This is a genomic window from Solihabitans fulvus (assembly GCF_008386585.1).
Classification (GTDB): Bacteria; Actinomycetota; Actinomycetes; order Mycobacteriales; family Pseudonocardiaceae; genus Solihabitans; species Solihabitans fulvus.
On the sequence record NZ_VUOB01000006.1, the window covers coordinates 1 to 56889 of the forward strand.

General features: G+C 68.8%; 51 protein-coding genes and 3 pseudogenes. 27 read left to right on the top strand and 27 right to left on the bottom strand.

All coding sequences use genetic code 11. The features are described 5' to 3' along the window. On the bottom strand, positions 1–1253 hold a 1253-nt coding region (locus F0L68_RS04525), incomplete at its 3' end, for a heavy metal translocating P-type ATPase (RefSeq protein WP_223198499.1). A gap of 201 nt (positions 1254–1454) precedes the next feature. On the opposite strand from F0L68_RS04525, the gene F0L68_RS04530 reads away from it, so the two are divergent. The 8 genes and pseudogenes from F0L68_RS04530 to F0L68_RS04565 all read left to right on the top strand — a co-directional run bounded on the left by F0L68_RS04530 (position 1455) and on the right by F0L68_RS04565 (position 8873). After that, positions 1455–1817, top strand: coding sequence for an ArsR/SmtB family transcription factor (locus F0L68_RS04530; protein WP_149848146.1), 363 nt, complete (start codon positions 1455–1457; stop codon positions 1815–1817). Between the two features lie 118 nt (positions 1818–1935). After that, positions 1936–2499: a manganese efflux pump MntP gene (locus F0L68_RS04535; protein WP_149848147.1), complete on the top strand. Its 564-nt coding sequence runs from the start codon at positions 1936–1938 to the stop codon at positions 2497–2499. 960 nt (positions 2500–3459) lie between these two features. Continuing rightward, positions 3460–3612, top strand: a pseudogene (locus tag F0L68_RS43305) (IS256 family transposase); the annotation flags it as partial. 254 nt (positions 3613–3866) lie between these two features. Then, positions 3867–4805: an AraC family transcriptional regulator ligand-binding domain-containing protein gene (locus F0L68_RS04545; protein ID WP_149848211.1), complete on the top strand. Its 939-nt coding sequence runs from the start codon at positions 3867–3869 to the stop codon at positions 4803–4805. A 149-nt stretch (positions 4806–4954) separates the two neighbouring features. Beyond that, the gene (locus tag F0L68_RS04550) at positions 4955–5830 is read left to right on the top strand and encodes an NAD-dependent epimerase/dehydratase family protein (RefSeq protein WP_149848148.1); all 876 of its coding nucleotides are present in this window, start codon (positions 4955–4957) and stop codon (positions 5828–5830) included. A 148-nt stretch (positions 5831–5978) separates the two neighbouring features. Continuing rightward, positions 5979–6413: a VOC family protein gene (locus tag F0L68_RS04555; RefSeq protein WP_149848149.1), complete on the top strand. Its 435-nt coding sequence runs from the start codon at positions 5979–5981 to the stop codon at positions 6411–6413. A 24-nt stretch (positions 6414–6437) separates the two neighbouring features. Next, entirely contained in the window at positions 6438–7478 is a 1041-nt protein-coding gene (locus tag F0L68_RS04560) for an alpha/beta hydrolase (RefSeq protein WP_149848150.1), read from the top strand. A gap of 204 nt (positions 7479–7682) precedes the next feature. Next, positions 7683–8873: an MFS transporter gene (locus tag F0L68_RS04565; protein WP_149848151.1), complete on the top strand. Its 1191-nt coding sequence runs from the start codon at positions 7683–7685 to the stop codon at positions 8871–8873. A gap of 342 nt (positions 8874–9215) precedes the next feature. On the opposite strand, the pseudogene F0L68_RS04575 reads toward F0L68_RS04565, so the two are convergent. The 6 genes and pseudogenes from F0L68_RS04575 to F0L68_RS43310 form a co-directional block, all read right to left on the bottom strand. Continuing rightward, positions 9216–10662, bottom strand: a pseudogene (locus F0L68_RS04575) (ISNCY family transposase). A gap of 131 nt (positions 10663–10793) precedes the next feature. Further along, a complete protein-coding gene (locus F0L68_RS04580; RefSeq protein WP_149848152.1) occupies positions 10794–11876 on the bottom strand; it encodes an epoxide hydrolase family protein in 1083 nt (360 codons plus the stop codon). Between the two features lie 61 nt (positions 11877–11937). Beyond that, the gene (locus tag F0L68_RS04585) at positions 11938–12369 is read right to left on the bottom strand and encodes a MarR family winged helix-turn-helix transcriptional regulator (RefSeq protein ID WP_149848153.1); all 432 of its coding nucleotides are present in this window, start codon (positions 12367–12369) and stop codon (positions 11938–11940) included. Between the two features lie 447 nt (positions 12370–12816). Further along, positions 12817–14376 (bottom strand): FAD-dependent monooxygenase, encoded by a 1560-nt coding sequence (locus F0L68_RS04595; RefSeq protein ID WP_149848154.1) that lies wholly within the window; start codon positions 14374–14376, stop codon positions 12817–12819. Between the two features lie 472 nt (positions 14377–14848). Beyond that, complete coding sequence (locus F0L68_RS04600; RefSeq protein WP_149848155.1) at positions 14849–15490, bottom strand: hemerythrin domain-containing protein; 642 nt, start codon at positions 15488–15490, stop codon at positions 14849–14851. A 12-nt stretch (positions 15491–15502) separates the two neighbouring features. Continuing rightward, a complete protein-coding gene (locus F0L68_RS43310; protein WP_223198491.1) occupies positions 15503–15697 on the bottom strand; it encodes a carboxymuconolactone decarboxylase family protein in 195 nt (64 codons plus the stop codon). 310 nt (positions 15698–16007) lie between these two features. On the opposite strand from F0L68_RS43310, the gene F0L68_RS04610 reads away from it, so the two are divergent. Continuing rightward, the gene (locus F0L68_RS04610) at positions 16008–16895 is read left to right on the top strand and encodes a LysR family transcriptional regulator (RefSeq protein ID WP_149848156.1); all 888 of its coding nucleotides are present in this window, start codon (positions 16008–16010) and stop codon (positions 16893–16895) included. Between the two features lie 563 nt (positions 16896–17458). Here the strand turns inward: F0L68_RS04610 and F0L68_RS44845 are convergent. Beyond that, positions 17459–18079 (bottom strand): S8 family serine peptidase, encoded by a 621-nt coding sequence (locus F0L68_RS44845; protein ID WP_223198500.1) that lies wholly within the window; start codon positions 18077–18079, stop codon positions 17459–17461. A 70-nt stretch (positions 18080–18149) separates the two neighbouring features. Then, positions 18150–19328: pseudogene (locus F0L68_RS04625) on the bottom strand (recombinase family protein); the annotation flags it as partial. A gap of 22 nt (positions 19329–19350) precedes the next feature. On the opposite strand from F0L68_RS04625, the gene F0L68_RS44505 reads away from it, so the two are divergent. Together F0L68_RS44505 and F0L68_RS04635 are read left to right on the top strand one after the other, a co-directional pair. Then, on the top strand, positions 19351–19770 hold the full coding sequence (locus F0L68_RS44505; protein ID WP_223198492.1) for a site-specific integrase: 420 nt from the start codon (positions 19351–19353) through the stop codon (positions 19768–19770). Next, a complete protein-coding gene (locus F0L68_RS04635) occupies positions 19767–19991 on the top strand; it encodes a hypothetical protein (protein ID WP_223198493.1) in 225 nt (74 codons plus the stop codon). The genes F0L68_RS44505 and F0L68_RS04635 overlap by 4 nt, the downstream gene beginning before the upstream one ends. A 236-nt stretch (positions 19992–20227) precedes the next feature. Here F0L68_RS04635 and F0L68_RS04640 read toward each other — a convergent pair whose 3' ends face one another. Then, positions 20228–20929 carry a TetR/AcrR family transcriptional regulator gene (locus F0L68_RS04640; protein WP_149848158.1) on the bottom strand — a complete coding sequence of 234 codons (702 nt, stop codon included), beginning with the start codon at positions 20927–20929 and terminating at the stop codon, positions 20228–20230. A 128-nt stretch (positions 20930–21057) separates the two neighbouring features. Between F0L68_RS04640 and F0L68_RS04645 the strand changes: the two genes are divergently transcribed. Both F0L68_RS04645 and F0L68_RS04650 read left to right on the top strand, forming a co-directional pair. Next, complete coding sequence (locus F0L68_RS04645) at positions 21058–21552, top strand: SRPBCC family protein (RefSeq protein ID WP_149848159.1); 495 nt, start codon at positions 21058–21060, stop codon at positions 21550–21552. Positions 21553–21839: 287 nt separating this feature from the next. After that, positions 21840–22652 (top strand): SDR family NAD(P)-dependent oxidoreductase, encoded by an 813-nt coding sequence (locus F0L68_RS04650; RefSeq protein WP_149848160.1) that lies wholly within the window; start codon positions 21840–21842, stop codon positions 22650–22652. Positions 22653–22667: 15 nt separating this feature from the next. On the opposite strand, the gene F0L68_RS04655 is transcribed toward F0L68_RS04650, so the two are convergent. The 3 genes from F0L68_RS04655 to F0L68_RS04665 all read right to left on the bottom strand — a co-directional run bounded on the left by F0L68_RS04655 (position 22668) and on the right by F0L68_RS04665 (position 23732). Beyond that, on the bottom strand, positions 22668–22922 hold the full coding sequence (locus F0L68_RS04655) for a hypothetical protein (RefSeq protein ID WP_149848161.1): 255 nt from the start codon (positions 22920–22922) through the stop codon (positions 22668–22670). 92 nt (positions 22923–23014) lie between these two features. Further along, a complete protein-coding gene (locus F0L68_RS04660; RefSeq protein WP_223198494.1) occupies positions 23015–23533 on the bottom strand; it encodes an ISAzo13-like element transposase-related protein in 519 nt (172 codons plus the stop codon). Between the two features lie 55 nt (positions 23534–23588). Beyond that, a complete protein-coding gene (locus tag F0L68_RS04665; RefSeq protein WP_223198495.1) occupies positions 23589–23732 on the bottom strand; it encodes a hypothetical protein in 144 nt (47 codons plus the stop codon). Positions 23733–23918: 186 nt separating this feature from the next. Between F0L68_RS04665 and F0L68_RS04675 the strand changes: the two genes are divergently transcribed. The 6 genes from F0L68_RS04675 to F0L68_RS04705 all read left to right on the top strand — a co-directional run bounded on the left by F0L68_RS04675 (position 23919) and on the right by F0L68_RS04705 (position 32237). Next, positions 23919–24920, top strand: a complete 1002-nt coding sequence (locus F0L68_RS04675) for an SGNH/GDSL hydrolase family protein (RefSeq protein ID WP_149848162.1) — start codon at positions 23919–23921, stop codon at positions 24918–24920. 23 nt (positions 24921–24943) lie between these two features. Further along, a complete protein-coding gene (locus F0L68_RS04680; RefSeq protein ID WP_188316390.1) occupies positions 24944–26566 on the top strand; it encodes a rhamnogalacturonan lyase B N-terminal domain-containing protein in 1623 nt (540 codons plus the stop codon). Between the two features lie 16 nt (positions 26567–26582). Beyond that, positions 26583–28400, top strand: a complete 1818-nt coding sequence (locus F0L68_RS04690) for a plasmid pRiA4b ORF-3 family protein (RefSeq protein WP_223198496.1) — start codon at positions 26583–26585, stop codon at positions 28398–28400. A 61-nt stretch (positions 28401–28461) separates the two neighbouring features. Beyond that, the gene (locus tag F0L68_RS04695) at positions 28462–30165 is read left to right on the top strand and encodes an SWIM zinc finger family protein (protein WP_188316391.1); all 1704 of its coding nucleotides are present in this window, start codon (positions 28462–28464) and stop codon (positions 30163–30165) included. Between the two features lie 158 nt (positions 30166–30323). Beyond that, a complete protein-coding gene (locus F0L68_RS04700) occupies positions 30324–30956 on the top strand; it encodes a DUF7711 family protein (protein ID WP_149848167.1) in 633 nt (210 codons plus the stop codon). A 741-nt stretch (positions 30957–31697) separates the two neighbouring features. Next, the gene (locus tag F0L68_RS04705) at positions 31698–32237 is read left to right on the top strand and encodes a trypsin-like serine protease (RefSeq protein WP_188316392.1); all 540 of its coding nucleotides are present in this window, start codon (positions 31698–31700) and stop codon (positions 32235–32237) included. Positions 32238–32391: 154 nt separating this feature from the next. Here the strand turns inward: F0L68_RS04705 and F0L68_RS04710 are convergent, their stop codons facing one another. Both F0L68_RS04710 and F0L68_RS42145 read right to left on the bottom strand, forming a co-directional pair. Further along, on the bottom strand, positions 32392–32955 hold the full coding sequence (locus tag F0L68_RS04710) for an EF-hand domain-containing protein (protein ID WP_149848169.1): 564 nt from the start codon (positions 32953–32955) through the stop codon (positions 32392–32394). A gap of 217 nt (positions 32956–33172) precedes the next feature. Beyond that, positions 33173–36010 (bottom strand): hypothetical protein, encoded by a 2838-nt coding sequence (locus F0L68_RS42145; RefSeq protein WP_188316393.1) that lies wholly within the window; start codon positions 36008–36010, stop codon positions 33173–33175. A gap of 729 nt (positions 36011–36739) precedes the next feature. On the opposite strand from F0L68_RS42145, the gene F0L68_RS44760 reads away from it, so the two are divergent. Continuing rightward, the gene (locus F0L68_RS44760) at positions 36740–38971 is read left to right on the top strand and encodes an exo-alpha-sialidase (protein ID WP_149848170.1); all 2232 of its coding nucleotides are present in this window, start codon (positions 36740–36742) and stop codon (positions 38969–38971) included. A gap of 369 nt (positions 38972–39340) precedes the next feature. Continuing rightward, a complete protein-coding gene (locus tag F0L68_RS04725; protein ID WP_149848171.1) occupies positions 39341–39604 on the top strand; it encodes a hypothetical protein in 264 nt (87 codons plus the stop codon). 12 nt (positions 39605–39616) lie between these two features. Here F0L68_RS04725 and F0L68_RS04730 read toward each other — a convergent pair whose 3' ends face one another. Continuing rightward, the gene (locus F0L68_RS04730) at positions 39617–40528 is read right to left on the bottom strand and encodes a LysR family transcriptional regulator (protein ID WP_149848173.1); all 912 of its coding nucleotides are present in this window, start codon (positions 40526–40528) and stop codon (positions 39617–39619) included. 151 nt (positions 40529–40679) lie between these two features. On the opposite strand from F0L68_RS04730, the gene F0L68_RS04735 reads away from it, so the two are divergent. Both F0L68_RS04735 and F0L68_RS04740 read left to right on the top strand, forming a co-directional pair. After that, complete coding sequence (locus F0L68_RS04735) at positions 40680–41615, top strand: SDR family oxidoreductase (protein ID WP_149848174.1); 936 nt, start codon at positions 40680–40682, stop codon at positions 41613–41615. A gap of 76 nt (positions 41616–41691) precedes the next feature. Beyond that, entirely contained in the window at positions 41692–42315 is a 624-nt protein-coding gene (locus tag F0L68_RS04740; RefSeq protein ID WP_149848175.1) for an NADPH-dependent F420 reductase, read from the top strand. A 32-nt stretch (positions 42316–42347) separates the two neighbouring features. On the opposite strand, the gene F0L68_RS04745 is transcribed toward F0L68_RS04740, so the two are convergent. Beyond that, complete coding sequence (locus F0L68_RS04745; RefSeq protein WP_149848176.1) at positions 42348–43004, bottom strand: NAD(P)-dependent oxidoreductase; 657 nt, start codon at positions 43002–43004, stop codon at positions 42348–42350. 86 nt (positions 43005–43090) lie between these two features. Between F0L68_RS04745 and F0L68_RS04750 the strand changes: the two genes are divergently transcribed. Further along, positions 43091–43474: a winged helix-turn-helix transcriptional regulator gene (locus F0L68_RS04750; protein ID WP_149848177.1), complete on the top strand. Its 384-nt coding sequence runs from the start codon at positions 43091–43093 to the stop codon at positions 43472–43474. Positions 43475–43620: 146 nt separating this feature from the next. Then, positions 43621–44166 carry a hypothetical protein gene (locus F0L68_RS04755; RefSeq protein WP_149848179.1) on the top strand — a complete coding sequence of 182 codons (546 nt, stop codon included), beginning with the start codon at positions 43621–43623 and terminating at the stop codon, positions 44164–44166. A gap of 18 nt (positions 44167–44184) precedes the next feature. On the opposite strand, the gene F0L68_RS04760 is transcribed toward F0L68_RS04755, so the two are convergent. Next, positions 44185–45018: an SDR family oxidoreductase gene (locus F0L68_RS04760; RefSeq protein WP_149848180.1), complete on the bottom strand. Its 834-nt coding sequence runs from the start codon at positions 45016–45018 to the stop codon at positions 44185–44187. Positions 45019–45156: 138 nt separating this feature from the next. Between F0L68_RS04760 and F0L68_RS04765 the strand changes: the two genes are divergently transcribed. Beyond that, positions 45157–46089, top strand: a complete 933-nt coding sequence (locus tag F0L68_RS04765) for a LysR family transcriptional regulator (protein WP_149848181.1) — start codon at positions 45157–45159, stop codon at positions 46087–46089. Between the two features lie 42 nt (positions 46090–46131). On the opposite strand, the gene F0L68_RS04770 is transcribed toward F0L68_RS04765, so the two are convergent. Further along, positions 46132–46872 carry a TetR/AcrR family transcriptional regulator gene (locus tag F0L68_RS04770; RefSeq protein WP_149848182.1) on the bottom strand — a complete coding sequence of 247 codons (741 nt, stop codon included), beginning with the start codon at positions 46870–46872 and terminating at the stop codon, positions 46132–46134. Between the two features lie 88 nt (positions 46873–46960). On the opposite strand from F0L68_RS04770, the gene F0L68_RS04775 reads away from it, so the two are divergent. Further along, entirely contained in the window at positions 46961–48010 is a 1050-nt protein-coding gene (locus F0L68_RS04775) for an amidohydrolase family protein (protein WP_149848184.1), read from the top strand. Positions 48011–48027: 17 nt separating this feature from the next. On the opposite strand, the gene F0L68_RS04780 is transcribed toward F0L68_RS04775, so the two are convergent. The 8 genes from F0L68_RS04780 to F0L68_RS04815 are packed head-to-tail and all read right to left on the bottom strand — an operon-like array spanning position 48028 to position 56820. Beyond that, the gene (locus F0L68_RS04780) at positions 48028–48810 is read right to left on the bottom strand and encodes a COG4705 family protein (RefSeq protein WP_149848186.1); all 783 of its coding nucleotides are present in this window, start codon (positions 48808–48810) and stop codon (positions 48028–48030) included. 55 nt (positions 48811–48865) lie between these two features. Beyond that, positions 48866–50269 (bottom strand): sensor histidine kinase, encoded by a 1404-nt coding sequence (locus F0L68_RS04785; RefSeq protein ID WP_149848187.1) that lies wholly within the window; start codon positions 50267–50269, stop codon positions 48866–48868. After that, entirely contained in the window at positions 50266–50943 is a 678-nt protein-coding gene (locus F0L68_RS04790; RefSeq protein ID WP_149848189.1) for a response regulator transcription factor, read from the bottom strand. The genes F0L68_RS04785 and F0L68_RS04790 overlap by 4 nt, the downstream gene beginning before the upstream one ends. Before the next feature lie 14 nt (positions 50944–50957). After that, positions 50958–52280, bottom strand: a complete 1323-nt coding sequence (locus F0L68_RS04795; RefSeq protein ID WP_149848190.1) for an MFS transporter — start codon at positions 52278–52280, stop codon at positions 50958–50960. Between the two features lie 15 nt (positions 52281–52295). Next, positions 52296–52964: an RraA family protein gene (locus F0L68_RS04800; RefSeq protein ID WP_149848192.1), complete on the bottom strand. Its 669-nt coding sequence runs from the start codon at positions 52962–52964 to the stop codon at positions 52296–52298. Beyond that, complete coding sequence (locus tag F0L68_RS04805) at positions 52961–53290, bottom strand: DUF4387 domain-containing protein (protein ID WP_149848193.1); 330 nt, start codon at positions 53288–53290, stop codon at positions 52961–52963. The genes F0L68_RS04800 and F0L68_RS04805 overlap by 4 nt, the downstream gene beginning before the upstream one ends. Beyond that, complete coding sequence (locus F0L68_RS04810) at positions 53287–54660, bottom strand: acyclic terpene utilization AtuA family protein (RefSeq protein WP_149848195.1); 1374 nt, start codon at positions 54658–54660, stop codon at positions 53287–53289. The genes F0L68_RS04805 and F0L68_RS04810 overlap by 4 nt, the downstream gene beginning before the upstream one ends. Positions 54661–54681: 21 nt before the next feature. Beyond that, complete coding sequence (locus F0L68_RS04815; protein ID WP_149848196.1) at positions 54682–56820, bottom strand: MMPL family transporter; 2139 nt, start codon at positions 56818–56820, stop codon at positions 54682–54684. Positions 56821–56889: the final 69 nt, after the last annotated feature.

A 56889-nucleotide genomic window follows, 5' to 3' on the forward strand; every position in this document is an offset into this window, starting at 1 on the left:
GCGTGGACTGCCGCGGAGGCCGTCGAGGTGTCGGCCGTGCCGTCCTCGGCAGGCAACAACGCGGACGGGGAACCCACCTGCACGAAGTGGTCGTCGACCAAGGCGGCGACACCCCGACCGGGCTGCGCGGAGAACTCCGTGACGTCAGGCAGGGTGATGCCACGGCCACGTGCGGCACGCACGATCGCGGCGGCCAGTGGGTGTTCGCTGGGATGCTCAGCGGCGGCGGCCAGCCGCAGCAGTTCGTGCTCGGTGAACCGTGCACCGGGCAGGACCCGAATGTCGGCGAGTTCGGGGGTGCCACGGGTCAGGGTGCCGGTCTTGTCGAACGCGACTCGTGTCGTGGCGCCGAGTTGTTCCATCACCACGGCGGATTTGACCAGCACGCCGTGGCGTCCGGCGTTGGCGATCGCGGCCAGCAGCGGCGGCATCGTGGCGAGCACCACCGCACACGGGGACGCGACGATCATGAACGTCATCGCCCGCAGCAACGCGTCCTGAAGCGAATCGCCCCACAGCAGCGGGATCGCGAACAGAGCGAGGGTGGCGGCGACCATGCCGATCGAGTAGCGCTGCTCGACCTTCTCGATGAACAACTGGGTCTTGGCTTTGGTCTGGCTAGCCTGTTCCACCAGGGTCGCGATCCGGGCGACGACGGAGTCCTCGGCGCGGCGGTCCACCCGCACCCGCAGCGACCCGGTGCCGTTCAGTGTGCCGGCGAACACCTCGTCGCCGACGGTCTTGTCCGCCGGCAACGGCTCGCCGGTGATGGTGGCCTGGTCGACCTCGCTGGCCCCGGCCAGCACCGTGCCGTCGGCGGCGATCCGCTCGCCGGGCCGGACCAGGATCATGTCCCCGATCTGCAGGTCGGCGGCCCGCACAAGGTGCTCGCCGCCCTGGGGCGTGAGCATGGTCGCGGTCTGCGGGGCCAAGTCCAGCAACCCGCGCACCGAGTCCTCGGTCCGTGCGGTGGCCAGCGCTTCCAGCGCGCCGGAGGTGGCGAAGATGACGATCAGCAGCGCCCCGTCGGTGACTTGCCCGATCGCCGCCGCCCCGATCGCGGCGACGACCATCAGCAGATCGACATCCAGGGTCCGCTCTCGCAGTGCCTTCAGCCCGGCCAGGCCCGGCTCCCAGCCCCCGGCCGCGTAGCAGACCAGGTACAGCGCCCGCCACAGCCAGCCCGGTCCGTCCAGCAGTTGGGCAGCCAACCCGAGCAGAAACAACGCCAGCGCCGCAGCCGCCCACCGCATCTCCGGCAGCGCGAACAACCGTGTCCGACGCGCCGGCACGGCGGGTGGCCGGCTGGCGGTGGGGTGTGTGGGCGCGGCTGTAGTCGGGCTCGTGGACGGGGCCACGGGGGTACCTCCAGGGACGAGGAGCGGACCGACCGACCGTAACAGAACGTATGAAGATGTCTTCATGAATACCGGTGTGAGCTAGACTCCATGGTCATGGGACACGGGGTGGGAGGCCGGGACCGGCCGGGCGGGCGGCTGGACGCCGAGGCCGCCGCGCACGTCGCGACCACCTTGCAGGCCCTGGCCACCCCCAGCCGGCTGCTGATCCTCACCGAGCTGCGCCAAGGTCCCCGACCGGTCACCGAACTGGCCGAGGCGGTGGGCATGGAACAGTCGGCGGTGTCCCACCAACTACGGCTGCTGCGCAACCTCGGTCTGGTCACCGGCACCCGCGCCGGCCGCAGCATCGTCTACAGCCTCTACGACAACCACGTCGCCCAGTTGCTGGACGAGGCCATCTATCACAGCGAGCACCTGCGCTTGGGCCTGGCGGACCGCCCGGACGCGGTGGGCTGATCCGGGTGAGCTCATTCCCGTCGGCCTGTGACGTTGGCGTCGAGACAGCCACTCCGGTGCGTCGCGGCGTTCGCCTGGAGTATGCCGCCCTCGCCGACCTGCACACCGACCATCGCTGATGCTGATCCTGAAGGTCCTGGCGTTCGTGCTGCCGCTCGGACTGGACTCCTTCGCCGTCGCCGCCGCGATCGGCGCCACCGGCCGGCTCCCCGCACGGATGCGGTGGCGGATCTCCTTGCTGTTCCTGGTGTTCGAGGCCGGGATGCCATTGATAGGTGTTGCCGTGGGCGCACCCTTGGCCCACGCGATCGGCGACACCGCCGACTATGTGGCCGCCGCCGCGGTCGTCGCCATCGGCGCCTGGATGCTGCTGCACGGCGACGGCGATGACGAGGAGGAGAAAGCCAACAAGCTCATCAGCGCCCACGGCGTTGCCTTGCTCGGACTGGGAATCAGTATCAGCCTGGACGAGCTGGCCATCGGCTTCAGCCTCGGTCTCACCCACCTGCCGTTGATTCCGGTCATCATCGGCATCGGCGCCCAAGCTTTCGCTGCCGCTCAACTCGGCATGCTCCTGGGCGCTCGGATCGCGGAACGCTATCGCGAAGGCGTTGAACGACTCGCCGGCATCGTCCTGATTGTCCTGGGCCTGTTTCTGGCTGGGCAACGGCTGCTCGCCTGATCTGATCCACTGCCAAAGGACGCACTGCGCCCCGGACCGGAATGCGCACGCTGGGCCACCCCGGCGGCCGGCATCCTCGGGGCGGGCGCGAATGAGGATCTCACCGTTGATCAGCTTGCCGATGAGCTACGGGAGGACTTTCTGCCGGCCCTGGTCTGGCTCACCGCCGGTGTGATCGCGGAGTACGGCGGCGGTGACGTGGCCAGGCTGCGTCGTCATGAGGGAGGGGATGACGACCTCTTCGAGGGCTGACCCGCTACGAGTCGCTTCGATGCCATGGCCGGAATGTGCTGTGACACAAGGCATGTCCGGTCGGATGTCGGGCGTTCACACTGAACGTGCTGGAGCAAAACTGGAGCAGGGATGTGTATTGAACCTGCATCGGACCGCGCTGTATGGCACACAAGTGCAGCGACCGCAACGGGTTTGACGTGGCGATCCGCTGTTCCCGCTGGTCAGAGGTACTGTCCAGGGCCGCTGTGCGCCACACTGGCAGTGTGAGGGTCAGGGGTTCGAGTCCCCTCAGCTCCACTCGTGCTAGGCACGCGAACGAACCCCGCTGACCTGCACCAACCCTCAGGTCGGCGGGGTTTTTGCTGTCCGTTGGCGATCATCGTGTGACGCCGAACTGGAGCAAAACTGGAGCACGGCCCTGAACCCCGCGAAACAGGGTCAAGGTTTTGCTCCAGAACCACTCACCGCTGTTCGTGGTTCCGGCGGACGTGTTCTCGCCGATGGCCGCTGATGGTGCCGGTACGGCCGCTGCGGGAGATTGCCAGACTAACCGATCTGCTCGCCGCACAGGCGACCTGAGACCGTCGTCTGTTGCCCCGATCCCGGGCGACGGCGACACCGTGGTCGCGCCACCAGTATCCCCGTCACCAACTCGTCGATGAGTCTCTTCCCCGCTGTGAAGCAGCCAGATACGTAGTCGCACACAGGCTGTCCGGAAAACGCGAGGCCCCTCAGTTCAAGCTCATCGAGGCCGACCAAGACCGCTGGCGTTTGGTCAGCTCACCCCATCTCGTCGCCCTCGTCCGCGCCGGAGCCCGCTTCGTCAACGGCGAACTGGCCGACGGGCCCGACGGACAACCCCAACCATCAGCAGCCTAAAAAGATCCCTATCCACAGGGTCTTGACTATTGCTCCTCAGTAGACCGACCCCCGCTCTGCAACGGTCCACAGAAGACTCATCTGCCCGGGGGTGTCTCAGGTAGTTTGACGGAGGAGGTCGCCTCGGCGAGTCAGTGCTGGTGATCGGGTGTTGGACGAAGGGCGGGTTGGTGGTACCGGGGTTGGGAGGCGGAGCGGGTGACGTCCGGGGGGTGGTGGAGACAACCGACAGTGTGTTGCTGCCACAGTCCGTAATGCGCCGTGCCGTCGAAGCGGGGCTGGAGTCACATCGGCTCGCCCACGAATGCGGTTTTCCTAGCTGGGCGATGACCAACGACGATGTACGAGTCCCCAGCAGGCTCTACCTTCGCACCTGGGAGGTGGTGGAGCACGGTCTTGGCGATGCTGATGCCGCCGTCCGCATCGCCGAACGTTATGTGGTCGGCGAAGTTGGCTTGTACGACTATCTTTTCACCACCGCGCCGACATTGGGTGCCGGGCTCGCGTTGTGCGGTCCGTATGTCGGTGCGATCAGCACGAACTTCCGTTTCGAACCAGGGCCTGAGACAGAGCAGGAGATCAGTTTCGAGGTCGCGATGATCAACGGCGATGGCCGTGGCAGAGACCTTGCCATGCAGTGGGCGCTTGCGGCGATTTTCACCCGAAGCCGGTTGGTCACCGGAGCCCCGGTGAGCCCAACGCATGTCGCTTTCCGCCAGTCCGCCCCGCGAACTCATGCCGGCCTGGTCGAGGTATTCGGCACAAGCGCCATCGATTTCGACGCACCCGTCGACTCCGTCAGTTTCCGCACTGCCGACCTGGAGTTGCCGTTGCATACCGCAGACCCGCGGCTTGCCGCGATTCTGCAACGCTACGCCGCCACGCTGCCTGCGCCGCCACCGCGCGCCACCACGTGGTCCGACCATCTCGCTGTGGCCCTGGCGACCGCCCTCGACGAGAATTCGGCCACCCTAGATCGCGTGGCCCGCCGCCTGCTCATGAGCCGACGCTCGCTGCAACGACGACTTGCTGAGGACGGCACGACCTGGCGCGCCGAACTCGACCGCGCTCGGCGGAGGCGCTACGAACAGGCCGCGGACGGCGAACCACTAACTCGCCCGGAGCAGGCTGCGCTGCTTGGCTACGAGGATCGGCGATCCGCCCTACGTGCCGTGAAGCGCTGGGGCGGCTGACGGCTTCGGCGCGCACGGTGGCGTGTTCTGCCCCGCGGTTGGCACGTCGTGTCCTCCTGGCGACGCCCGATATCAGGTGAGACTCTCCGAGTGGAGAGCGAATCGAATCGATTCCCACGATATCGAAGTCTTTGTGGAGGTCTTGGGTAATGCGTGTTCTGCTCATTGGGGCCGGTGGTTACCTGGGCTCGACCGTCGCCGAACGGCTGTCGGGTATGGGGAACCAGATCGTGGCGCTCACTCGTCCACGCCGCGACGGCTCAGCGGGCCGATATGAGCAGCGAGTCGGCGACCTGACCGACCCTGGTTCGCTCGCCGCCGCAGTGACACCCGACATCGATGCCGTGATCAACCTGGCAACGCCCAGTGGTGACGCGGCCGTCGACGAGGCGGCGGTCGAGGCGTTGACCAGCCCGCTGCGCGGCACCGACCGCGCCTTCGTCTACACCAGCGGTGTCTGGGTGCTGGGCGCCACCGGGACGGCGACGGCGGACGAGAGCGCGCCGACCAATCCGATCCCGATCGTGGGGTACCGGCCCGACATCGAGCAGCGGGTGCTGGCTACCTCCGAGCCGGGTGTCCGCGCCGCCGTGATCCGTCCCGGCATCGTGTTCGGTCGCGGCGGCGGCATCCCCGCGCTGCTGGTCGACCTGGCCCGCAAGCACGGCGCGCCGGTGGTCGTCGCGGACGAGACGGTGCGTTGGCCGATGGTGCACGTCGACGATCTGGCCGATCTGTTCGCCGGGGTCGCTGAGCGGGCGTCTGCCGGGACGCTGTGGCACGGCGTGAGCCAGCCAGCGGTCCCGGTCCGGGACCTGGCCGCCGCCGCGGGGCAGGCTGCGGGGGTCTCCGGCGAGCCACAGGTCTGGCCCCTGGACGAGGCGCGGGCCGAGTTGGGGGCGTTGTTCGCCGATGCTCTCGCGCTCGACCAGTCCGTCAGCGGTCAGGCCGCCCGCGACCGGCTGGGCTGGCAGCCCCGGCACCTCGATGCCGTCGCCGACCTGCGAGACGGCTCCTACCGCTGAGCCGCCAGCCGGCCGACCACGACCCGCGTCACGGTTGCCCCGGCGTGCGCGACCGCCCCCGGGCTCCCGGCACGACTTGCAACCAAACGCGCCCGTCATCGGTCGGGCGAAGAAGCATGACCCGGACAGCGTTCATTTGGAGGAACCCATGGCCACCCTCACCCCTCACCTTGTGGTCCGCGATGTCGTGGCTGCCGCGCAGTGGTACGCCCGAGCGTTGGGCGCCGAGGAACGCAGTCGCATTCCGCTGCCCGGCAGCAAGGTGCTGACGATCGAGCTGGCGTTCGGGGACTCGACGGTAATGATCGCGGACGAGTTCCCCGACCAGGGAATCGTGTCGCCGCTGACCCTGGGCGGTACCTACGGGGCGTTGCAGATCGCCACCGAGGACGCCGACGCCCTGTGGCAGCGGGCACTGGACGCCGGAGCAACGGTGTTCCACCCGCTCGCCGAGACGTTCTGGGGCGAGCGACACGGGCAGATCATCGACCCCTTCGGGCACCGCTGGGGCATCTCGCAACACCTGCGCGACGTGTCCGCGGACGAGATCGCCCGCGAGGCCGCCAAGGCATTCGGCGCCTGACCGTTGACAATCAAGGAGCTTCGCATGTCGGACACGAAGTCGATCAGGATCCGGCCGACCACCACTGCCCTCGGTGAGGTGGCCGACCCCGGCAGGTATTACCTTCCCGAGAACCCGGCCAACCTCTTGCGGGCCGATCCGTCGCGCCGGGAATCGGTCGAATTTCTCAGCGGCCCGGCCACTCTCGCCGGGCACCTGTATCGGCCACCAGGTGCGGCGGCCGGCGAGCGCACACCCGGTGTGGTGATGTGCGGACCGATCAGCAGCGTCAAGGAACAGACCCTGCCGCACTATGGAGAAAGACTGGCGGACGTCGGATACACGGTGCTCACCTTTGATCCGCGCAATTTCGGTGAGAGCGAGGGCGAACCGCGCTTCCGCTACGACCCTGGTGCCGTGATCGAGGACTACGCGAATGCGGTGAGCTACCTGCTCACCCGCGCCGATGTTGACTCGAATCGGGTGAGTGCGGTGGGCGTGTGCATGGGCGGCGGGTACGCGGTGTCGGTAGGTGCTCGGGACAAACGGTTGCGGGCAGTGGTCAGCATCGCGGGCGGCTACAACATCGGCGGGACCTTCCAGCAGTTCCTCGGCGTCGAGAATTTCGCCGCCTACTACCGCGCCATCAACGACCTTGTCCAAAAGCAGTACGAATCCGGCGAAATCGCCTACATCCCGACGACTGCCAAGACGTTGTCGGCGGAGGCGCCGCTGGTTGCGATGCTGAGCCCGGAGGCACACAGCTACTACGACCGCACCAGCAAGGCCGATGCGCCGAACTGGTCCCGCACGCTGACCGCGGATTCGCTGCAGTCGTACTTCCTGTACAACTCGATCGCGCACGCACCGCTGGTCGCGCCGACCCCACTGCTTGTCGTGCACGGCACCACTGACACGGCGCTGTTGCCCGAATACGCCCAGCAGGCATACGACTCTGCGCTCGGCGAGAAGGAGTTGGTGTGGATCGAGACCCATAACCACGTCGAACTCTACGACCAGGACCCGTACGTCAGCGAAGCTGCCGCCCATGTCATTCGGTGGCTGGACCGTCACCTCGGCGTGTGACCCATCCCGAACACAGGTGAGACCGATCACGCGTTACCGGCTGCTGGCCCAGACCTGCCCTGCGCCGATTGCGCCAATCAGCGGCTGTCACCGGGGAGTCGTCAACCGCTTGGCCGTCACCGTCACCAGGGCTGCCCGTGCTCCCGTCGTCGTGATGGCCGTCCTCGACTGCCTGTAGCGGGCACAGCTCATCGGAGCACACACATGACCAACGTTGATTCCGTCCTCACCTCGAGCACAGCGCCCGAACGGGTGCCTCTCCGGAGCTGGCTCGCGGTGCTGGCCGTCGCGATCGGTACGTTCTCCGTGGTCACCGTCGAGAACCTGCCCATGGGCCTGCTCACCGCCATCGGCGGCGGGCTGCGCGTCTCGGACGGGGACGTCGGCCTGATGGTGACCGTGTCCGGCCTGGTCGCCGCCGCCACCGCACCAGTGCTACCGGTCCTGATCAGGCGGCTGGACCGACGGATCGTCCTGCTTGGGCTGATCCTGCTGATGGTGCTCGCCAACGTGGTCTCCGCGCTGGCGCCAAACTACGGCGTGCTGCTCGTCGCGCGGTTCTTCGTCGGCATCAGCATCGGCGGGTTCTGGTCGCTCGCGGCTGGGCTCGCGGTGCGCTTGGTGCCAGGCACGCACGTGCCGAGGGCGACGTCGCTGATCTTCTTGGGGGCGATGGCGGCAAACGTGCTCGGCGTCCCCGCCGGGGCCTTGATCGGTAGCCTCAGCAACTGGCGAATCGCGTTCGTGGCCGTGGCCGGCGTGGGTGTGCTGTTGGCGATCGCGTTGCTCGCACTGCTACCGCGGATGCCCTCCGGCGAGCTGGTCCGGTTGCGGACACTCGCGCGGCAACTGCGCACCCCCGCAGTCCGGGTCGGCGCGATCGCGACCTTCCTGCTGGTCAGCGGTCACTACGCCGCGTTCACATTCGTCAGTCCGATTCTTCAGGACATCTCGGGGATCGGTGTGAAGGCGATCGGGCCGCTGCTGGTCGCCTACGGCGTCGCGGGCATCGTGGGCAACACGATCGCGGGGTCCATTGCGGGACGTGATGTCCGCGCGACGATCATCGTCGTCAGCATCGTGCTGGCTGCCTGCCTCGCGGTGTTCCCGGTCCTGGGCCACAGCCCGGTCAGCGGCACGGCGCTGCTGATCCTGTGGGGCCTGGCTTTCGGCGGCCTGCCAGTGAGTGTGCAGACGTGGATCATCAAGGCGGCGCCGAACGCGACCGAGGCCGCGACTGGCCTGAACACCTGCATGTTCAACCTGGCCATCGCACTGGGCGCGTTGTTCGGCAGCTTGGCCGTGAGGTCGGTCGCCGTCACCGGTGTGCTGTGGATCGCGGCGGGGCTGGTGATTCTCACGTCCATCGCGGTATGGAGCACGCGCCGCGTCTGACGGCCAGCTTCGGACGGGGAACGGGCCGCGGGCGATGGCCACTTGGCGCAACCTCGCCATCGGTGCCCTGCGCATCACCGGTGTCACCAACATCGCGGCCGTGCTTCGTCGCAACACCCGCGACCCGCACCTACCCCTTACTCTCTTCGGCCTCACATGATCACAAAGAGGACGTCCCGAGACTTCGCCGACGCCCTGGGGCCGCGCCGTACGGGACCGCGTCAGGAGCCCCGGCGGCGCGACCACGCGAACCTAGCTACTTCGACCTGAAAAAGCCCGGCGGCTGAGGGGCAGCCGGGGCGGTGTCGCCGAGGGTTGTGTTGATCTTCGGCGGTGCCGTGGTCAGGCGGCCAGGGCGCTGATCTTGACGAGGTTGTGGGCCAGGACGCCAAGTCCGGTCCAGATTCGGGCTCCTTCGATGCCGCCCATCCGAGCTACGGTCCCAGCCGTGTCCGCGTTTGATAGCGCTGATCCGGCCTTCGCTCCCGGTACGCCATTTCACGGTGCGCCTGAACGCCCGGCGGTGCTCCTCGGCTCGCCGGGCCTTGCCAGGCCGACCTTTGCGTGGGATCACGACCGTGCGCACACCCAGGTCGTGCAGCCTGTCCTCAACGCTCTTCTCGCCGTAACCGCGATCGGCGGTGACCGTACGCGGTGGGCGGCCAGTGCGGTTGATGACCCGCTGGACGGCGGGAGCGAGCCGGGGCGCGTCCGTGGGGTTGCCCGGCTCGACCGTGTGGTCCACCACGATGCCCTCGTCGTTGTCCACGATCTGTGCCTTGTAGCCGAACTCGACCGGTTTGCCGAGGCGGCCCTTGGCGATCGGCCAGGCATCCGCATCGTGCAGACTGACTCGCCGCGTGGCCCCGTCCGGAGTGATGCCGGCGAGCCGTTGCCGGGTCTGGGCGGCGATCCGGCGGGTGGCGTCGAGCAGTTCGGTGAGGTCGTTCACCGCTTGGATCAGGCGGCCACGCCGCCGGCCCGCCGCCGGGTCGTGCCCGCCGTCGGCGCGAAGCCGGGCGGCCCTCGCCCGTGCCCGGCGCACCGCCCGTGCGGCGTTGACCAGCAGCCGCCGCGCCTGCGTGGCCGCGACCTCGGCCAGGTCCGCCAGCTCGCCGGTCACCCGCCCGACTACCGCCCGCGCCTCATCCCGGCCCGCCGCGGCCCGCAACCTCAGCGTCGAGGCGATCGCGTGCGCCCGCCGGCCGGCCGCACGGGACCGGTCCCGGACGCGGGTGCGGGTGCGGGTCGCGCCACCGGCGGCCTGGATCCGCCGGCCGGTCGTCGCGAGCCGCCGCACCGCCTTGGCCAGCAGACCCGTGTCGGTCGGGTACGACACGTTCGCCGGGACCACCGTCGTGTCCGCCCGCAGCCGCGTCGTGCGTAGCAGCTTCGCCTCCACGGCCTTGGCCAGCAGCGCCTCGTTCAACCCCGCCACCGCCGTCGCGCCGCAGCGGGTGGTCAGCTTCATCAGCGTGGTCGGATGCGGCGCCGATCCGTCCAGCCCGATCCGGCAGAACCGCCGCCACGAGATCGAGTCCGCCACCTCCCGGCATAGCGACTCGTATCCCAGCCGGTACCGGACCTTGAGGAACATCATCCGTAGGTAGGTCTCGATCGGCGTCGACGGCCGACCGATCCGCGGATCGAACAACGGCACGAACGGCACGAAGAACGCCGGATCGTCCAGCAGCGCGTCCACACGGCCCAGCTCGGCTGGCAACACGAGTAACTCCGCAGGACGCACCGCATCCCACAACGACGTCTGAACAGCTACAGTGCGGAACACGGTGGCCTCGATCCCTTCTAGCCCAAGGGGTCGAGGCCACCGTCCCGCTCACCAACCGCCACCACACGGAACGCCACGCGGCGACTTTTTCAGGTCGAAGTAGCTAGACAGACTGGACGAACGGCGGAAAGTCAGTACAGGTCTCGGAAGAAAGTCCGGACGTCGGCGGCGAAGAGTTCGGGTACCTCCATCGCCGCGAAGTGGCCGCCGCGATCGAACTCGGACCAGTGGGTAACCGTGTACGCCCGTTCGGCGAACGGGCGCACGGACAGTGTGATGTCGTGCGCGAACACGGCCACACCAACCGGCGGCGGGCAGGGCAGCGGCCCGCCGAAGCCGCTCTCGCGGGTGAGACGCGCCGAGGAGCCCGCAGTGCCAGTCAGCCAGTAGAGCATGACGTTGGTGAGTATGCGGTCGATCACGACCTCGGACTGCGGGTCGGTCCATTCGGTGAACTTCTCGGCGATCCAGGCCAACTGCCCGACCGGCGAGTCGGTCAGCGCGTAGGCCAGAGTCTGCGGCCGGGTGCCCTGCAACACCATGTATCCCGGGCGCTGGGCCGCGAACTGCTTGATCCGCGCGACCCTGGCCAGGTCGTGTTCGGACAGTCCTTCCTCGCCGCCAGGAGGCGGGGGAGTGGGCAGGTAGTTGAGGTGCACGCCGACGACGCGGTCGGGGGCGGCGGCGCCCAGCGCGCGTGCGATCGCCGACCCCCAGTCGCCGCCCTGGGCGCCGTAACGGTCGTAGCCGAGCCGGTCCATCAGCTCGGCCCAGGCACGGGCGACGCGGCGCAGGTCCCAGCCGCGATCGCTGGTGGGGCCCGAGAAGCCGAATCCGGGAATGGACGGGATCACGAGGTGGAAGTCCTCGGACAGCGGGCCGATCACGTCGAGGAACTCCACGATAGAGCCTGGCCAGCCGTGGGTGAGGACGAGCGGCAGCGCGTCCGGCTTTCTGGACCGAACGTGCAGGAAGTGGATGTTCTGGCCGTCGATCTCGGTGGTGAACTGGGGAAGCTCGTTGAGGGCCGCTTCGTGCTTGCGCCAGTCGTACGCCGTGCGCCAGTACTCGGCTAACTCCTTCACCCGGTCCAGCGGGATGCCGTAGTCCCAGCCGGCTTCGGACAGCTCATCGGGCCAGCGGGTACGGGCCAGCCGGTCGGCGAGGTCGTCCAGGTCGAGCTGGGGGATGTCGATGCGGAAGGGCTTGATCACGATCGTCTCCTGGTGTTCCTGGGTGGAAAGTGCCTGCGGCACAGGGAATCCGGGACACCCGTCACGCGGCGGCCTCGGCGTTGAGGCGTGCGGTGATGAGGGTCAGGACGCGGCCTGCGGCGGCGAGGTCCTCGGCCGGGATGTCGCGGTAGACCCGGGCCATGACCTCGTCGATGGAGGCGCGGATCTCCCGGTACCGAGCCTGGCCAGCGTCGGTGAGCTCGACGGTGGCGGGCTGAGCTTCCAGCAGCGCCGAGTCGATCAGGCCTGTGATCGCCTGCAGTGCCGCCGAGTCGTCGATCTTCAGCGCGCCGGTCAGCCGGCCGACGAGCAGTTCACGCTCGACAGTCCCGCCGTTGGCCGCGGTGAGGTTGAGCGTCACCCACTGGTGGAACGTGAGGCCGGTGGGAGCCAGGACGCGGGCCATGAGCGGCTTGTGGGCGTTCTCGGCCTGGCCGATGATCTGGGGGTTGACGGTCGGCGTGGTTGTCATGACTGCTCCTTGTTCCGGGATTCGAGTGGTGCGTCGAGCAGGGCCGTCAGATCGCGGACGAGCGCCCGGGCGCGCCGGCCGTCCAGGCCGCCCAAGAGCTCCAGGAGCCGATCGGCGAGTTGTTGGACGACCGGGATCGCGCGGCTGGTGACCTCGTGGCCCTGTTCGGTGAGCGACGGTTGGCCGCGCGGGTGTCGGTGGGATCCCGCAGGCGCCCGAAGAGGCTGGCGTCCTCCAGGGCGCGGGCGAGCTTCGAGACCTAGCGCGGTTCGAGGCCGGTGTGGTCGGCGAGTTGGCGTTGGCTGGGCCACTGACAGGACCGCGGCATGCCCAGCAGCGACGACAGCAGCGAGCACTGCGCGTGGGTCAGGCAACATGGAGGATCTTGCGGGTCGGAGTGATTGCAGCCAACGGGCTGAGCGCTCCTGGCGGTGTCCGGTCAGCCGATCAGGAGGGCCGACCGACGATCTGCACTGTCGTTTGCAGGGGTGCGCCGAACCAGCCAGAGAGCGCTTCTCGCAGCGCGGGGGCGGTGGTGTCGGCGGGTTCGTTGATGGTCGCGGCCCAGGCGATGTGGGCGTCCGGGCGGATCAGGAGGGCGTCGGCTGGTCGATGATCGGTTTTGGCGGTGTGGATGTCGACGCGATGCTGCCAGTCTCGGGCGATCTCGCGAAGTTCCGTGCGGTCGGCGAGGTCGAGGAGGACGGGCCGTGCGGTGTGCATGAGTTCCGCGACAGTGGTGGTGCCCTGGTCGGTGTGCAGGGTGAGGTCGGGTGCGAAGGTACCGGTCATGGCGTGCTGGTCGGCGCCGGGTGTCGGGTAGCGGATGTCGGTGCCGGCGACAAGGGCTCCTATGCGGCGCAATGGCTGCTCGTCGGCGAGCAGTTCCCGGAAGACTTCCCGAAGCGCTTCGGCGGCTGGGTCGTGTCCGCGCCTCAGCGCCACCTGGGCCCGGGTCTGTAGCAGCACACGTGCGCCGGCGAAATGGCGTTCGTCGTGATAGGTGTCCAGCAGGCCGTCCGGCGCCCAGCCGCGGATGTCGGCGGCCAGCTTCCAGGCAAGGTTGACTGTGTCGAGCATGCCGGCGTTGAGTGCCACACCCGTGGCGGGGAACAGATGGGCCGCATCGCCGGCCAGCAGGACCCGCCCGTCGCGGTACCGTTCGGCCTGCCGGGCCTGAAAGGTGAAGCGCGACAGCCGATTCGGCTCTCCCAGAGGGAGGTCCGCGCCGAGCACCCGACGGATGCTGTCCTGGAGTTCGGTGAGGGTCATCGGCGCGTCATCGTCGTATTCGGCGGACTCGTCTTCGGTGGTGGAGACAAACAGATCGTCGCGGGTGAGCGACCCGACCCCGAGCACACCGCGGTCCGTTCGCGTGAAACCCGCACGGAGCCGACCCAGGCCGGGAACCTCGTAGTCACCGTTGTCGAGCAGCGTCACCGAATCGGGCATGGCGACCTGACCGAGCCGGTTAACCTCTGGATATCTGATGCCGGGAAACGGGATGCCGACCATGTCGCGGATCCGGCTGCGCGCGCCGTCGCAGCCCACCAGGTATCGGGCGGTCACCCGGTACGGCCCGTCCGGGCCGCGCACCTCCACGGTCACCGCGACGTCGTCCCGGCTCAGCCCGACCACCTCATGTCCTCGGCGGATGTCGACGCCGAGTTCGCCGGCGCGTTCGTCGAGCAGGCGCTCAAGTCGCGGTTGTGGGACCTGTAGCGCATGCAGCGGAGGATCTACCAGGTGCGAGAAGTCCAGATGCACACCGCCGAACGGGAATCGGGGAGCCGGGCTGGGGTCGGTGCTGGCCGCGGTGAATCGTTCCAGCAGCCCTCGGTAGCGCAGCAGTTGCAGGATCTGCCCGCCGAGACCGTTGGCCTTCGGGGTGTCTCGGGGCCGCGGCTGCCGCTCCAGCACCAGCGGTCGCACTCCGGCCAGGCGCAGCTCACCGGCCAACATCAGGCCGGTCGGGCCTGCGCCCACGATGATCACGTCGGCGTCCATCACTGGCCACTCCCCGCGCAGTCCTTCGTCGCGTCTCCGCGCGACCAGGTCGTCGACAACAACACACGCACTTCGCTACTCCTATTTCCGCAGGTTCTGGCCTCGGCGGGCGATTCTGCGGCACGACCCTGGTCTTGCCACAAGCCCCCCGGTGCGCTATAAGTTGAGAAGGGAAGAGGAGTGGGTACGCACCTTCCCTTCACCGTCCACTGTGGACTGGCAATCTCCTCGAGAAGCGGCGGTGGGCCGCGTACGCCGACACAGTCGGCTCGGGAGGATCTCCCACGGGCCTTGCGGACGCAGCCGCGTGGAACGAGAAGTTCCTTACCCTCATCAGCAAGGCCGGCTCGAACGTCGTCGACGGCGCGGCCACCTCTCAGAGCGTTCGTCGCCGCGCCGCACCGAGAGAGGGCGACGTCGGCGCGGCAGGCCTCGATGATGTCCGCGGGTTACGTGCCGGCGTCCGGACCGGTCAGGCGGCGGTGCCGGGGCTCCAGCGGTTCAGGGCGGTGTACGCCGGGAGCCAGGCTGCGGCGTAGGCGCCGCGTGCGGGTTCGGGCAGCGGGGCAAGCATCACCTGCGTGGTCTGCTCGTCGGCGCCGTCAAGCAGCCACGGCAGCAGTCGCGGCGCGTCCAGACCGATGCGCTGGGCGTGGACCTGGCCGAAATGCCCCCACTGCTCAGCGGTGACCGCCTGCGCGATGAGCGGCAGCACGGCGTCCTCCTCATGCTTGAGGTGCCCGGCAAGGCCCGTGGCCAGCGAGTCGGTCAGGTCACCGAGGCGCGCCGGGTCGGGGTCGGGGTCGGTCAGCGCAGCGTCGATGGCCTCGATGACCGGGTCCAGGGCGGCGTGCTCGGCTTCCACGGCCTCCAGCAGCGCCAGCTCGGCGGGTTGACCCGCGAGGTTTTCGCGCAACACCGGCCACAGGGCGTCGTCTTCGGCGCTGTGGTGGATGTGCAGGGCGGTCTTGAAAAGCTGCCAGCCGGCGGCGGTGGCCAGTACCTGCCGGGCGTCGACGTCGGCGGCGGCGGTGATCCGGTTCAGGTGGGCCAGTTCGCGGCGCAGGGCGTCGTGCATCGCGTACATGGCGGTCAGGTCGATGGTGTCGGTCATGGATGACTTTCCTCAGCTCCAGGTGGTGCCGACCGGCTCGTGCACGACGACGTTGAGGCGGTTGAACATGTTGGTGACGCCGATCAGCAGGATCAGCGCGGACAGTTGCTGCTCGTCGTTATGCGCGCGCAGCCGGTCCCACAGCTCGTCCCCCACGGCGTCGGCGGAGCGGTCGGCCAGCCGCGTGGACTTCTCGGCCAGCTCCAAGGCGGCGCGTTCGGCGTCGGCGTAGAACGCGGCTTCGCGCCAGGCGACGACCGCGGCGATCAGCTCGGTGCTCTCGCCGGCCTTGACCTGCGCAGCGCGACGATCGCCTGCAACTCATGGGAGACGCCGCCGGCGTTGACGGCCTGAAGATGGCGCCGATGCCCTTCATGGCGTCGGGGAGGGACGAACGCGGGATTCTTCATGCGTGGTTCCATGCCACAAGCATTTGCGCCCCGAACTTCCTGATCAACGTAGACTTCGGACGCGATCGATAACTCGGTGGTTATCGTCCCAGCGCGGAGGGGTGCCGGTGGAGCTGCGGGACATCGAGATCTTCTTGGTGCTGGCCGAGGAGCTGCACTTCGGCCGCGCCGCCGAGCGGCTGCACGTCTCCCAGGCCAGGGTCAGCCAGGCCATCAAGGCCCAGGAACGGCGGATCGGCGCGCCTCTGTTCGACCGCACCAGCCGCAGCGTGCGCCTGACCGAGGTGGGGCGGCAGTTGCGCGATGACCTGCGACCGGTCTACACGGGCCTGCACGAGTCGATGGAGCGCGCCCGGATGGCCGCCCGCGGCGTCACCGCCCGACTGCGCGTGGGGATGATGCCGTTCAACATCAGCCACCTGCACCACTACTGGAAGGCGTTCCGCGCCCGGCACCCGCAGTGGGAGCTCCAGATCCGTCTCGCGCATTTCACCGAGCCGTTCGGCCAGCTCCGCAACGGGGAGTTCGATGCCTTCGTCGCCTGGCTGCCCGTGGAGGAGCCAGACCTGACCGTCGGCCCGATCCTGTTCACCGATCCCCGGATCCTGGCCGTCGCCGAGGACCATGCCCTGGCTTCCAGCACCAGTGCTTCGCTGGAGATGCTCGCGGACTTCTCCACCGGCTCGGCGGAGCTCAAGCTGGACTACTGGGAGGACAGCTATCTGCCGTTCCACACGCGCCGGGGGCGGACGATCGAGCGGGTCCACCACGCTGTGTACGCCGACGACCTGATCACGGTCGTCGGCATGGGTGAGATCGTCATGCCCTTCCCCAGCCACGTCACCGAGTACTGGGGCACGCCCGGCATCCGCTGGCTGCCGCTCCCCGATATGCCGGCTCTGAGCTACGTCCTGATCTGGCGCACCGAGGCCGAGAATGACCTCATCCGCGCGCTCGCGGCCACCATCCGAGACGTCGGCCCGATCACCTTCTAACGGTCCGGCACGGGCGTCGCGTTCACGTCCCGGATCGCCGCAGCGGTCAACCGAGCGGACGTCGCCGCGATGTCGCGCGGCGGGTCCGACCGGCTGTTCTCCAGCCACCATGTGAGGGGCTGCGGATGCCGGCCTGGTGGATCAAGGAGCTGGTTGCGGCTGTGACTGATCACCCCGGCAAGCAACTCAACCTGGTTTGACGGTGGCGGCAACTCGAACCTAGCCGCTGAACGACATGGGCTCGCGCTCGTCAGTGACGAGTCACGACCCGCAGGTCAACGAGGCGCGATTGTGCTCGCTACGGGCAGGGTCGACTTCGAACAACGACAGGCGGCTGGCGCTCACACCGTGTAGGTGTCTTCGAGCACCAGCCGCCCGGCTGTTGGTGTTGCCCATGTTTTGGGTGCGCCCACACGACGGCGGCGGCGGAGAGGACGGTGAGGCCGACGCAGGCGGCGATCCACTTGCGTTTCCTCGGCACAGCACGGAGCTTCGTCAGGATCGGCATGCTGTCCCCTTGTGCTTCAAGCTGTTGGTCGCCGGGTGCGGTGTTGGTCGGGCGTTCATCGCCGTCGGGCTGTGGGTCGTGTGCCGGTGGTGCGGTGGGCGGTGTGCTGCTTGGCGGGCACTGCCGCGGCGGTGGCCGCGCGGTGTCGCCGACGCCAGTAGAGGACGGCGGCGACACCGATCACCACCACTGCGCCCACCCCAGCACCGACGATGGCCAGGAGCGGCGAACTGTCTGGTGGGGGAGTGGAGGTGTGGCTGTCCTCGGCGAGTGGACTCGTGGTGTCGTGGTTGGGAGCCGTGGTCAGTGCTCGCAGGGGGTTGAGAATGCCGTATCCGTACTGGTCATCGCGTGGCGTGGTGCCTTTGTGGTCGGCTGTGGTGGTGAGTTGCCGGGTGACTTGGTTGGCGGTGAGGTCGGGGTGCTGGGACCACACCAGGGCGGCGGCCGCGGCGACGTAGGGGGCGGCGTAGCTGGTGCCGTCGCCGCGGAGGTAGCGGCCCTGGTCGTTGGCCGAGAAGATCCGGCCGGCCGGGGCGGCCAGGGTGGTTTGTGGTCCGGATTCGCTTTGTGGCCAGAACTGGTTGCTCTCGTCGATCCCGGTGACGCTGACGACGCCGGGGAACGAGGCGGGGTAGGTGGCGGGGTTGCCCTGCTCGCTCTGGTTTCCTGCCAGCGACGGTCAGGGCGGTTTCCAGGGCCAGCGGGGTAAGCGTGTCCAGCAGGATCCTGCCCACGGCCGCGTCGATGCCCGCTCCGGGGATGCGCTGGCAGATGGCCTTGCCGCGCTGGATGCCCTCGGACTGGCAGACGTACTCGGGGACCTCGATTCCCTTGCGGGTGTGGTAGCGAACCGTCATCTGGCCGCCGCACTTGCCGCAGACCACCATGCCCTGCAGCAGGGCGGGGCCCTCGCGGGGCGGGCTGGCGCGGCGGTCCTTGCCGTGGGCGGTGGCGTTGGCGGCCAGCCGGGTCTGGTTGGCCTCGAACTGGTCCCATCTGATGTAGCCGACGTGCGCGTCGGTGATCAGGACGGTCCATTCCTCGCGCGGCAGCACGCGAGTGGTGGCCTTGCCGCCGGGGCCACGGCCGTGGGCGTGGCGACCGTAGAAGAACGCGCCGGCGTAGCGGGGGTTGTGCAGCACCTGCAGGACCCGGGAGTGCTCCAGCTGCCCCCAGGACAGCTCGCCCTCGCGGGGGCCAGTGGCCAGGCGACGGGGAAACAGCAGCCCGTCGGCGGCGAACGCCTTGACCACCGCCAGCGCTGAACCGGTCGCGGTGAACGTGTCGAACACGCGCGCCACCGCGCCCGCGACGCTGGCGTCGGGGTCGCGCACGACCGTGTCCGTGCCGTCGCGGACCAGGCCGAGCACGATCCCGGCGTGGCCCATGCCGACCTCGGCGACCAGCCGCTGGAAGCTCTCCCGGTCCGCCGCCGACGCGCCGGACTGGCCCTGGTCGGTGTCGATGACGATGACTTGGGACTGGTCCCAGCCCAGCGCGACGGCCCGGCCGCGTAGCGCGTACTGGCGGGTGGCGGACTCGGTGTTGGACAGGACCTGTTTGAGGGTGGACTGGCGGACATAGAGGTAGGCGTCACGCCGCAGGTGCTCGTGGGTGACCTTGCCCGCCGCGCTGGCGGCGCTGGTGTTCACGCTCGTCTCCTCGCTCGTTTCCTGGTTGGTCGCGGCCCGGTCGCAGATGGGCCAGGGCCATGCTGGCCAGCACCCGCACCAGCTCGGTGGCTTGCGCTGGCGGCGTGACCGTGTTCTGGCTGGTGTGGCCGCGTGGATTCCGTTGCGGGACAACGAGAACCTGTTGTCGTGCGACGGTCCAGGCGGCCATGCCGCGGCTGGCCAGGACGCCCCAGCCCAGCCGCCATCCCTGCCCCCGACCGGACAGCACGGCCGTGCGTAGCTCCTCATAGCCGCCGGCCGCGGCCGCGCCGTGGCCGGCGGTGTCAGGGGCTGCTTTTGGGACGCTCCTTGGGTTCCTCACGGCGGCGGGCCAGCGCCCGTTCGATCGAGCGCGGGTGCACGCGGGTGCCGAACCGCTGCTCGACGAGGTCGGCCAGCGCGGCCGGACGCAGGGCGGGATCGGCGTCGAGCAGGGCTTGGACGTGGTCTACGGCTGGGCTCGGTGCGCAGCTACGCCTACGACCTGCTGCGCTGGTGGCGATGGTTGCAGGTGGTCGGCGTCGAGTGGGACAAGGCGACGCCCGCCGAGGTGCGGGATCTGGTGCTGTGGCTCAAGCAGGCCACGAAGCTCCGCGCGACGGCGCGGACTACGTTGGCGGCGACGGCGGGCCGGGTCAACCCGGTGGCGCGTAAGCGTCATCTCGGTGATCAGTACGAACCGACCGGTTGAACAACCTCGGGATCCGGCCCGGCCAGGCTCGCAGCACCGCGCTCCTCCAGCTCGCCACTGAGATCCCCGCCGCGATCCTTGCCCGAACACTCGGCATCCACACCGACGTCGCCCTCGCCCGGCAACGCCTCTCTGCCGGCGACTGGACCACCTACGCCGCCGACGTCAGCCGTCGGAACCACACGACGACCTCGCATTCGTGGAAGGACGCCCGCCCCTGATGACCGTCCAACACGATCCACCCTGCTGCAGCACACCAGCCCCGAAGGAATCACCTCCGGCGTCGCCATTCCTCGAGGAGGAGTCGGCTGACACCAGCACCATAGAACCCAATCCACCCAGTGCATTTGAAAGGAATACAAACCACCCGAAAGATCACTTATTTCGAACTACACCCGAACGCGTTGACTGAGATCGGGCTTGCCGCTGTACCGGGCCGGGCCGCAGTCGGTCGGGGTCAGGTCGCTCCGGCGGGCAGGCCGAGGAGCGTGGCCTGGCAGTGCAGGTGGTGGTCGAAGGCTGCCCGCCGTTCCAGCAGGGTGCCCTCGAACTGGCCGGACAGCTCGAATCCGATCCACCCGAACAGCGCCGTCCACACGCCGACCGCGCGGAGCACCAGGCCGTCGGGGGTTCCGGGCATGACCTGCCGTACCCGTTCCGCATCCGCCGCCAGCAGCCCGAGCGGGTCGGGGAAGCCGACCGGTGTGCCGGCCGCGCCGGCCCGATGGGCCTCGGAGACCAGGCGGCCGTACACCTGGATGGCCCGCATCGCCGGTACGACGGTGTCCTGCGGGGCACGGTAGCCGGGCACGGGGGAGCCGTGCAGCAGGGCGTACTCCTGGGGGTGGGCGACGGCCCAGTCCCGGACCGCATGCCCGAGCGCGAGCCAGCGGCCGGCGTAGTCGGTTTCGTCGCTCTCGCTCGTTTCGGCCGCCGTGCCGAGCGCGTTGTAGCCGTCCACGATCAGTACGGTGAGCAGCTCGTCGCGTGAGGGGAAGTAGCGATAGATCGCGGACGAGACCATGCCGAGGTCCCGGGCGACGGCACGCAGTGAGAGACCGGCGGCTCCCTCGGTGGCCAGTCGGCGGCGAGCGGCCTCGACGATTTCCCTGGTCAGCTCGGTTCGGGCGCGCTCGCGCGCGGTTCGTGAAGCGGTCATGGCACGACCTTAGCCGAGCACCTGTCGCAAATCGAGAGCACTGCTCTTGACTTGAGGTTCCGACCTGAGGGAGCATTGCTCTCGGATCGGAGCACCGATCCGAAACCAGTTCGCCCAGGGGGTTCACCATGAAGCTGCTCTACCGCGGTCCGGCCCGGCAGGAACTGCACGAGGGGTACGCCAAGCGCCGCCGGATCGACCAGGATGCGCCGGTGGTCAGCGCATCAGAACTGCGGATCGAGGCACCGGTCGAGCGGGTCTGGCAGCTCATCGCCGACCCGACCGGCTGGCCGCAGGTTCTGCCGGGGCGCCGAGTGCTCGAACTCGACGCCGGCGTGGCCGAAGATGCCGACTTCGTCTGGGCGATGGGCCGGACGGTCATGCGGGCCCGGTTCGCGGTGGTCGACGTCAACCGTGAACTCACCTGGAGCGCTGTCGCCATGGGCGTCCGGGCGATCGACCGGCAGGTGCTGACGCCAACCCCGGACGGGGCGACCGTGCTGCGCATCGAGGAGTCGATGGCGGCACCGCTGATCGGCCTCCTCTTCTCCGCCGACCGGCTGCGCGGGCAGCACGAGGACTGGCTCCGGGCAGTGAAGGCGGCCGCCGAGCAACAGGATTGAACGCGAACGGCCGTTCCTGGCGCAGCTTCCTCAGCCTCGCAGCCTGATCTGACGCTCACTCAGGAAGAGCTACACCCATGTCGGTTTCGTCTGGGCTGGGTTCCTCGAACGCTGGCTCTGGTGACCGCCAGCGTTTGGCGGCGGGGCCGCTGACGCGCGCGGCGTGCTCACCTCAGCCTGGCACTGCCGCTACCACCATGGACACAACCTGGATAACGGCGGGGGCGGGGCCGAGGCTGGTGTCCTGACCGCGCCAACCGGAGCGCAGGAGCACAGGAGCACACACGATGCACCCGATCGACCACCAGACCGTCCTCGTCACCGGCGGCACCGACGGCCTCGGCCGAGCGCTGGCCGCCGACCTCGCGGCCAGGGGCGCGACCGTCCTGGTGCACGGCCGCGACGATGAGCGCGGCGCCGCCACCCTCGCGGAGATCCGGGCCGCCACGCCGGCGGCGCGGCTGCACTGGTACCGGGCCGATCTCGGCTCGCTCGACCAGGTGCGCGGCCTCGCCGACACGGTGCTGCGCGACCACCCGAGGCTGCACGCCCTGGTCAACAACGCCGGTATCGGCGCGACCGTGCCTGGCGGCGGAGCGCGGCAGACCAGCGCCGACGGCCACGAACTTCGCTTCGCCGTCAACTACCTGGCCGGCTACCTGCTCGCCGAGCTGCTGCTGCCCGCGCTGCGGGCCGCGGCGCCGGCGCGGATCGTCAACGTCAGCAGCCTCGGCCAGGAGGCCATCGACTTCGACGACGTCATGCTGACCAGGAACTACGGCGGCGTGCGGGCGTACTGCCAGAGCAAGCTCGCGCAGATCCTGCACACGGTCGACCTCGCCGAACGACTGGCGGACAGCGGGGTGACCGCCAATGCCCTGCACCCGGCGACCTACATGCCGACGAAGATCGTGCCGACGCCGATGAGCAGCCTCGACGAGGGCGTCCGCGCCACCGCGCGACTGGTGGTGGACGCGGGCCTGGACGACGTGTCCGGCCGGTTCTTCGACGGTGTCAGGCCGGGTCGCCCGCACGACCAGGCGGCCGACCCCGACGCCCGGGCTCGGCTCCGCGCGCTCTCCGCAGCCCTGACGGAGTAGCCCCTGACGGGTGACTCACGCCAGCGGCCAGCGCACCGCCGTCAGGTCGGCGACCACCCGGTCCGCAGTGGTCAGCGTCGCGTAGACCATCGCCTCGGCGAACAGCTCGTCGACGGTGTGCCCGCCGGCGACCGGTGATGGTGTGCGGCAGTGACCTGCTTGAGTGTCGAGTCTGGACACTTGGTCGGGACCGCCGACCTCGACCAGGGAGCCCAGCCAGCGGGCGTCCGGTCCGGTGCCCAGATAGAAGTCGGCGTGATCGCGAGTCATGGTTGGAATCCTCCAACGGGATGCGAAGTGCTCAGCGAGGGCGAAGGGCGCCGGGCGGCTCATCGACAGGCGCTGGGTGCGGGCAAGGCGAGTCAGATTGGGGCGATGGTGTAGTTCCATTCGCCGTGGAAGGCGTGCCGCTCGACCCGCTGCATGACGGTCGCGCGCTCGGTCTTGATGAGTATGCGGCCGGTGGGGCAGTGTTCTCGTCCAGCGTGGCGCTGACGGTCAGTCCGGTGCTGGTGCGGGTCGCCGAGATGGTCTGCAGCAGCACCTCGTAGCTGGTCAGCGGCTGTCCGCCCGCCGGAGTCCGCAGTGACCAGGAGCCGGTCGACGCCGGGGTAATCGAGACTCCCCTGGGCATTCCAGCAGCGGCGCAGGGACTCCACCGCGAAGGCGGCGGTGTTGCGGTCGGTGCCCACGTTCACCCAGCCATAGTCACGGCCAAGATCGTAGGTGCCATACGGGATGGCGACGGGGGCACCGGGATCGAGGAAGTCGTGGTCCGGTGCGGTGATCGGCTCGCCCTTGGGGCGCCAGGTGCGGCCGGGGCGGGCGAAGTCGCCGATCGGCTCCTTCTTTTGTGCCTGGTGTCCAACATCCGGTGGCAAGGCCCCAACGCCGGGATGCCGACATGCGCGACCCAATAGCCGTGCCAGGCGCCGATCACCGTTCCCGCGACCAGCGTGATGAACAGGGCGGGCAACCAAGGGACGTGCAGTCGACCATCGACACGGCGGCGATCGCGCCGGACAGCGCGACCACCGATCCGATCGACAGGTCGATATGTCCCGCGATGATGATCAGCATCATCTCGTGGCGTAACGACAATCCGCTGCTGTTCGACTGCGGTGGCAACAAGAAACCGGCCTACGGCGCCGTCCTGGCGGTACGAACGCCGTCGGCTGACTCCGGGCCTGGTTGCCAACGCCGCAGGTGGAGTAATAGCCTGGTGCGCCAACTGTATGTTAGCGCTAACAGTCTGGGGTGGTCTTCATGCTGCGGAAGGTATCCCTACTCATCGCGGCCGTTACCGCCATGGCCATGGGGGTCGCCCCTACCGGGTCGGCATGTTCCGATGTGGGCGTCGGTTCGCCGACCGACCCCAACATCAGGTACTTCGGCCGCTGGGACACCGGCTCGCCGACCGCCTACGTGTCCGAATGGGCCGGCGGGTATGTGGTGGTCGGGTTCACCGGCACCACCGTAAAACTGCGCCAGCGGGGCGGTATCGACCTGTTCGCCAGCATCGACGGCGAACCTTTCACGCCGTACCAGCGAGTCAGCGGCACCGTTGACCTGACGCCTACCCCGCTGGACCCGGGAATCCACACGTTGCGCGTCTCCTACCGGCCGGTGGCCGGTTCCTACCATGGTGACGCCGTGTTCCAGGGCGTGATCCTCGATCCCGGTGCCCAGACGGCAGAACCGGACGTTCCGTCCCGGATCATCGAGTTCATCGGTGACTCCATCACCGTCGGCCAGCGCTCCAGCCAGCAGGCCCTGACCGCCTACCCCTGGCTGGTCGGGGAGGAGCTCGGGGCCGGGCATACCCAGATCGCCGTCGGCGGCTCCTGCTTGACTCCGTCCGCCGACGGCTGTCTCGGCATGCGGGACCGGTTCCTCAAGACCGGGCTGGACGCCGGCACGCCCGACTGGGACTTCTCGCGCTATCAGGCGAACACCGTCGTCATCAACCTCGGCACCAATGACGTGGGGCACCACGTCAGCAGCGCCCAGTTCCAGGCCTCGTACATCACCCTGCTCCACCGCGTCCGGGACCGGTATCCGGATGCGACGATCCTGGCCCTGGAGACCTTCCGCAAGCGATACGTCACGGAGACACAGAACGCGGTCAACGCGCTTGCCGACCCGGACATCCACTTTGTCCCGACCGAGGGATGGATCGACGAAGCCACCGACACCGTGGACCACGTGCACCCCAACGATCAAGGACATCGAAAGATCGCCGACCGCCTCGCCCCGCTCATCGGCTGAAGTACGACAGGAGATCTGGCCTCATGGCGCATAACCGCAGGAGTTTCCTGGCGGCGGGCGCGGCCGGGGTGGCCGGCCTCACCTTCGGCACGCTACCCGCGGCGGCGGCCCGCCCGTCGGACGCCGGCTTCGGCCTCACCGACAATGGCGCTTCCTACACCGCGTCGACCGGTGCGGGCCTGACGTTCACCATCAAGAAGGGCAACGGCGACCTGATCTCGCTGAACTACCAAGGGGTCGAGCTACAGCCGCGCGGGACCAACGGATCCCATGTGGAGTCCGGCCTCGGCAATACCGCACGGGTGACCGCGACGCAGGACGGAACCTACATCGTCATCACCGAGTCGGTGACCAACTGGCGGGGCAGCGGGACCCTGATCCACTACTTCGTCGCGGTCAATGGCCTCAACAACATCTACATGGCGACCTACGTGGATAGCAAGGGAGCCGGGGAGCTGCGCTGGATCCAGTACCTCAACCGCGAGGTGCTCGCCAATATCCATACCCCGTCGGATGTCCGGGGCGGCACGCCCATCGAATCGAAAGACATCGACCTGGTGGGCGGGCAGACCCGGTCCAAGTACTACTCCAACCGCCCGGCCGTCGAATTGGTGCCGCGTGGGGTAACCGGCAACGGCATCGGCGTCTACATGGCCTATGGAAACCGCGAGAGCAGCTCGGGCGGGCCGTTCTTCCGGGATATCGAACAACAAGGTACCGGCGCGTCCGTCGAGCTGTACAACTACCTGTGGTCCGGCCACAACGACACCGAGGCCCAGCGGCTCGACGTACTGTACGGCCCGTACGCGCTCATGGTGGCCGACGAGACAACACCGGACTCGCCGGATATGACCTTCATGGGTGGCCTCGGACTGCGTGGGTACGTCCCGGAATCCGGGCGGGGATACGTTTCCGGCACCGCATCGGGTATCTCATGCTGCCTGGTCGGGTTCGCCAACAGTCAGGCACAGTACTGGGCGGTGCCGAACCCGGACGGCACATTCACCAGTCCGCCGATGAAACCCGGCGCCTACGCGCAAACCCTGTTCCAGGGAGAACTGGAAGTGGCCCGCACCCGGGTCACCGTAGCCGCCGGTGCGACAAGCGCGCAGGACATCGCGTCGGCATGGAACACACCGGACGCGGTATTCCGGATCGGTGACTGGGACGGTACCCCGGGTTCGTTCAACAACGCGGGCAATGTGACCCGGATGCATCCCTCCGACACCCGCATGAGCGACTGGGGTCCCACGACCTTCACCGTCGGCGACAGTGACGTGAGCTCCTTCCCGGCATACCAGTGGAAGGACGTGAACAGCCCGACGACGATTCAGTTCACCTTGGGCCCGGACCAGATCACCGACCGAACCGTCCGAATTGGAATCACTGCGGCCTATGCCGGGGCACGCCCGCAAATTCAGCTCAACGACTGGACCTCCCCGACGCCCGAGCCCTCGACCCAACCGAAGTCGCGGAGCCTGACCATTGGCACCTATCGGGGTAACAACGCGCAGTTCAGCTTCCAGGTGCCGACGAGTGCGTTCGTCGCAGGCACCAACACCCTGGTGATCGACGTTATCAGCGGCTCAGGCAGCGCCGGCTACCTGAGCGCCGGATTCTCCTACGACTGCGTGGACATGTACTGACGGACCGTCCCAGGGTATGGGCCAGCGTGCCGAAGCCCAGTTGGTCATAGCCACCGCTGTTCGGACCGTAGTCGCCGCCACCGTCCTCCGGCCGCACCCGGGCGACGTAGGCGGCCCGGAAGCAGTTATGGGACATCAACATCCTGACTGCGTCGATGCCGGACGATCCCGAGGGTGGCGGAAATCCGCAGCTCACGACGGGCGTGCATTCATGCGGATGCCGTACGAGCCTCGTCAGGGACTGGCACGGCGCACCACGTCCGGCGAACTGGCCTCGTGGTGCTGCGGATACTCTGCTTCGGTGAATCGGCGAGCTGACAGCCATGCTCTTGCCACGGCCGCGCGGGAGTGCGAGGCGTTGCGGCATGCGGTGACCCTGGCCGAATGGCTTGGGGCGCAACGGCCAGTGACCGCCAAGGGGGTGCTCCGGCGCGCGGATGTTCCGCTTGCCGGCCGGGCACTGGATATCACGGTGCCGCAGCGGGTGCGCAGCGCGGGCGATGTGCCCGAGCTTCACTACCCGTGGACGGCGGCGCTGGCCATCGGGCTGCTGGCGATCAGCCGCGACCAGGCCGTGCCAGGTCCAGCGCTGTCCCAGTGGCGGTCGCTCACGGGCGACGACGTGCTTGATAGCTGGTCGCGGGCGTTGGCGGCGGTACTAGCGGACGTGTTCCCCGATGACGGGGACGGGGCGGAGTCCCTGGAGATCGGGCGGCTGGTGCTGACGGCGCTGGCCACCGATCCCGCGCCGACCGGCGCCGACCTACTGACGGTGATCAATCAGACGATCATCAGTTCGGACTACGCCCTCTATCGGACATTCAACCGCGGTATCGGAGTTCGGGACGCGGCCGAGGTCGCGGTCGAATTGCTGGCCGCCTTCGGCGCTGCAACCGGCAAGAGCGGTCGGTGGAGGGTCACTCCACTCGGTCGATGGGTGCTGCCGGTCCTCGGCGCTCGCGGCACCGCGCTGCTCGGTTCTCCCGAGGCTCAGGGCGAGATCGTCGGGAGCTGTCAGCTCAAGATCACCCTGCGGCATGTGCGTCCGCCGTGCTGGCGCAGGGTGCTCGTCCCAGCGTCGGCCACGCTCGGCGATCTCCACGAGATCATCCAGATCGTCTTCGTCTGGGACGACGATCATCTGCATGGGTTCACCGTCGGCCGCCGGCAGTACGGCGACCCGTATTTCGACGCCGAGTACGACGAGGGCACGATCACGCTGGGTGAGGTGTTCGACCGGGGCCGCAGGTCGATCTCCTACCTCTACGACTTCGGTGCCAGTTGGCTGCACGACGTCGCGCTGGAGAGAGTCGTCGAGCCGGATCCGACCACCAGCTACCCGGTCTGCGTAGACGGCCGCGGCGACGCGCCGGTCGAAGACTGGTGCGAGGACGACGACGCCCCTGCCTGGACTCCCTTCGACAGGGCCGACATCAACACCCAACTCGCTCGCCTGGTTGACGGCACTCGGGAGTGCGCGGCGCAGTTACGCGACGACATCGAGGTCATCCTGACCGATGCCGACGGGGAGGCGGCGGAAGTGACCGCGTTCGTCACAGTGCTGGAGGAGGAGATCCCCTTCCCGGTTCCGGCCACGCTGCTGGGCGCGCCGGTTATCGTCACCGGGCTGGAGGAGGACGACGCCACCTTCGACCTTCGCGCCCGGTGCAGAGGCAAGGGCGCGGACGGGCTGGTGTCCTTCGCTGACCTGGAGTTCCGGCCGGGCACCGTTGATGCCTGGCTGCATGCCGCCTACCTCGCTCACCTCGGCCGGCAGTTTCAGTCGGTCACCCGGCCTGGTGGCTGGGCGGGACTGGATCGCTGGAAGTCGTGAGCGCGTCACGAGGTCGGCCGGCTCGGCTGGGCTGGTCGTCGGGGTGACACCATATGGGTCCATGACTGTGGTCGAGGTGACCGAACGGTCCGTGCGGGAGTTAACCGACTCGCGCTCGTTTGAGCGGGGGCGGGCGTACTTCGACGCGGGCCAGGTGCGCAGGTTCACGATCGACGGGAGGTCGGTGACCGCGACGGTGGACGGGACGAGCGTCTACCGGGTGCGGCTGGACATCACGGCGAACGGACTCAAGGGCCGCTGCTCCTGCCCGTATGGGCAAGAAGGGGTGTTCTGCAAGCACTGCGTCGCGACGGCTCTGGCCTGGCTGGATGCCGGCGGCGAGGTCGGCGAACCGCGCGCACAGCCGGTCACCGACGATCGGTTGCGCGAGTTCCTGCTTGGCCAGGACCGGACATGGCTGGTGGATGAACTGCTGGCCGCGGCGCGGGCTGATTCGGTGTTGCGGGCGCGCCTGGATGTCGCGGCCGGGGCCGACGCGCGCACCGCCTATGACGATCGAGCGCTGCGGGAACGCCTGGAACGCGCCATCGAGATCGCCGACTTTGTGGAGTACGGCGCCGCGTACTCCTATTTCCACGGAGTCGACGAGGCGTTGGACGAGGTGGCCGGTCTGGTCGACGCGGGCTTTGTCGATGTGGCGGCGAAACTGGCCGAGTACGCGTTGGAACTGCTGGAAGGCGCGGCCGGACAGGTCGACGACTCCGATGGTGGCCTTCGGGAGGCCATCGGCCGGGCGGAGGAGATCCATCTGGACGCGTGTGCCGCCGGCGACCCTGGTCCGGTCGCGTTGGCCGAGTTACTGGTCGGACGTGCGCTGGCCAGCGACTACGAGGTGTTTCTGAACGCAATGCCGGACTACGCGCCGATCCTGGGGCCGGCCGGCATGACCCGCTACCGGGAGTTGGTCGAGAGGGCCTGGCGCGACCTGCCTCCCAAGCAACCGCACGACTACAGCAGTCGGCGGTTCGTGGTCACCTACCTGATGGAACGGCTGGCCGAATCCACTGGTGGCGCCGACGCGCTGATCGAGGTGCTGGCCCATGACGTGGCCAGTGGCTATGACGTTCTGCGCATCGCCGAACGGCTGTGCGCGGACGGTCGTGATGACGAGGCGCTGGCGTGGCTGGAACGTGGTTTGGCGGAGTTTCCGCCGGAGGAGCGGCTGCGGTCGCTGGCCGCGGACTGCCACCGTCGCGCCGGACGCCTGGTGGAGGCGGGGGAACTGCTATGGGCGAATTTCGCGGTCGGGCCGAGCCTGGACGGCTACATCGCGCTGCACAATGCCATCGGCGAGGGGTTTCCGTCCTGGCGAGAGCGGGCGATCGAGCTGTTGCGGGCCCAGCCGGCGGCGTCGGCCAGGTTCACCCCGACGCCCTATATGCGTCCTGCCGGGCATTCCATGTTGGTGGAGGTGCTGCTGTGGGAAGGTGATACTGACGCGGCCTGGCAGGCGGGCGTGGACGGCGGCTGCCGAGACGACCTGTGGCTCCGGTTGGCCCGTGACCGCGCCAACACCCATCCGGACGATGCGACCCCGATTCTGCTCGCCGCTGCGGACCAGGCGATCGGTCACAAGAACCGCGACGCCTATCGCACCGCCGCACGTCTGCTGGCGGAAGCCGGTCGGCTGTTCGCCCAATGCGAGCGGGCGGACGACTTCCAGTCCCATCTGGCCGCACTGCGCACGACGCACCGTGCCAAACGGGCGCTGCGCGAGGAACTCGACCGAGCCAACTTGCCGTGAGCAGCCGTCTCCCGGCAGCCGGTTCACCGGGTCGAGTTCGCACAGTCGTTCTCCTTTCGGGATGACCCGGCTGAGCGCCCGCGATCGTCAGTCACCTTGCGTGACACGAGTTGACCGCGCCTGCTGCGCAACGATGCGTCGAGGGGAACAATCCAAACATGCGTTACCTCCGAGCCGTCGAGAAGCTGCGGTTGCTGGCTGATGCGTGCCAGCGGGCGACACGTCTGCCGATCGAGGAGCCGTTCCTGCGGGCGGCGTACGTCTTCGGTGAAGTCCTCGACGGTGTTGAACCCATCGAGTCGGTTCGGGTTGCGTTCGCGCTCGACCTGCCTCCTGACGAGGTTCCCTGGCGCTCGCAGCCGCAGGGGACAGCGTGGCTGGTGGACAGCCTGCGGCTGGACAAGGGCGGCTTCACGTACTGGTGGCGATCCCGGCACGAGCCGGTGTGGAACCACGCCATCCGTGGGCCCGTCCGGATCTGGTCGCTCGACGGACCCGACGAAGCCGTGCTGGCCGCCCTACGCGACCGCCGATTCGCGGATCTGCCGAGGATCACGGCAAGCCCAGCCGAACTGCGATGGCGCACCCACGCGGAACTCGACCGGGCGCTGGGGCAACTCCGTGCTGTCCACCAGAAGTACTGGGATCGTGACTGGCGCCACGAGCATCGAGGGCTCGGCCGCTATCCGGAGAATCCCCTCTGGGAAGCCGCGGACGGCTATCTCGATCTCCTGGAGAACGCGCACCGTCTGGGCGAGGAGCAGGACGCGGACGGCCTGTCCGCCGAGTGAGATACGGCGGCCGCACCGCGGAGTACGGTGGCGTGGCCTGGCCGCGTCGTCATGAGGACGAGGATGACGATCTCTTCGAGGACTGAGGCGTTGCGAGTCGCTTTCGATGGCGCGGTCAGAGTATGTTGTGACACAAGACATGTCCGGCTGGAAGCCGGACCTTCACATTGAACCTGCTGGAGCAGAACTGGAGCAGGGATGTGCGTTGAACCTACAGTGAACTGCGCTGCGCGGCACTTAAGTGCAGTGACGGCAACGGGTTTGACGTGGCGATTCTCTGTTTCCGCTGGCGGGAAGCACTGTCCACATCAGACTGGCAGTGTGAGGGTCAGGGGTTCGAGTCCCCTCAGCTCCACTCGTGCTAGGCACACGAACGAACCCCGCTGACCTGCACCAACCCTCAGGTCGGCGGGGTTTTTGCTGTCTGGGAACGATCATCGTGTGATCGCCGTGTGACGCCGAACTGGAGCACGGCCCCGAACCCCGCGAAACAGGGGCACGGCTCTGCTCCACCCCATTCGGGTAGTTCCAGGTGGTACGCCTCTCGGGTCGCCGCTGACGGTGCGAATGCGAGGTGGCTGCTCCGTCCGTGCCACGGATCCGCTCCGCCGACCTGAAACCCGACGGGACCACTCCAGTGGAATGCCCGCAGCTATTAGCATTCTCTGTCGTCCACACTGTTGATCTTGTATCGCAGAACTGCCGCTGATAACTCTGACACCAGGCCGAAAAACCTTTCGGTTGGTCGAGTGCACCCGCACAGATGAGCGAAATGCAGCGCAGGTATGCAACTGCCTCGAGAAAGTCGCGAACACACGCGTCTGGGTCGGGAACCGGACACCGGGACGGGGTGAAGAGATCGCCGTCAACAGTCAGGAGATCGCGAACAAGGGGCACGACATCGGCATCCTGCACCTGGCACGGGCGGTCAAGCAGCCGCAGAACATCGTTCGCTACGGCAGCGGTCCCGCGTTGATCAAGACCGGCGTCAACGTGGCCATCCGCGGTTGGGGTGCCGAGACCAAGGACGGCGATTCGCCGTCGCCGTCGCTCAAGGTCTGTTCGCTGAAGGTGGTGACCTCCGCCGAGGACCTCATGGACCTCACCGGTTTGAATGGGTTTACCGGCTACGGCGACTCCGGGGCCGGGGTGTGGGATGGCAGCGTGGTCCAGGGCATCGTGTCTTACGGTGATCAGACATCGGGAACGGTCGCAGTGCCCACCTCGCTGGTCGCCGACTGGATCCTCAGTGTTACTGGCTTCCTCGGAATCCCCTCCTGAGCACTACGACTCCACGGCCATTCGGAATAAGGACGACGCTGAATTCGGCCATGGTTACGACGGATACAAGAAGGTGCGCGCCGCGCGGCCTGTCGGCAGTTGAAGGCCGAGGGCGGCACAGCGCGGGTGAATTCGAAAGATAATCGCAACACGGTCATTCGGCGTAGGTCGGGCGGCCCATCCACCAGTTGCCGGGCGCGGCGGGGTCAGTGCTGGTCCAGAACTCGACGAGCCCGTCGACGAACTCCCGCGTGGTCAGGTAGCCGTTCGCGTTGGTGTCGAGGTGGGCGAACGCCTCGTTGATCGCCTCGTCGGTCAGATCGGGAAACAGGGGCCGCTGGAAGGTGCGGAACTCGGTCAGACCTACCTGACCGTCGCCGTCGGTGTCGGCGACGGCCAGGTAGGTCTCGGCGATCGCGCCGAGGACGGAGCGTGCCTGCGGGTCGACGGCGAGTGTGGTGGTCGACGCCACGAACTGCTCTCGGGAGATCGTGGCGCCGCCGCCGGGGATGTGCGGTGCGTGCACCTCGCGCCAGATCCGCACGAAGCTTTCGGTGATCCGCTGTTCCTGCGGGGAACCGAGGGCGTGGCCGAGCGCCCCGGCCACCCGTTGTCCCATCAGGACGTGGTCCTGTTCGGTCAGCAACCCGTCGCCGTCGACGTCCAGGCGATCGAACCCGTGATTGATCTTGGCGTTCAGAAAGTCCGCGTCCGACATGTCCGCGACCCTGCCGCCAGCGCGGCCGGCGGGGCAAGACCGAGGGGCAGATCCGGTGCGCTGTCACTCGTTCGCGACCCCTTCCGGGTGGAGCTCGCCCGCTGGATGGCCGCCTTCGGTCGACTGCTCGACCGACACCTCGGACAGGCCGAAACGGTCGAGGCTGGATCGTCGTGTTGCCGATCGAGCCTCGACCGTTCCGGGTTGTGCGTGGAGGTCAGTTCAGCGTGATGTCGTCGAACTTGGTGTAGGTCGGGTCGCCGGCGTAGTTGTCGTCGTGGCTGGTCAGGGTCAGCGTGTAGCTGTGGCCAGCGGTCACAGTGCCGGTGGCCTGGGTCCAGGCGCCGGTGTTGGTGCACGTCTTGGCCAGGACCGTGGTGGTGGTGCCGGTGGTGTTGTCCTTCAACGTGACCGTCGCCCAGTCATAGGTGAGCGTGTCCGGGCAGGACACGGCGTAGTAGAGCGACAGGGTGCTGGTGCCGGTGGGCGCGGTGAAGGTCTGGGCGATTGAGGAGTCGCCGTTGGTCGGCGCGGTTCCGCCGGCCTGCGCGGCGTAGGTGCCGGTGTGGGCGCCGGAGTTCACGACGCTGGTCGTGCCGGTCGTGGTCCAGCCCGACAGGCTGCCGGTCTCGAAGTTGCCGTTGGTGATTCCGCCGGGCGGCGGTGTGGTGCCGGTGAGGGTCACGTCGTCGAACAGCGTGTACGTGGGGTCGCCGGCGTAGTTGTCGTCGTGGCTGATCAGGGTCAGCGTGTAGCTGTGGCTCGCGGTCACCGAGGCGGTGGCCTGGGTCCAGCCGGCGCCGTTGGTGCACGTCTTGGCCAGGACCGTGGTGGTGGTGCCGGTGGTGTTGTCCTTCAACGTGGCCGTCGCCCAGTCATAGGTCACGGTGTCCGGGCAGGTCACGTTGTACCAGAACGACAATCCCGAGTTGTTGGCCGGAACGGTGAAGGTCTGGGCGATGGAGGAGTCGCCGTTGGTCGGTGAGGTTCCGCCGGCCTGCGCGGCGTAGGTGCCGGTGTGGGCGCCGGAGTTCACGACGCTGGTCGTGCCGGTCGTGGTCCAGCCCGACAGGCTGCCGGTCTCGAAGTCGCCGTTGGTGATTCCGCCGCCGCCACCGGTGGTGGTCACGGTCAGGGAGTAGCTCGCGGTGTGCGAGACGGTCCCCTCCGTGCCGGTGATGGTGATCGGGTAGGTGTTGGCGGGCGTGGACGCGGAGGTCGCGATCGTCAACGTCGAGGAGTTGCCGGCCGTGACCGAGGCCGGGTTGAACGACGCGGTCGCCCCGGTGGGCAGGCCGCTGGCGGTCAGCGAGACGGTGTCGGCGGTGCCGGACGTGACCGCGGTGCCGATGGTGCTGGTGGCCGAGGAGCCCGCAGTCACCGACCCGGAGGCCGGGTTGGTGGAGATGGAGAAGTCGTTGCCGCCGGTGCTGGTGCAGCCGGGCAGGGTCAACGAGGCGTTACGGGTGTGCCAGTTGACCGTGCCGTTGGAGTTGGGGATGTACTCGTGGGTGTACCAGAGCGTGCAGTCGTCGGCGGGATCCACGCTCATGCTGGAGTAGTCGCCCCAACGCGAGAGGTTGGTCTGCGACCCGCCGCCGGAGAAGATGGTGGTCTCGCCCTGGGTCATGGTGCCCAACGCGTCCGCCGCGAGCCGGCCGGTCACCCGGATCGAGGGGAAGGTGCTGGAGCTGGAGTCGGTGTAGCCCAAGGCCATGTTGCCGGCCTTGTCCATCGCGATCGACCCCAACCAGCGGTAAGTGGAGTCGGGCGCGTAGGTGCCCTGCTGGTACACGGTCGGGTTGCCGTTGGCGTCCAGGCGGAACTCGTACCAGCGTTCGCCGGTGGAGCTGCCCGCGGTCACCGAGTGGCTGACGACCAGCGACTGGTGGTCGCCGAAGTTGCGGTAGGCAAGGCGGAACATCAGGCGGTCGGCCAGCGAGTCCAACTGGTTGCTGGTGCCGCTCTGGGGGATGCAGGTCCCGCCGCCGCAGGCCGCGCTGTAGGAGGCGACGGTGAGGGTGCTTGGACCGGTGAACGTGGTGTTCGCCGGGGTGGTCCAGTCGACGTGGAAGCGCCAGGAGGCCAGCGTCGTGCTGGTCGTGCCCAACGCCAGTTGGACGTTGTCCGCGCCAGCCGGTGGCGCGGTGGTGCCGTCGACGTCGGCGGCCAGGATGCCGCCGTAGGCGTTGGAAGTGGTGAAGCACTGCTGAGTCGCCGGGGTGCCGTTGAGCATCGCGGCACGGTTCATCGCACAGCTCTGCGCACCGTTGAAGGTGCTGCCACCGCCGCCGAACATGTTGTAGGTGATGTAGTAGGCGTCCGGCCAGGTCGACAGCTTCGGGTAGTCCGGGAAGTCGGCGTACTGGAAGGAGTACCGGTTCCAGGAGCCGGTCGCGTCGGAGGTCTGGCTGACCGCGACGCACTCGTAGTACGGGCCGGAGCTTGACCGCACGTTGGCGAACTGCGTGATCACCCAGCGGCCGGCGAGGTTGTCGTAGCGGACCACGCCGTCACCGTCGTCGGTGGTCTCGCACGCGCCGCCGAAGCCGGTGAACAGGGTGTTGGTGTTGGCCGGGCCGTAGGTGGTGGTGCCGGTCTTGGAGAACACCGCGAAGCCGCTGTTGACGAGCTCCATGAGCTGGGTCGCGCCGACCGCGGAGTTGGGGTCCGGGGGTGTGCCGGCGGGGGTGAACGTGCCGGCGGGGCCGGAGAAGCCCTGGCCGAGACCGTCGAAGTTGGCGCCGACGGTGGGCGCGTGCGCGGTGCCTGGCGTGCTCTGCACGACCGGGTCGTGGGCGGGGCGGGTCGAGTGCGGCAGGGTGCCGAGCGTGTCCGCAGGGCCGGAGGGGTCGTGGGTGGTCAGGTGCGCGGGGATGCTGGACAGGCGGGGCGAGGTGTCGTTGTGCAGTTGGTTGATGATGGTGGAGTTGCGGTGGACCGAGGGTGTCGCGGGGTGTTGGTCGGCTTGGGCGATGGGTTGGGTGACGAACAGCCCGACGGTCGACGCGGCGAGGAGTGCGGCGGCGACCGACCGGAAGGTCGGTAATCTCATGTGGGCTCCAAGAACTGGCGCCCGCAGGCAGCAGGGCGCCCTCGCAGGATTCGGAGCAGGGTGCGGTTCGAACAGGCCGTCGCCTGACTGACGATGGTCGAGCGGAGCGTAGGTCGTGAATGCGTGCGGGGACAATGGCGTGCAGGCGGCCCCGGTGGCCCGGCGGAATACTTCTCGTCACCGACGGATACTTGCGGTCGACGCTGAGTCTGATTGACCTATCGCGAATGGCGTGAAGTGGACAATCGCTTGAGTTCCGGTTCTGGCAACAGTCAACGTTGTTGGTTGCCCTGGACCGGTCCAGGGCGGCGGTCACCTCGGCTGTGGCACGACCGGCGGGGTGGACGTGGTCTGACCAGCACTTCGCGGTGGCCTGACAGGGTCTGCGGCACTATGCCTGGAGGAGGCGTTCGGCGTCGCTCGCATTCCACTTTTTCGGAACAAAGGGTTCTAACAGGCTATACCTGGCTAATCTTCTCTCGGTTCGTCGTGCTCGGTGGGTTGGATTGCCTCTGCTGCGGTCCGTTGTAGGTCAACATTTCGAGCGTCGATATTCTTTGATCACGTGGCGATGGCAACTGTGAAGGTTCAGTACAACTCGACTGGCTCTTGTATCGGGGGCCGATAACTCCGGAGAATGCCGCTGGCTCGCTTCCTTCCCCTGCGACATGTCGGCGTCGGCGGGTTGCCTCGACGTGATTGTCGTGTGCGCCGACAAAGGAGCCCGGCATGCGATCATTGCTGGCACGATCATTGTTCGCGGGGGTGGTGTTCGCCGCGACCGCGTTGTCGGTCGTGCCCACCGCCTCAGCCAACCCGACGCCCACCGCCGCGCCACGCGCGAGCGCGATCACCAACGGCGATTTCGAGACCGGCAACCTGACCGGATGGACCTCCACCGGCACCACCGCGGTGGTGAACTCCGGCGCGCACGGCGGAACCTATGCCGCGCGGGTCGGCTCGACCTCGCCCGGCGGCGCCTCGTCGATCGCCCAGACCTTCACCGCGCCGACCGGCGCGACACAGTTGTCCTTCTACTACAACGTGTTCTGCCCGGACACCGTGACCTACGACTGGGCCACCGCCACGCTCAAGGACAACACCACCGGCACCACGACCACCCCGCTCGGCAGGACCTGCGTCAACGGTTCCGGCTGGAGGCAGGTCACCGCCACGGTCACGGCCGGCCACGGCTACACCCTCACGCTGGCCAACCGCGATGACAACTACCCCGGCGACCCCACCTACACGCTCTACGACGACGTCACCGTCAACGGCGGCACCACGGGCAACGACTTCTCGATCGCCGACAACCCGTCCTCGGTGACGGTCGTCCAGGGCAACTCCGGGACCTCCACCATCTCCACTGCGGTGACCTCCGGCTCGGCCCAGACGGTCGCGCTGACGGCATCCGGACTGCCCTCGGGCGCGACCGCGACGTTCAACCCGTCCTCGGTGACCTCGGGCGGCTCGTCCACGCTGACGATCGCAACCGCCGCGGCCACCCCGACCGGGACCAGCACCGTGACGATCACCGGCACCGGAACCTCGGCCACGCACTCCACCACGCTGTCGCTCACGGTCACCCCGCCCGGCGGCGGTGGTCTGGTGAAGATCTCCAGCGACCCGTTCACCGACACCGACGCCCAGCACGCCACCCAGGTCGAGCCGGACACCTACAACTGGGGCAACACCGTGGTCTCCACCTTCCAGGTGGGCCGCGTCTTCGGCGGCGGCGCCTCCGACCTTGGCTGGGCGACCAGCACCGACGCCGGCGCCACCTGGCAGCACGGCATGCTGCCCGGCATCACCGTCAACCAGGGCGGCGGCAGCTACGCGCAGGTCAGCGACGCCAGCGTCGCCTACGACGCGCGGCACGGCGTATGGATGATCTCCGGGCTGCCCATCGACTCCGGCGGCAGCGCCGCCGGCGTCACGATCAACCGCTCCACCGACGCCCTCACGTGGGGCAACCCCGTGCAGGCGGTGGGTTTTGACGGGCAGGGCTACGACAAGAACTGGACGGTGTGCGACAACACCTCCACCAGCCCGCACTACGGCAACTGCTACATCGAGGCCGACATCACCTCGTCGGGCAACGCCGAGATCATGTCGACCTCCAGCGACGGCGGCCTGACCTGGTCCGCCGCCGCATCGCCCTCGGACGGCTCCACCGGCCTCGGCGGGCAGCCCGTGGTGCAGCCCAACGGAAACGTCGTCGTGCCCTACTCCACCAACGGCAGCTCGCTGCGGGCCTTCACCTCAACTGACGGCGGCGCGTCCTGGGGCGGCAGCACCTCGATCGCCACCATCACCTCGCACCAGATCCAGGGTGGTCTGCGCGCCGACATCGGGCTGCCCAGCGCCGAGATCGACGCCGCCGGCACGATCTACGTGGCGTGGCAGGACTGCCGGTTCCGGTCGGGCTGCCCGGCCAACGACATCGTCTACTCGACCTCGACCAACGGCAGCACGTGGTCGGCGGTCACCCGCATCCCGATCGACGCAACCAGCAGCACCGTCGAACACATGCTGCCCGGTATGGGCGTCGACCACGCCACCTCCGGGTCGTCCGCGAAGTTGGGCGTCTACTACTACTTCTATCCCAACGCCAACTGCTCCGCGTCGACGTGCCAGCTCGAGGCCGGCTACATCTCCTCGACCAACGCCGGTTCGACCTGGAGCGCCGCGCAGACCGTCGCGGGGCCGTTCAGCCTGAATCTGATCGCGAACACCAGCCAGGGCACCATGGTCGGCGACTACATCTCCACCTCCGTGGTCAACGGCAAGGGCATCGGCGTGATCGCCGTCGGCAAGGCGCCCACGAACGGACAGGCCTTCGACGAGGCCATGTACGTGGTCGCCGGCGGCCTGGCCGTCACCGGCGGCGTCAACCGCGCCAGCTCCGACGGCGCCTATCCCGTCCACCCGCGCACCACGCGCCTGACGTCAACGAAGTGATTTCGACGCCGTAGCAACGAATTGTGGGGCCGGCCGCACTGCATTCGCGACCGGCCCCACGCCGCTTGCCTATAACGAGGAGGTGCGATGAACCGCCGCACCATGCCCTCCGCGCCGCGTAATGATCGGCTCTGGCCACGAATCCTGACCCTCGCAGGGCTCGCGGCCGTCCTCGCCGCGTGCACCGCCAGAACCGACGGTCCCACCACCGGAAGCGAACCAACGGCAACGCCTGGCTCGTCGAGGCCGTCGACCTCCCGGAGCGAGTCGGTGACCACTCCGCCAGCCAGCTCGCCGTCATCGGCGTCAGCCGCAGCTGGACCGTGCCCGAACGCCCGCGAGCTCCGCATCGTTGCCGCGGAGACACCCGTGCCCGTGTGCCTGGCCGTGCACGCCACGCTGCACCTGACCTCGGAACCCTCGCCCCTGCAACCGTGGAGCCCGCTGCGCAGCTCCGACCAAGGCGTCCTGACCTGTACCAGCACGCCCCACGACGACGGCGCGATTACCGCTACCTGCACCGCACTGCGGTCCGGCACCGCCACGATCACGACCGTGACCACACCCAAGCTAGGCGGCCCCAGCGGACCCCAGCAGTTCCAGTGGCAGCTCACCATCACCGTGTCCGGCTGACGGTCGAACCGCTTAGCGTTGCTGTGCGATGGCACCGTTGCTGGGCTGCCACATTTCGTAGTTGCCGCACTCTGCCGTGATCTCGGCCGCAGCCTGGGCTGCGGTGAAGAAGTCGTCGACCACGGGTGAGAGATGCGCTGCCGCCACGGCGAGGCATACCTGGTCTGGCGCCAGATCTGGGACGGGCACGTAGGTGACGTGCGGATGCGTGTAGAAGACGACCGCCGATCGCGCCAGGAACGAGATGCCCCGGCCGGAGGCGACGTGCTCGAGCGTTTCGTCCACGCCGCGAACCAGGTATCCGGCGTTGACGTGCGGGCGCCTGGTGGGCTGCGTGCTCGCGTCGGGATGCCACAGCAGCGGCTCGCCGGCCAGGTCGGCCTCGGTGACTTCTTCCTTGCCGGCCAACCGATGGCTGCTGGGCAGGACCGCTACGCGCGGCTCGGTGTAGAGCGGAACGACGCGCAGGCCGGCCTCCTCAATGGGCAGCCGCACGTAGCCGATGTCGATGCGGCCGTCGAGCAACATCTCGGCCTGCTCGTCGGCTTCGATGCGTTGCACGTCGACCGGCACATCCGGGTGCCGGACGGCGAACTGGTGTATCGCAGGGGCGACCGCGACGCCTGCCCGGAAGCCAACCATGATCCGCCGGTTGCCCCGCGCTGCCGCGGTCACTCGGCGGCGGGCCGCGTCGGCGGAGGCAAGCAGTGGGGCGGCGTCGGTCAGCAGCTGCGTGCCGGCGTCGGTCAGCGTCACCCCGTGGCTGTCCCTGGTGAACAGCGCGGTGCCGAGATCCTGTTCGAGCGCGCGGATCTGTCGGCTCAGCACCGGCTGCGCGATGTGCAGCTGTTCGGCGGCGCGGCCGAAGTGCAGCGTGCCGGCGACCGTGACGAAGTAGCGCAGCTTGCGCAGATCCAGATCCATCTGGGCCTCCCAGGGTCCGGCAATGCCACCAGGGTATCGCCGCGGACGAAAGAGGTCTTGGACAGCAACGCGGACCGGTGACAACCATGGATGTCGAGCGCCGCGCAGACGCCTCAGCGCGGCCTTTCACCCACTCTCGTAAGGACACGTCGTGCGAGTTCTTGTTACTGGCGGGACCGGTCATACCGGTTCCTACATCATCCCCGAGCTCATCGCCGCCGGGCACGAGGTCACCGGCCTGGCCCGCTCGGACACGGCCGCGACCGCGTTGTCCGCGCTCGGTGCGACGGTGCGTCGCGGCGACCTCGAGGATCTCGACGGGCTCAAGGAGGCAGCGGCGGACTCCGACGGCGTCATCCACGTCGCGCAGAGGCAAGACCTGCTCCGCACCGGCGGAATCGACGCCGTGGCCGCCGCGGAGGTCCCGATCATGCTCGCCTACGGCGAAGCGCTTGCGGGAACCGGCAAGCCGCTGGTCGCGGCAGGGAGCATCGGCTCGCCGGGGAACCTGGGCCGGCCGGCCACCGAGCAGGACCCGGCCCTGCCCGGCGGCGAGGAGCACGCGGGCACCCTGCGAGTCCGCAACATCGTGGAGACCACCGTCATCGGCCTGGCCGAGCACGGTGTGCGGTCGTCGATCGTGCGGATCGCCACCATCGCGCACAGCACGACCGATCAGCACGGCTTCCTCCAGCGGCTGATCGCGCTCGCGAAGGAGAAAGGCGTCGTCGGCTACCCCGGAGACGGTGCCAACCAGTGGAACGCCGTGCACGCCCGCGATGCCGCCTCCCTGTTCCGCCTGGCTCTGGAAAAGGGCGCGGCCGGCAGCTACTGGCACGCGGTCGGAGACGGCGCCATCCCGTTCCGCGACATTGCGGAGGCCATCGGCAGCCGACTCCGCCTGCCCGTCGTGAGCATCCCCGCAGACGTCCTGATGGTGCCGGGCTACTTCGGGTTCCTCGCGAACATCGTCACGAAGAGCTACCCGGCGTCCAACCTCATCACCCGCAAGACCCTGGGCTGGGAACCCGCCCAGCCAGGCCTACTCGACGGTCTGGACAACGGCCACTACTTCCCCGCCAGCTGAGGCGGGATCACCGAGGAACTCTGGCGCACGAAGGCCGCGTTCGAATCGAGAACAGAACAGGAAGAGGGCACATCTCATGAGCGGCATCACCCTTATCGGTACGGGGAACATGGCCCGGACGATCGGCACGCTCGCGGTGGCGGGCGGCAACACCGTCGAGGTCATGGGGCGCGATCAGGCCAAGGCCGATGATCTGGCCAAGGCTCTTGGCGGCGGTGCGACGACGGGCAAGTGGGGCGCCGTCCCGGCCGGGGACATCGTCATCACGGCCCTGCTGTACGACGGTGTCGTTCCGGTCGTCGCCGAGTACGGAGACGCACTCGCGGGCAAGGTCATCGTCGACATCAGCAACCCCTTCAACGCCACGTTCGACGGACTGGCCCACAGCGAGGAGACCTCGATCGCGCAGGAGGTCGCCAAGGTGGCTCCGGCCAGCGCCAGCGTGGTGAAGGCCTTCAACACCATCTTCCGTGACGTCCTGGAGAAGGGCCGGCCTAACGTCTTCATGGCGGGCGACAACGCACAGGCCAAGGCGGAGGTGGCGGCATTCATCACGAGCCTCGGGCTGCGCCCACTGGACGTCGGCGGCCTGACAATGGCGCACTGGCTGGAAGGCGTCGGCGTCGTCACGGTGGGCCTCGCCGGCAACGGGGTCGGCCACTGGGACTTCGCCTTGGGTGTCACCGAGTTCTCTGGCTGAGCGCGACCGCGCTGTCGGCCGGAGTTGACCAACTAGTGGGCGAGGTTGACCTGTTCCCTGTGGTGGTCGCCCTTCTCGATCAGGTCGACGAGCCCGAGGGCGTAGTCCGCGGCGGAGATCGCGCCGCCGTCCTCGGGTTGCACCGTGACCTCGTCGCCGAGCCGATAGCGACCGAGTCGTTCGGCGGGCATGTGCGCGCCGAACCTGAGCGCCGGGCTCACGTAGACCCAGTCGAGTGTCGCGGGCGTGGCCGGGAGATCCTCGATGATGAACGCCGCTCCGTCGCGGATCTCGTCGTGGAGCTCTGCGGGGATGAGGCTGAGGTGGCTGGGATCGGTGACGAAGCGACCCGCCCCGGGCGCAGGGCGGAGCGACGAGGCGCCGCCGACGATGAAGAGGCGTACGCCCGCGGCATCGGCCAGACGCGCGATGGTGCGGTGGACGTCGCGGGCGTGGCCGACCACGGGGCCGCGTGGGGCGATTGCGTCCACGACGATGTCGGAACCCTCGATGGCCGAAGAAAGCGTTGCGTCGTCGGTGGCGTCGCCTTGGACGTAGGTCACGCTCGGGGTGGGCGCGTCGGGGAGAGCGCGGCTCAGCGCGGTGACCTGGTGACCGCGAGCAGCGGCCTCCTCAGCGATGGCCGAACCGGCATAACCGGTGCCGCCGATGACGGTAATGCGAGACATGGGGCGCCTTTCTACGGGAGGTGGCGTCGGGCGACGCGCTGTGATTACCGTATGAGGGCAGCTCTCCCTCGGGAAGAAGGCACCTTGTGGTAACCACTCCGGCCGAGTCGGCGCTCCGCGACAGCCCCTATCACGCGGACTGCCCGACTCGTCACATCCTGGATCGCATCGGCGACCGTTGGACGGTGCTCATCGTGGGCGCCCTCTGGGATCGCAGCAACCGCTTCTCGGAGTTGCGCCGACGCATTGAGGGCATCTCGCAGAAGATGCTCACCCAGACTCTCCGCGGGCTCGAACGGGACGGGCTCGTGCGCCGCACCGTCTACCCCGAAGTTCCGGTCCGCGTCGAGTACGCGCTCACCGAGGCGGGCCGCACCCTGCGCAAGCCGTTGCGCGCGCTGGAGGAATGGTCGATCGCGCACCTCGGCGATGTGTCCGCGGCACAGAAAGCCTACGACCGCGCGGATTGACCTCCTCCTGACTCCGCGGATCGCGACAAGTGACGCGAGCTACCGGGGTGCCGGGCCGACGGAGTTCCGCTCTACCAACGAAACTCCGATCGTCACCGGCCGCTCCGGGCGTTCGCCGCGCACTGTTCAACAGGGCCAACGAGAAAGTGTGGGTCAGCACCATCAACCCGCGCGACTACCACCACGCGATCGTGCAGTGGGACGGCGACACCGCCGCCCAGAAGACCTCCTGGATGGTCGGCAACGACGGCAACCGACGCTGGATCCCCGACCTGGCAACCTTCCAGTGCCTCCACGACACCGGCTCAGGCAACGCGATCTCGGCGTCCAGCGACGTCCTCGACACGCTGCCCAACCTCAACAATGTGTGGGCGACGTGCGGCGCCGACCGCATCGGCGTCAACGGCGCCCTCGAGGAGAACAGCTACCTGCAAGCCGGAGGCTATCGGCTCACCATCACCTCCACTGAGGTCGACCTCACCAACAACGGGCACCTGGTGTGGGCCAACACCATCCGTGCCGGCGCTCAACTCAAGCTCCAGACCGACGGCAACCTCGTCAGCTACAACGCGGACGGCACCGCGCACTGGGCGACCAACACCGTGGGCAGCGGCGCCGCCTGGCTCGTCCTCGGCACCGACGGATCCCTACGCCTCTACAACGCGGGAGGACGACAGATCTGGTCCGGCTGAGGAACAAAAGCCCAATGCTCAGTGTCGCGTGACCGCGTGCTGAATGTCGGCGGTGGCGGCGTTGTCGCGCTGGGCCTCGATGTCGGCCAGACGCTGCCGCAGGGTGCCCGTCATCAGTTGCCAGGCGTCGGTGCCAAGGGCGAGACGGCGTGGCGGGTTCGCCGACTCCGCGGCGCGGATGATGGCCGCGACCGTGTTCTCCTGACTGTCGGGCATCTGGTCGACCGGGATCGGCGCCTGGTCGGCCGGCCCGCCTCGGTATGGCGCGCTGACGGGCACCCTGGTGGCCGCGTCGAAGAAGCCGGTGCGGACCATGCCGGGCTCGACCAGCGTGGTGCGGATCCCGAACGGCTCCACCTCGGCGGCCAGCGCGTCGAAGAACCCCTCGATGCCCCACTTGGTCACGTGGTACAGCGAGAACCCCGGAAAGGTGAGCTGGCCGCCCATGCTCGACATCTGCATCAGCAGCCCGCCGCCCTGGGCCCGCAGCTGCGGCAGCACCGCGCGAGCGAGGTGGATCGAGCCGGTCAGGTTGGTCGCGATCATCTGGTCGATCTGCGCGCCGGTCAGATCTTCCGCGGTGGCGAACACGCCGTAGCCGGCGTTGGACACGACGACGTCGATGCGTTCGTGCGTCGCGAATGCCTCGTCGACCACGGCGTGCAGCCGCGTGGTGTCCGTGACGTCCAGCGCGCGGACCCACAGCCGGTCGCCGAAACGCGCCATCAGGTCGTCGAGTTGCTCCGGGCGACGCAGGGTGGCCGCGACCCGGTCGCCGCGTTCGAGCGCCTGCTCTACCAGTTCGCGCCCCATGCCGCGGGAAGCGCCGGTCACGAACCAGGTCCTCGTCATGATGGTTTTCTCCTCATTTGGCGGAGTTCGTCCGCTCGTCTGTTGTTGGCAACTCCGATACTGGCAACCGAAAATCCATGCGTCCAATGAGAGTTTCGGATGTCAGCGATACGTCTTCCGTATGGCTAGGGTGGGCGCATGAGTGAGCTGACCCTGACCGGGCTGCGGGTCGTGCGGGAGATCGCGCTGACCGGATCGTTCACCGCGGCGGCGCGGCTGCTTGGCTACACGCAGCCGACGATCTCGCGCCAGGTGGCCGCGATGGAGGCCGCCGCGGGGGCCCCGCTGTTCGTTCGCGCTGGCCGCGGCGTGCGGCTCAGCCCGGCCGGCTCCGTCGTCGTGGAGCACGCCGGCCGGATCCTGGCCGGGGTGGAGACGCTGCGGCAGGACCTGGCCGCCCTGGACGACCGGGTGGCCGGCAGGGTCGCACTCGGCGCCTTCCCGTCGGCGACCGCAGTGCTCGCGCCCCTGGCGCTGGCACGGCTGCGGGTAGACCATCCACGCCTGGAGGTGGCCCTGACCGAGGGGCCGACGCCCACCCTGCTGCGGCAGCTGCGGGCGGGCCGGCTGGCGGTCGCCGTCATCGGGGCGGGCGCGGGGTTGCCGGACTACGACCTGGCCGGCCTCGACCAGCAGATCGTGTTCGCCGGCGGGTTGTGCGTTGCGGCGCCCGCCGGACACCGGCTGGCCGGCGCCGGCAGCGTCTCGGTGGCCGAGCTGACCGGCGAAACCTGGATCGCCGGCGAAGGTGCGGGCGGGGAGCCGCAGTTCGGGGCCTGGCCCACGCTCACCGATCCGGTCATCGGCCACGTCGTGCGCGGGTGGCCCGCGCGGCTGGGCCTGGTCGCCGCGGGGCTGGGCCTGTGCCTGGTGCCCGAGGTCGCCGCCCGGTCCATCCCGGCCGGTGTGGTCACCGTCGACGTCGACGACCCGAGCTGGCTGGGCCGGATGGTCGTTGCCCTCACCGCACCGGCTCCCGGCGCCGAAGCCACCGCGGTGGTCGGTGCGCTACGCCGCGCAGGCGAGGACATCCGCCTCCGCCGCGACGAATCGGCGCACCAGCACGGGTGACAATGGGTCCATTGTGGACAGACTGTCGCTCGGGATCTTGCTCTAGCCGTCGGACGCGAGGCGGTCGAGCCATTCCGTGAGGAGGTGTTGTTCGGCGTCGCTGAGCGTGGTCTGTTCGGGCAGCGCGGCGCGTAGGGCTCGGGCCGCGCCGGCAGGGCCCGCGTGTCGCACGGCCGGCTTCTCGGTGGTGACGGCGGTGACCATCGACTCCCGCATGGCGGTCAGCAGGGCTGGGTTGCGTTGGTCTTCGGGCAGCGACAGCCAGGTGAGCACGGCGCCGCGTGCGGTCGCGTGGATGAGTGCGGCGGCGAGCTGTTCGTCGACCCGGAGCCAGCCGCCGGCGGCGAGGCGGCGGATGCGGCCAAGCAGAATCTGCATGCCGGCCCGGAACGCGGCCGAGTTCGTGCCGCGCCTCGGCTCGCCGTACATGATCGCGTACAGCGCGGGGTTGGCGAGCCCGAACTCGACGGCAAGGTCCCAGCCCGCCCGCAGGTCCTCGATCGGGCCGTCGGGATGGGGATCGACGCGTTTGGCGGCGAGGAAGGTGGCGTAGCCGTGCTCGGCCACGGCGTCGAGCAGGCCGTCCATGTCGGCGAAGAAGCGGTAGATCGCCGGGGGCTGCACCCCGGCCGCCGCCGCGACCGCACGGGTGGTGACCGCGCTGCTCCCCTCGCGGGCGAGGAGGTCCGCGGCGGCCTCGATCACGCGCTGCCGGATGAGCTCACGCCCGCCGGCCTCCGCCGCGGCGTCGGGGGAGTGGTCCCGGTTGGTCCTCGTAGCCATGAAATCAACGATACCGCCACCTCTGGACCGGCGGAAGTATCACTGATACCGTCGAATTGATTCCACTGGAACTGATTGAGGAGAGGCAATGTCGGAGAAGATGCGCATCGTCGGTCTCGAGGAACACATCGCGTTGCCCGTCATGCTCGACGCGTGGGCGCGGGCGGGGGTGCCGCAGATCCCGCAGCTGGGCTACGGCGACGAGCCGATCGCGCGGCGCCTGCGGGACGGCGCGGACCAGCGTCTGTCCGATATGGACGATCAGGGTCTGGACGTCGCGGTGCTGTCACTGGCCACGCCGGGCGTGCAGAACCTCACCGCGGCGGACGCCGTGAGCGTCGCCCGCGAGGCCAACGACACGCTCGCCGAGATCGTCGCCGGCCATCCGGATCGCTTCCAGGCGTTCGCGACCATCCCGACCCCGGTGCCCGACGCCGCAGCCGAGGAACTGGAACGAGCGGTCACCCAGCTCGGTTTCCGGGGCGCGATGCTCTACGGGCGCACGGGCGACAAACTCGCCGACGCGCCGGAGTTCGACGACCTCTACGCCACCGCCGAGCGGCTGCGGGTGCCCCTGCACTTCCACCCGCAGACGCCCGTCAAGGCGGTCCTGGATGCGTACTACTCCGGGCTCGGTGACGTCGGCATGGGGCTGGCCACCGCCGGACTTGGCTGGTACTACGACCTTGGAGTGCAGTACCTGCGGATGATCTTCTCCGGGGTGTTCGACCGGCACCCCGACCTCCAGGTGATCGCGGGGCACTGGGGCGAGGTCGTCCTGTTCTACCTCGACCACGCCGGGATCATGGCGCCCAATGCGAAGCTGGAGCGACCCCTGGCCGACTACTTCCGCCAGAACTTCTGGGTGGCGGGCAGCGGCACCGTGAGCGAGCGCTACCTGCGGTGGACGGCCGAGGTCGTCGGAACCGACCGCATGATGTACTCCACCGACTATCCCTACACCTATGGCACCCGTCCCGGCGGCTTCCCCTTCCTCGACACCAGCGGCGGAGTCGCGCGGTCGTTCCTGGAGCAAGCGCCGTTCACCCAGGACGAGAAGATCGCCATCGGGTCGGGCAACTGGGAACGACTGACCGGGCACCTGGCCGCCGGTCGCGGACGTCAACCGGTGGCCTGACACACCAGCATCAGTGGCTACGCGCCATCGTGTGGAAGGCGTTGGCGCCCGCGCCTGGTCACGTAGCCGACCGCGGCCACGATGGCGGCGGTGCCGACGAGGGTGACCGGGCCGGTGCCGATGCCGAGGCCGCCGTCGTCGGCAGGCCCGGCGAACCAGTCGGCGTAGGAGGCGCCCAGCGGGCGGGTCACGATGTAGGCGAACCAGAACGCGGCGATCGCGTTCAGGCCGATGGTGCGGTGGGCGAGGGCGGGGATCGCGATGATGACGGCAAAGAGGATCGTCGAGGACAGATAGCCCAGGTGCAGGGTCTTGGCGGTCAGGTCGCCGGTCGCGGTGCCGAGGGCGAAGGTGGCGAGAACCGTTGCCCAGTAGAACGATTCCCGTCGGCGGGTTGTGACGGTGCGGATGGACAGGGTCCTTTCGGTGGCGTACCAGGCGGCGAACAGGCCGGCCACGATCAGGGCGTACCCGATGGTCAGGGCGAGGTACGGCACGCCGAACCCGACATGGACGACGTCGGCGGCCATGGTGCCGAAGACGCTCACCATGCCGACGGCCGACCAGTAGATCCAGGGCACGTAGCGCCTGACGCGGAACTGTGCGACGAATGCCGCGATCAGGGCGGCGAGGCCGAGCAGGATCGCGACTGGCGGGGCGAGGTGGTGGAAGAGGAAGTCGGACGTGGTTTCGCCGACGCCGGTGGTGAGGACCTTGATCACCCAGAACGCGATGGTGACCTCGGGAACCTTCGACGCGACGCGCTGGACCTGGTCGAGCTGCGGGACATGGGACGGCATCGTGGGCACTCCGGGTGGTCGGAAGTGGATATGCCCGAGGATGGACCGCAGCGCCTTACAGGACGCTTTCCGTTGTTGTCGCAGGGAGTTCGACGCTCACCCTGGCCCCGCCGTCGGGCGCGTCGGTCACCGCGATCGTTCCGCCGTGGGCGCGGGCGATCTCCCTGGCGATGGCCAGGCCGAGGCCGGTGGAACCGCTCGCCCGGTCGCGGCTGGTGTCCAGCCGCACGAACCGGTCGAACACGCGCTCCCGGTCGGCCAGGGGAATCCCGGGCCCGTCGTCGTCGACGTGGACGACGAGGCGCTCGCCGGCCCGGTGGCCGCTGACGTCGACGTGGTGCGCGGCGTGGCGGGTGGCGTTGTCGATGATGTTGCGGAACAGCCGTTGCAGCTGGCTCGGATCGCCGGCCGCGACGAGCTCCGGTCCGATGTGGACGGTCACTTCGACCGCGTGCGGCGCGAGGGTGGCGTGGATGCCGTCGAGCAGCTCCCCGACATCGACCGGCCTGCGGTGGGTGAGGAGCTCGCCTTCGTCGGCCTTGGCCAGGGTGAGCAGCTGGTGCAGCAGCTCTTCGAGCCGGATCGTCTGGTCGGCCGCTCGCGCGCCGATCTCCGGCCACGGCGCCTTGTCCGGATGCGCCAGTGCGACTTCCAGGGTGGTGCGGATGGCGGCGAGCGGGCTGCGGAGCTCGTGTGAGGCGTCGGCGACGAAGCGGCGTTGCCGCCGGGCCGCGGCGTCGAGCCGGTCGAGCATGTCGTTCATGGTGTGGGCGAGCCGGCGGATCTCGTCGTCGGTGCCTGGTTCGGGCACGCGGCGGGTGAGGTCGACGGAGGTGATCTCGGTGACCGCGCTGCGGATCCGCTCGACCGGTTTCAGGGCCCGGCCGACGATCAGCCACACCGCGCCGGCGGCCAGGAGCAGCGTGATGGGGATGGCGGTCAGCAACCGTCCGGCGGCTTCGGTGTCGAGCATGGTGAGCAGGCCGGTCGTGGTCACGGTGACGATCGTGACGGGGGTGGCGTGCACGGTCGCGGGGACGGCGAGGACACGGACCTCGCCGGTCAGGACGCGGTCGGCGGCCGGCTGCCGCACGGGTTGCGACGAGCCGGCCGGCAGGAGGTAGAGCGCACCGGCGCCGGTGAGGGCGTGGCTGGCGGCGAGCACGCGGCCGTCCGCGCCGAGCACCTGTGCCTCGGCGTTGGCGTCCAATGTGGATGGTGGAAGCGTGCTCGGCCAGGTGCCGGCCGTCCCGGTCTGCGCGATCTCGGTGCTGTAGGTGCGCAGCTGGCTGTCGATGTCGGCGCGGATGGATTCGCGCTGGAGCAGGTACAACAGGGCGATGCCCAGCACGACAAGGGCGGTGATGACGAGGCTGGCCACGATGGTGACGCGGGCGCGCAGGGTGCGCACCCGCAACCGGCGACGGTGCGGGGCCGGCGGCCGGGCGGGAGTGTTCATGCGTGCTCGTCCGGGACGAGGTATCCCTCGCCGCGCACGGTCTGGATGACGGCGTGGCCGGTGGGCGGGTCGATCTTGCGGCGCAGCCGGTGGATGTGCACCTCCACGGCGGCCGGGCCACCGTCGTAGGCGCTGTCCCAGCAGTGCTCGAGCAGCTCGGTCTTGGACACGACGTGGCCTCGGCGGCGCAGCAGGTACTCCAGGACGGCGACCTCCCGGCTGGTCAGTTCCACCGGAACGCCGTCGCGGGTGACGGTCCGGCTGGCGGGGTCGAGGGTGAGGCCGGCCGCGGTGAGCTGGGCCGGTCGCTCGGGCAGCCCTCGGCGGGTCAGGGCGCGCAGGTTGGCGAGCAGGACGGGATAGGAGAACGGCTTGGCCAGGTAGCCGTCGGCACCGCTGTCCAGCCCCTCGGCGTGGTCGAGGTCCTCGTCCATCGCGGTGAGCATCAGGATCGGCGTCCAGATGCCACCCTCGCGCAGCCGCCGGCAGATCTGGTAGCCGTCCATGCCGGGCAGCATGACGTCCAGCAGGAGGACGTCGTGCGCGGTCTCCTGCGCCTTCCACAACCCGTCCTCGCCGTTGGTGGCGACGTCGACGGTGTAGCCCTCTGCTTGCAGGCCCCAGGTCAGGGAGGCGACCATGGCGGGGTCGTCCTCGACGATCAGGATGCGCATGGCGTCAGCATTCCCTATATCGCGTCCAGTGGCCGGTTGTTGGTGCGCGGGCCGAGCACGCCGACGGCGACGACCATCAGGAACAGCAGCAGGGCGCAGCCGAGGTAGAGCCCGCCCGCCCCGATGCTGGCCAGTAGCGCGACGGCCACGATCGGCAGGACCGCGCTGACCAGGCGGGAGGCCGCATAGGGGAGGCCGATCGCGGTGCTGCGATTGGCGGTGCGGAACAACTCGGTCTGATAGATGTGCACGACGTTGGACTGCACGACGGTGCTCACGGTGGTGGCGACGCCGGCGCCGATCAGCACACCGAGGTTCGTCCCGAAGCCGAACGCGATGCCGAACACCGCCGCCGCCAGCGTCGAGGCGATGACCAGGGTGCGCCGTTCGAACCGCTCGGTCAGACCCACCGACACCAACGAGCCCAGCGGGTAACCGAGCGCCGTCAGCGCCGCGTAGGTCAGCGAATGCGCGAGGTCGAATCCCTTGGCCAGCAACACGATCGGGGCAATCGAGGCGAAGGCGTAGAACCCGACCGGCGTGAGCAGCCACATCAGCCACATCAGCAGTGCGCGCCGCCGGTACCTGCCGGGGTCCGGTGGCGCAGGCGCGGCCGCGGCCTGGGCGGGTTGCTCGACCGGTGGCCCGGTCTCCTGTTCGATCGCGGCGAGGACGCGCTCGGCCCCGGCGGCCCTGCCGGTGGCGGCCAGCCAGCGGGGCGATTCGGGCAGGCGTCGGCGCGACAGCCACACCACGAAGCCACCACCCGCGGCCAGGATCAGCAGCCAGCGCCAGCCCGCCACGCCGAGCACGGCTCCGGTGGCGGACTTGGCCAGGATGCCGGCCACCGGCGCGGCCGTGAGCCCGAGGGTGTAGCTCCAGGCGATGTAGCGACCGCGCCGCCGGGCGGGCAGCAGTTCGGACAGGTAGGTGTCGACCAGCGTCAGCTCGGCGCCAAGTCCGACGCCGGTGAGGACGCGCAGGACGAGGAAGACCGCCAGGTTTGGGGAGAACGCGGCGGCCAGGGACAGCGCGGCGTAGGCGATCAGGTTGATCTGGAACATCGTCCGCCGGCCGAGCCGGTCGGCCAGCGGCGCCAGCAGCAGGGATCCGGCCATTTCGCCTAGGAACACCGAGCCGACGATCAGCGATCTGTCCACTGTGGTCAGAGTCCACTGGGCACCGAGCAGGACGCTGAAGAAACTTCCCAGCGCGACTTCGAAGAAGCTGAAGAAGGCACCAAGTCCGATCAGGACCACCATCCTGCGGTGCCACCGGGACAGGGGCAGCCGGTCCAGCCGGTCGGCGACGGTCGAGGCCACGACGTTGTTCCGCATGGAGAACTCCTCGGGTCAGTGGCGCACGCGGCGCAGCGTCAGCAGTTCGTCCACGGTGAAGCCCGCCGAGCGCGACCAGGCGACAACCTGTTGTTCTTCCTGGCGGACCAGGTCGGCCTTCTCGAGGACACCAGGCACGGCGTCGGCGGGAATGTGCAGGACACCGTGCTCGTCACCGTGCAGCAGATCGCCGGGGCGAACCGTCATCCCGGCAACCGTGACCTCGGTGCCAACGTCGATCAGGCGCATGGAGGAGCGAGCGACGCACAACCCCGCCGCGTACACCGAGTACGGGAACTGGCGCAGCTCGCGGACATCGCGGACGCGGCCGTTCGTGATCAGGCCCCGGATTCCCAGTGCCGCGAGCAGGCTGCCGTTGACCTCACCAAGGAAGGCACCCGCTCCAGCCGGGGTGTCGCAGTCCTCGAGCACCACGACGACCGGGCCGTCGGTGGTCGCGATCGCCTGGTGTAGCTGCGAAACCGGGACGGCGTCCGCGCCGGGGTGCCGCGCGACCATCCGCGCGGTGACCACGCGCCCGACCATCGGCGCGGTTCCGGTGACCCGGGAAACCGAACCGTCGGTGTGGCCGAGATGGGGCGGCCGCAGCCGCAGCGCGTCCAGCGAGTTGCTCAGCGCCGGAGTGTCCCAGGCGGCGAGCGCCTCGATGTCGTCCGTGTTCACGATTCACACTCCCGAATCTCGACGGTTGCCAGCGGGACATGGTGTTGCCCGGCGTGGATGTCCCGGTCGAACACGCTGCCCTGGGCGACCGGACGGGGAAGCGACACCTTCACCACGTTCAGGTCCGGGATCCGGAAGATCCGCAGCGACGCGGATGGGACGCGGTACAGCTCGCTGATCAGCTCCGGCGTGACGAGCGCGTCCGCGATGCGGTAGGCCGCCTCGTCCGGCATGAACGCCTCGATCGTCAGCCAGAACGGCCCGGCGTTCTTCGAGCGCACCTCGGTTGCGAGGTCGCCAAGGGTGTAAGGCGCCGTGTCGGTCATCGTCGTGTCTCCGGCATTTCAAGGCGGAACAGCTCGGTTGGCGAGTCGACGTCGACGACGTGGTTCAGCACGAACTCATAGGCCGCCCCTCGGTCGACGTGGGCTGGTGAGGTGGCAAACGCGAAGCTGGGCAGGTAGGTCATGGTGGGCAGGGGAAGGTGCAGCAGTAGCGGGTTGGCCAGTTTCGAGATCGCCGTCGCCGTCTGCTGATCCCCCGCGCTGACCAGCAGCATCACCCCGACCTCCCGGGGCGGGGAGACTGCCGGCTCGAGGTCGCCGAGGATGGCGTTGTGGCCGTAGAGCCGCAGATCGGCCGCCCATGAGCCGGCGCGCAGGTCGAGCACCGTGTCCACGCGGTCGGTGAGCGTCTTCCGCAGCAGGTCCGCCCAGACGTCGATCGCGCGCAGGACCTTCGGATCCCGGATGCCGGTGAACGACACCGTCTCGTACCCGGTGATCGCCGCGCCTTCCAGCTTGATCGTGTACTGCTCGGCTGGTTCGAACCGGGAACCTTCGACCAGGACGGTCCGGTCGTCGATGGCGGTGTAGCTTGTGTCGGTCACGTCGATGGTGCCGCCAGGTTCCCGCATGGTGAAGGGATCGACGGTCTCGTAGAGCATGTGCGCGGCCACCGAAGCCGGTGTGCAGGCCGCGTTCGGGTCGAGCGGCTCGATGGTGAAGCCGTCGTGGTGGATGCGCGCGAAGACTCCGCCGGCCCGGGGATCGGTCGTGCACTGTCCGCCGCATTCGACGATCTTCGCCGCGTGCCAGGCGGGTCCTGGTGGCATCCCGCGCATGAGCGGGACGGCGGCGGCGAGGGCCGTGTCCGTCGCGCGCCCGGCCAGCACCACGTCCGCGCCCGCCCGCAGCGCCTGCTCGATGGGCTCGTGACCCATCATCCCGACGATGTGCGCACACCGCGTCAGGGTCGACGCGTCGAGTTCGGTGCTGGGCGGCAACGGATGCACGCGTCCGCGCGCCAACTCCGGCGCGAGACGCTCGGCGCTCTGCTCGCTGAAGATCTTCGCGATGGTCGGGTGGAGTCCGTCCTCGGCGCAGATCTCGTCGACGATGGCGGCGACCCAGTGCACGCCGGCGTCCGTCCCGCCGGTCCCGCAGGAGCCGACGATCAGCGGGATTCCCGCCTCGTTCGCCGCGGCGAGGAGGATGCGCAGGTCGCGTCGGACGGCCTGCTCGGTGGTCTTGGCCGTGCCGGTGCCGAGGTAGTAGGGGCCGGAGTCGGTCGATCCGCCGTCGACGGCGATGACGTCGGCGCCGAGGGAGATGCCTCGGGTGATGGTGTCGGGGTGAAAGCCTGCGCCGAGCATGCCGCTCGGGACCAGGATGCCCACGCTGTCCGGTTCCTTCATGGGGCTGCCTTTCTGGTGCGATCAGGTGTGGGCGGGTTGCTTCGTTTCGGACGGCGCAACGCGCAGGAGCCGGGCAAGGCGGTCGGGCAGCCACCAGTTCCAGCGGCCCATGAGGGCGACCAGCGCGGGGACCAGCAAGGTCCGCACCACCAGCGCGTCGACCAGGATCCCGGCGCCGAGACCGGTGGCGATCATCTCGACGACGACGTCCGGAGCGCTCGAGAGCGAGGCGAAGGAGATGCCAAGGATCACCGCGGCGCAGGTGACCAAACGCCCGGTCCTGGCGAGGGCGCTGACGATCGCTTCGCGGGTGGACCCGGTCCGGTCGTACTCCTCGCGCATGCGGGCGAGGATGAAGACCTCGTAGTCCATCGACAGTCCGAACAGGAACGCGAAGGACACGATCGGGATCCAGTTCCGGATCGAGCCCGTGGCCGGCACCCCGTAGAGCAGGTCGGAGCCGAAGCCGTTCTGCCAGAACAACACCAGGAACCCGAAGCTCGCGCCGAGCGAGACGACGTTGAGCACGACGGCCTTGGCGGCGAGCACAACCGAGCGGAACTCCCTGGCCAGCAACAGGAACGTGAGGAGCGCGATGGCCGCGAGCACGAGCGGGAGGTTGCCGTACACCGCGCTGGTGAAGTCGGAGTTCTGCGCGGTGTTGCCGCCGACCTCGGCGCCGCCGGGCACCGCCGCGAGCGCGGCCCGCAGCCGGGCGACCGTCGCGACACCGGCCGAGGTGTTGCCTTCGTCCTTCGGGATCACGGTGATCAGCGCGTCGTCACCACGGCGGAAGGGCGCTGTCGCGGGCGCGAGGACCGTGTACACGCCCGGTGTCGCCGCGGCGATGGACGCGGCCTGCGCTGCCGCGGCCGACCCGCCGTGGGTGAAGAGCTGGATCGGGAAGACGACCGCGCCCGGCACCCCGCCGGCTTCGAGCCGGTGCAGCGTCACCGCCGGATCTCCGTTGCCGCCAAGCGAGTTCGCGCGTGGCTGCCCGGTGTTCATGGCCAACGCGGGAGCGGCGAGCCCGAGGACGATCACGAGCCCGGCCAGGCCTGCGATCCAGCGGCGGCGCACGATCAAGCCCGCCCAGCGCTCCCACCCACGGCTGAAGGTCGTCGAGCCCCGGCGCACGCGGTGCCGGTCCAGCGCCGGGCCCACCGTGGCGAGAACGACCGGCAGCAGGGTGACGGCCGCGGCGATCGCGACCAGCGGGATCAGCATGCCGCCGAGACCGATGCTGCGCAGGAACGGCACCGGGAGGATCACCAGCGAGAGCAGTCCGACCGCGACGGTCAGCCCGCTGAGCACGACCGCGCGCCCGGCGGTGGGGCTCGCGGCGATGATCGCCTCCTCGGACGACTTCCCGCCTTCGCGCTCCTCACGCCAGCGCGTGACCAGCAACAGCGAATAGTCCACGACGATGCCCAGCCCCAGCAGCGCGACGAGGTACTGGACGAGGAAGCTGACGTCGGTCACCCGCTCCACGCCGAGGATGAGCAGAAACGTCGTCAGAATCGATGGAATCGCGATCAGCAGCGGCACGATCGCGATGGCCGAGCCGTAGACGAACAGCAGCACCACCAGCGCACCCGCGGCGCCGATCAGCGTCTCGACCAGCACGCTCGGACCGCCGCTGCTCGGACCGGCCGTGGTCTGGATCTGCTCGAATCCGGTCACCGACACCGCGACACCCTCGGGCGCCGCGGCCTTCAGCGCGGGCTCGATGCCCTCCATCACGCCCGCCCCGGACGGAGTGTCGGGGTTGGGCATGTCGAAGACCGCCCACGTGGTCCGGCTGTCGGCCGAGACCAGCGTGGCGTTTCCGGTGTTCGCGTAGTCGGCGACGGCGAGGTGCCCGGCCTGGTTCGCGGCGGCGAAGGTCCGGGCCGCGATGTCCCGCCCGGCCGCGGTGTCCATGCCCTGACCCGAGGGCAGGGTCAGCGTGGCGATCGTGGGTTGCTCGTTGCCGTCGATGCCCAGCCTCTGCGCCAGGTGCAGGTTGGCGTCATAGCCGGACATACCAGGCGTGGCAAAGGAATGGGTCAGCCCATCGACGGCCGATCCAGTGGCCAACGCCCCGGCGGCCGTGAGGACCAACCAGAGCAGGACGACCAAACCCTTATGGCGCAAGCAGAACTGCGTGACAACGTGCATGGCGGCAGTCTGGACCGCGCATCCTTACAGAAGCCTTTCCGCGCCGGCGAGCAGCCGGCGGCCCAGGCG

Coding starts and splice junctions, on each gene's coding strand:
- F0L68_RS04650 (WP_149848160.1), top strand. CDS start 21,840: ATGCACCCGATCGACCACCAGACCGTCCTCGTCACCGGCGGCACCGAC.
- F0L68_RS04690 (WP_223198496.1), top strand. CDS start 26,583: ATGGGCCAGCGTGCCGAAGCCCAGTTGGTCATAGCCACCGCTGTTCGG.
- F0L68_RS04695 (WP_188316391.1), top strand. CDS start 28,462: ATGACTGTGGTCGAGGTGACCGAACGGTCCGTGCGGGAGTTAACCGAC.
- F0L68_RS04780 (WP_149848186.1), bottom strand. CDS start 48,810: ATGCCGTCCCATGTCCCGCAGCTCGACCAGGTCCAGCGCGTCGCGTCG.
- F0L68_RS04795 (WP_149848190.1), bottom strand. CDS start 52,280: ATGCGGAACAACGTCGTGGCCTCGACCGTCGCCGACCGGCTGGACCGG.
- F0L68_RS42145 (WP_188316393.1), bottom strand. CDS start 36,010: ATGAGATTACCGACCTTCCGGTCGGTCGCCGCCGCACTCCTCGCCGCG.
- F0L68_RS04770 (WP_149848182.1), bottom strand. CDS start 46,872: ATGGCTACGAGGACCAACCGGGACCACTCCCCCGACGCCGCGGCGGAG.
- F0L68_RS04700 (WP_149848167.1), top strand. CDS start 30,324: ATGCGTTACCTCCGAGCCGTCGAGAAGCTGCGGTTGCTGGCTGATGCG.
- F0L68_RS04675 (WP_149848162.1), top strand. CDS start 23,919: ATGCTGCGGAAGGTATCCCTACTCATCGCGGCCGTTACCGCCATGGCC.
- F0L68_RS04600 (WP_149848155.1), bottom strand. CDS start 15,490: ATGACCGACACCATCGACCTGACCGCCATGTACGCGATGCACGACGCC.
- F0L68_RS44760 (WP_149848170.1), top strand. CDS start 36,740: ATGCGATCATTGCTGGCACGATCATTGTTCGCGGGGGTGGTGTTCGCC.
- F0L68_RS04545 (WP_149848211.1), top strand. CDS start 3,867: ATGCGCCGTGCCGTCGAAGCGGGGCTGGAGTCACATCGGCTCGCCCAC.
- F0L68_RS04730 (WP_149848173.1), bottom strand. CDS start 40,528: ATGGATCTGGATCTGCGCAAGCTGCGCTACTTCGTCACGGTCGCCGGC.
- F0L68_RS04760 (WP_149848180.1), bottom strand. CDS start 45,018: ATGACGAGGACCTGGTTCGTGACCGGCGCTTCCCGCGGCATGGGGCGC.
- F0L68_RS04790 (WP_149848189.1), bottom strand. CDS start 50,943: ATGCGCATCCTGATCGTCGAGGACGACCCCGCCATGGTCGCCTCCCTG.
- F0L68_RS04595 (WP_149848154.1), bottom strand. CDS start 14,376: ATGGACGCCGACGTGATCATCGTGGGCGCAGGCCCGACCGGCCTGATG.
- F0L68_RS04645 (WP_149848159.1), top strand. CDS start 21,058: ATGAAGCTGCTCTACCGCGGTCCGGCCCGGCAGGAACTGCACGAGGGG.
- F0L68_RS04710 (WP_149848169.1), bottom strand. CDS start 32,955: ATGTCGGACGCGGACTTTCTGAACGCCAAGATCAATCACGGGTTCGAT.
- F0L68_RS04810 (WP_149848195.1), bottom strand. CDS start 54,660: ATGAAGGAACCGGACAGCGTGGGCATCCTGGTCCCGAGCGGCATGCTC.
- F0L68_RS04655 (WP_149848161.1), bottom strand. CDS start 22,922: ATGACTCGCGATCACGCCGACTTCTATCTGGGCACCGGACCGGACGCC.
- F0L68_RS04550 (WP_149848148.1), top strand. CDS start 4,955: ATGCGTGTTCTGCTCATTGGGGCCGGTGGTTACCTGGGCTCGACCGTC.
- F0L68_RS04640 (WP_149848158.1), bottom strand. CDS start 20,929: ATGACCGCTTCACGAACCGCGCGCGAGCGCGCCCGAACCGAGCTGACC.
- F0L68_RS04765 (WP_149848181.1), top strand. CDS start 45,157: ATGAGTGAGCTGACCCTGACCGGGCTGCGGGTCGTGCGGGAGATCGCG.
- F0L68_RS04565 (WP_149848151.1), top strand. CDS start 7,683: ATGACCAACGTTGATTCCGTCCTCACCTCGAGCACAGCGCCCGAACGG.
- F0L68_RS04535 (WP_149848147.1), top strand. CDS start 1,936: ATGCTGATCCTGAAGGTCCTGGCGTTCGTGCTGCCGCTCGGACTGGAC.
- F0L68_RS04560 (WP_149848150.1), top strand. CDS start 6,438: ATGTCGGACACGAAGTCGATCAGGATCCGGCCGACCACCACTGCCCTC.
- F0L68_RS04745 (WP_149848176.1), bottom strand. CDS start 43,004: ATGTCTCGCATTACCGTCATCGGCGGCACCGGTTATGCCGGTTCGGCC.
- F0L68_RS04740 (WP_149848175.1), top strand. CDS start 41,692: ATGAGCGGCATCACCCTTATCGGTACGGGGAACATGGCCCGGACGATC.
- F0L68_RS04785 (WP_149848187.1), bottom strand. CDS start 50,269: ATGAACACTCCCGCCCGGCCGCCGGCCCCGCACCGTCGCCGGTTGCGG.
- F0L68_RS04665 (WP_223198495.1), bottom strand. CDS start 23,732: ATGCTGATCATCATCGCGGGACATATCGACCTGTCGATCGGATCGGTG.
- F0L68_RS04530 (WP_149848146.1), top strand. CDS start 1,455: ATGGGACACGGGGTGGGAGGCCGGGACCGGCCGGGCGGGCGGCTGGAC.
- F0L68_RS04775 (WP_149848184.1), top strand. CDS start 46,961: ATGTCGGAGAAGATGCGCATCGTCGGTCTCGAGGAACACATCGCGTTG.
- F0L68_RS04805 (WP_149848193.1), bottom strand. CDS start 53,290: ATGACCGACACGGCGCCTTACACCCTTGGCGACCTCGCAACCGAGGTG.
- F0L68_RS04815 (WP_149848196.1), bottom strand. CDS start 56,820: ATGCACGTTGTCACGCAGTTCTGCTTGCGCCATAAGGGTTTGGTCGTC.
- F0L68_RS04555 (WP_149848149.1), top strand. CDS start 5,979: ATGGCCACCCTCACCCCTCACCTTGTGGTCCGCGATGTCGTGGCTGCC.
- F0L68_RS04680 (WP_188316390.1), top strand. CDS start 24,944: ATGGCGCATAACCGCAGGAGTTTCCTGGCGGCGGGCGCGGCCGGGGTG.
- F0L68_RS04585 (WP_149848153.1), bottom strand. CDS start 12,369: ATGACAACCACGCCGACCGTCAACCCCCAGATCATCGGCCAGGCCGAG.